This window comes from Schumannella soli (assembly GCF_006517435.1).
Lineage (GTDB): Bacteria > Actinomycetota > Actinomycetes > Actinomycetales > Microbacteriaceae > Schumannella > Schumannella soli.
Genome location: NZ_VHQG01000001.1, coordinates 964796 through 1022466, shown reverse-complemented (window position 1 = coordinate 1022466; position 57671 = coordinate 964796). Strand labels below are relative to the sequence as shown.

Annotated in this window: 38 protein-coding genes (1 of these 38 cut by a window edge); 24 read left to right on the top strand and 14 right to left on the bottom strand. The window is 73.7% G+C overall.

What is annotated here, in order from left to right; all coding sequences use genetic code 11:
• The 4 genes from FJ657_RS04565 to FJ657_RS04550 all read left to right on the top strand — a co-directional run.
• On the top strand, positions 1-119 hold the 3' end of the coding sequence (locus FJ657_RS04565) for a YeiH family protein (RefSeq protein WP_255447134.1). The gene continues 1138 nt to the left of window position 1, outside the view; the window shows 119 of its 1257 coding nt (coding positions 1139-1257); its start codon lies beyond the left edge, outside the window; it ends in the stop codon at positions 117-119.
• 38 nt (positions 120-157) lie between these two features.
• Complete coding sequence (locus FJ657_RS04560) at positions 158-538, top strand: DUF2255 family protein (RefSeq protein ID WP_141162443.1); 381 nt, start codon at positions 158-160, stop codon at positions 536-538.
• Between the two features lie 113 nt (positions 539-651).
• On the top strand, positions 652-1149 hold the full coding sequence (locus FJ657_RS17045) for a hypothetical protein (RefSeq protein ID WP_181408867.1): 498 nt from the start codon (positions 652-654) through the stop codon (positions 1147-1149).
• A 184-nt stretch (positions 1150-1333) separates the two neighbouring features.
• Positions 1334-2266 carry a siderophore-interacting protein gene (locus FJ657_RS04550; protein WP_141162442.1) on the top strand — a complete coding sequence of 311 codons (933 nt, stop codon included), beginning with the start codon at positions 1334-1336 and terminating at the stop codon, positions 2264-2266.
• A 94-nt stretch (positions 2267-2360) separates the two neighbouring features.
• Here FJ657_RS04550 and FJ657_RS04545 read toward each other — a convergent pair whose 3' ends face one another.
• The 4 genes from FJ657_RS04545 to eccCa form a co-directional block, all read right to left on the bottom strand.
• The gene (locus FJ657_RS04545) at positions 2361-2867 is read right to left on the bottom strand and encodes an SRPBCC domain-containing protein (protein WP_141162441.1); all 507 of its coding nucleotides are present in this window, start codon (positions 2865-2867) and stop codon (positions 2361-2363) included.
• Positions 2857-3291, bottom strand: coding sequence for an ArsR/SmtB family transcription factor (locus FJ657_RS04540; protein WP_141162440.1), 435 nt, complete (start codon positions 3289-3291; stop codon positions 2857-2859). The genes FJ657_RS04545 and FJ657_RS04540 overlap by 11 nt, the downstream gene beginning before the upstream one ends.
• A 677-nt stretch (positions 3292-3968) precedes the next feature.
• Complete coding sequence (locus FJ657_RS04535; protein WP_141162439.1) at positions 3969-5405, bottom strand: S8 family serine peptidase; 1437 nt, start codon at positions 5403-5405, stop codon at positions 3969-3971.
• Complete coding sequence (gene eccCa / locus FJ657_RS04530) at positions 5402-9400, bottom strand: type VII secretion protein EccCa (RefSeq protein ID WP_141162438.1); 3999 nt, start codon at positions 9398-9400, stop codon at positions 5402-5404. The genes FJ657_RS04535 and eccCa overlap by 4 nt, the downstream gene beginning before the upstream one ends.
• 132 nt (positions 9401-9532) lie before the next feature.
• Between eccCa and eccD the strand changes: the two genes are divergently transcribed.
• The 12 genes from eccD to FJ657_RS04470 all read left to right on the top strand — a co-directional run bounded on the left by eccD (position 9533) and on the right by FJ657_RS04470 (position 34880).
• On the top strand, positions 9533-11056 hold the full coding sequence (gene eccD, locus FJ657_RS04525; RefSeq protein ID WP_141162437.1) for a type VII secretion integral membrane protein EccD: 1524 nt from the start codon (positions 9533-9535) through the stop codon (positions 11054-11056).
• A gap of 55 nt (positions 11057-11111) precedes the next feature.
• The gene (eccB, locus tag FJ657_RS04520) at positions 11112-12458 is read left to right on the top strand and encodes a type VII secretion protein EccB (protein ID WP_141162436.1); all 1347 of its coding nucleotides are present in this window, start codon (positions 11112-11114) and stop codon (positions 12456-12458) included.
• A gap of 95 nt (positions 12459-12553) precedes the next feature.
• The gene (locus FJ657_RS04515) at positions 12554-12847 is read left to right on the top strand and encodes a hypothetical protein (protein ID WP_141162435.1); all 294 of its coding nucleotides are present in this window, start codon (positions 12554-12556) and stop codon (positions 12845-12847) included.
• Between the two features lie 26 nt (positions 12848-12873).
• Positions 12874-13158, top strand: coding sequence for a hypothetical protein (locus FJ657_RS04510; RefSeq protein WP_141162434.1), 285 nt, complete (start codon positions 12874-12876; stop codon positions 13156-13158).
• Positions 13159-13230: 72 nt separating this feature from the next.
• Positions 13231-13575, top strand: coding sequence for a hypothetical protein (locus tag FJ657_RS04505; protein WP_141162433.1), 345 nt, complete (start codon positions 13231-13233; stop codon positions 13573-13575).
• Positions 13576-13621: 46 nt separating this feature from the next.
• The gene (locus FJ657_RS17485; RefSeq protein WP_141162432.1) at positions 13622-16627 is read left to right on the top strand and encodes a hypothetical protein; all 3006 of its coding nucleotides are present in this window, start codon (positions 13622-13624) and stop codon (positions 16625-16627) included.
• Positions 16627-17019: a YbaB/EbfC family nucleoid-associated protein gene (locus tag FJ657_RS04495; RefSeq protein ID WP_141162431.1), complete on the top strand. Its 393-nt coding sequence runs from the start codon at positions 16627-16629 to the stop codon at positions 17017-17019. The genes FJ657_RS17485 and FJ657_RS04495 overlap by 1 nt, the downstream gene beginning before the upstream one ends.
• Positions 17016-17333, top strand: a complete 318-nt coding sequence (locus FJ657_RS04490) for a hypothetical protein (protein ID WP_141162430.1) — start codon at positions 17016-17018, stop codon at positions 17331-17333. Before FJ657_RS04495 ends, FJ657_RS04490 begins: the two co-directional genes overlap by 4 nt.
• A gap of 108 nt (positions 17334-17441) precedes the next feature.
• Positions 17442-27722: a WXG100-like domain-containing protein gene (locus tag FJ657_RS04485; protein ID WP_141162429.1), complete on the top strand. Its 10281-nt coding sequence runs from the start codon at positions 17442-17444 to the stop codon at positions 27720-27722.
• Positions 27723-27874: 152 nt separating this feature from the next.
• Positions 27875-31051 (top strand): hypothetical protein, encoded by a 3177-nt coding sequence (locus FJ657_RS04480; protein ID WP_141162428.1) that lies wholly within the window; start codon positions 27875-27877, stop codon positions 31049-31051.
• An 11-nt stretch (positions 31052-31062) separates the two neighbouring features.
• Positions 31063-31878: a hypothetical protein gene (locus FJ657_RS04475; protein WP_141162427.1), complete on the top strand. Its 816-nt coding sequence runs from the start codon at positions 31063-31065 to the stop codon at positions 31876-31878.
• Positions 31863-34880 carry an AAA family ATPase gene (locus tag FJ657_RS04470; protein ID WP_141162426.1) on the top strand — a complete coding sequence of 1006 codons (3018 nt, stop codon included), beginning with the start codon at positions 31863-31865 and terminating at the stop codon, positions 34878-34880. The genes FJ657_RS04475 and FJ657_RS04470 overlap by 16 nt, the downstream gene beginning before the upstream one ends.
• Before the next feature lie 157 nt (positions 34881-35037).
• Here the strand turns inward: FJ657_RS04470 and FJ657_RS04465 are convergent, their stop codons facing one another.
• Positions 35038-35583, bottom strand: a complete 546-nt coding sequence (locus FJ657_RS04465) for a sigma-70 family RNA polymerase sigma factor (protein ID WP_141162425.1) — start codon at positions 35581-35583, stop codon at positions 35038-35040.
• A gap of 130 nt (positions 35584-35713) precedes the next feature.
• Entirely contained in the window at positions 35714-37696 is a 1983-nt protein-coding gene (locus tag FJ657_RS04460; protein ID WP_181408866.1) for an Hsp70 family protein, read from the bottom strand.
• 138 nt (positions 37697-37834) lie between these two features.
• Between FJ657_RS04460 and FJ657_RS04455 the strand changes: the two genes are divergently transcribed.
• Complete coding sequence (locus tag FJ657_RS04455; RefSeq protein ID WP_219995859.1) at positions 37835-38500, top strand: response regulator transcription factor; 666 nt, start codon at positions 37835-37837, stop codon at positions 38498-38500.
• Positions 38497-40275 (top strand): hypothetical protein, encoded by a 1779-nt coding sequence (locus FJ657_RS04450; protein ID WP_141162422.1) that lies wholly within the window; start codon positions 38497-38499, stop codon positions 40273-40275. Before FJ657_RS04455 ends, FJ657_RS04450 begins: the two co-directional genes overlap by 4 nt.
• Here FJ657_RS04450 and FJ657_RS04445 read toward each other — a convergent pair.
• From FJ657_RS04445 to FJ657_RS04425, 5 genes are all read right to left on the bottom strand, one after another.
• Positions 40269-41216: a sensor histidine kinase gene (locus FJ657_RS04445; RefSeq protein ID WP_141162421.1), complete on the bottom strand. Its 948-nt coding sequence runs from the start codon at positions 41214-41216 to the stop codon at positions 40269-40271. The two genes, FJ657_RS04450 and FJ657_RS04445, sit on opposite strands and share 7 nt — an antisense overlap.
• A 66-nt stretch (positions 41217-41282) precedes the next feature.
• Positions 41283-41606, bottom strand: coding sequence for a hypothetical protein (locus FJ657_RS04440; RefSeq protein WP_141162420.1), 324 nt, complete (start codon positions 41604-41606; stop codon positions 41283-41285).
• A gap of 433 nt (positions 41607-42039) precedes the next feature.
• The gene (locus tag FJ657_RS04435; protein ID WP_141162419.1) at positions 42040-42432 is read right to left on the bottom strand and encodes a fluoride efflux transporter FluC; all 393 of its coding nucleotides are present in this window, start codon (positions 42430-42432) and stop codon (positions 42040-42042) included.
• The gene (locus tag FJ657_RS04430) at positions 42429-43016 is read right to left on the bottom strand and encodes a fluoride efflux transporter FluC (RefSeq protein WP_369407397.1); all 588 of its coding nucleotides are present in this window, start codon (positions 43014-43016) and stop codon (positions 42429-42431) included. Before FJ657_RS04430 ends, FJ657_RS04435 begins: the two co-directional genes overlap by 4 nt.
• 359 nt (positions 43017-43375) lie before the next feature.
• Positions 43376-43906, bottom strand: a complete 531-nt coding sequence (locus FJ657_RS04425) for a DoxX family protein (RefSeq protein ID WP_369407396.1) — start codon at positions 43904-43906, stop codon at positions 43376-43378.
• Positions 43907-43978: 72 nt separating this feature from the next.
• Between FJ657_RS04425 and FJ657_RS04420 the strand changes: the two genes are divergently transcribed.
• Complete coding sequence (locus FJ657_RS04420) at positions 43979-44938, top strand: aminoglycoside phosphotransferase/kinase family protein (protein ID WP_255447133.1); 960 nt, start codon at positions 43979-43981, stop codon at positions 44936-44938.
• A gap of 32 nt (positions 44939-44970) precedes the next feature.
• Here the strand turns inward: FJ657_RS04420 and FJ657_RS04415 are convergent, their stop codons facing one another.
• Complete coding sequence (locus FJ657_RS04415; RefSeq protein ID WP_141162418.1) at positions 44971-46740, bottom strand: alkaline phosphatase family protein; 1770 nt, start codon at positions 46738-46740, stop codon at positions 44971-44973.
• A 314-nt stretch (positions 46741-47054) separates the two neighbouring features.
• Between FJ657_RS04415 and FJ657_RS04410 the strand changes: the two genes are divergently transcribed.
• From FJ657_RS04410 to FJ657_RS04395, 4 genes are read left to right on the top strand one after another with little or no spacing between them, the layout of a single operon-like run.
• A complete protein-coding gene (locus FJ657_RS04410; protein WP_141162417.1) occupies positions 47055-47696 on the top strand; it encodes an ABC transporter permease in 642 nt (213 codons plus the stop codon).
• Positions 47689-49026: a betaine/proline/choline family ABC transporter ATP-binding protein gene (locus FJ657_RS04405; RefSeq protein WP_141162416.1), complete on the top strand. Its 1338-nt coding sequence runs from the start codon at positions 47689-47691 to the stop codon at positions 49024-49026. Before FJ657_RS04410 ends, FJ657_RS04405 begins: the two co-directional genes overlap by 8 nt.
• On the top strand, positions 49023-49781 hold the full coding sequence (locus FJ657_RS04400) for an ABC transporter permease (RefSeq protein WP_141162415.1): 759 nt from the start codon (positions 49023-49025) through the stop codon (positions 49779-49781). The genes FJ657_RS04405 and FJ657_RS04400 overlap by 4 nt, the downstream gene beginning before the upstream one ends.
• The gene (locus FJ657_RS04395; protein ID WP_141162414.1) at positions 49781-50854 is read left to right on the top strand and encodes a glycine betaine ABC transporter substrate-binding protein; all 1074 of its coding nucleotides are present in this window, start codon (positions 49781-49783) and stop codon (positions 50852-50854) included. The genes FJ657_RS04400 and FJ657_RS04395 overlap by 1 nt, the downstream gene beginning before the upstream one ends.
• Positions 50855-50944: 90 nt before the next feature.
• Here the strand turns inward: FJ657_RS04395 and FJ657_RS04390 are convergent, their stop codons facing one another.
• Both FJ657_RS04390 and FJ657_RS04385 read right to left on the bottom strand, forming a co-directional pair.
• Positions 50945-51691, bottom strand: coding sequence for a metal-dependent transcriptional regulator (locus tag FJ657_RS04390; RefSeq protein ID WP_141162413.1), 747 nt, complete (start codon positions 51689-51691; stop codon positions 50945-50947).
• The gene (locus FJ657_RS04385) at positions 51688-53031 is read right to left on the bottom strand and encodes a calcium:cation antiporter family protein (RefSeq protein ID WP_141162412.1); all 1344 of its coding nucleotides are present in this window, start codon (positions 53029-53031) and stop codon (positions 51688-51690) included. Before FJ657_RS04385 ends, FJ657_RS04390 begins: the two co-directional genes overlap by 4 nt.
• Before the next feature lie 323 nt (positions 53032-53354).
• On the opposite strand from FJ657_RS04385, the gene FJ657_RS04380 reads away from it, so the two are divergent.
• A partial coding sequence (locus tag FJ657_RS04380) for a beta strand repeat-containing protein (RefSeq protein WP_141162411.1) occupies positions 53355-57671 on the top strand: 4317 nt, incomplete at its 3' end.

Genomic DNA, 57671 nt, shown 5'->3' with positions numbered 1-57671 from the left:
CGACCGACATCGCCGCGATCCGCCGCTCGGGATGGCGTCCGCTGGTGCTCGGCGGCGCGCTCTGGGCGCTCGTGACCCTCACGAGCCTCGGCATCATGTGGCTCACCGGGGCGCACTGACCCGGCGGGATGTCGGCGCGCGGGGGCAGGATCGCACCATGACCGACTGGACCCCGCAGCAGCTCGCCACGCTCGACGCCGAGGACGAGCTCGAGATCTCCTCCCACCGCGGCGACGGCTCGCTGCGTCCCTTCATCACCATCTGGGCCGTGCGCTCGGGCGACGCGATCTTCGTGCGGTCGGCCTACGGCCGCGACAACGGCTGGTTCCGCCGGGCGCTCGCGGCGGGCACCGGCCGCGTGCGCTTCGGCGGCGTCGAGCAGGAGGTGTCGTTCGCCGGCATCGACGCGACGGATGCCGTGAACACGGCGCTCGACGACGTCTACCGGGCCAAGTACGCCCGCTATGCGAAGAACATCGTCGACACGGTCGTCGGCCCGCACGCCCACGAGGTCACGCTGCGGCTCGACCCGCGCTGAGGAGGGGCGGATCGCGATAGACCGGGCCCGACGCCCCCCCCCCGATCACGGACTACCGAAGGGGGCGGCCCGTCGCGAGGCTAGCTGAGTCATCCTCACAACCCAGGAGGATCGTGGCCCGCAGCAGCACGCCGCCCCGGAGCGGTCGACGCCTCCTCCGCAACGGGATCCTGCTCATCGTGATCGGCGCTCTGGCGGGCATCGCGACGCTGAGCGCGACCGCCTGGCTCCCCGATGCCTACGGGTACGGACCGCCCGCACTCGGAGCCATCCCGAGCTGGGTCGCACAGCTGATCCAGGTGCTGCTGCTCGCGGCGACCTACATCCCCTTCTTCGCCTTCGCGCTGGGATCCGCGCTGATCGGCGCCGGGCTCGTGATCCGCGCACTCGAGAACGGGACTCTCGCGGTCGCCGGGGCGACAGCGCCGCACCCGACGTCGGGCGAGGGTGCAGCGTCGGGATCGGAGTCGGAGTCGGAGTCGGAGTCGGAGTCGGAGTCGGAGTCGGCCTCCACGGCGGAGTCGGACGCCGACGAGAAAGCGGACCGCGGCGATCGCTCCACCCGGCGGCGGTGGCGCTGGGTCGAGGAGTCCGGGGACGACCCGAGCTGACTCGGACGGAGTCGCGAGTCACGCGGATCGCACTCGACCCAGCGCCCACCCGGACCGACCCGGCAAGATGTTAGGGCATCCTTACCGCGCGCACCGCTCGGAGGAGGCGCGATCCGCTCCAGCGGGCCCCGCGCATCCCCTCGACCCGTGCTCGCGCGAGGCCGACACGACCGGAAGACCCGCGATGAGCTCCACGACTCCCCCGCCCAGCACGCCCGCCGTCGACAGCGCCGCCGCGCAGTCGGGCGCCGCATCCAGCGCGCCGGCCCGCCCGCGCGGCTCGCAGCACGCCCTGACCGTGACGAGCAGCGAGCGACTGAGCCCGCACCTGGTGCGCCTGCGCTTCGGCGGCGAGGGCGTCGCGGCGTGGATCGCCGCGGCCGACCCGGCCCGGCTCGGCGCCACCGACACCTACGCGAAACTGCTCTTCGCCAAGCCCGAGCTCGCGCTCGAGCCGCCCTACGACCTCGAGGTGCTGCGCGAGAGCCTCCCGCTCGAGGATCTGCCGGTGCGCCGCACGTACACGATCCGCGAGGTGGATGCGGCGACCTCGACGCTCGCGATCGACTTCGTCGTGCACGGTGACGAGGGTGTCGCAGGTCCCTGGGCGCTCGGCGCCCAGCCCGGCGATCTGCTGTCGGCGTCGACGCCCGGCGGAGCGTTCACCCCCTCCGCCGATGCCGCCCTGCCGCGGCTCTACCTCGGTGACGACTCCGCGATCCCGGCGATCGCCGCCGCCCTCGAGGCGCTGCCGGCCGACGCCCGCGGCACGGCCATCATCGAGGTCGAGTCGGCCGCCGAGCAGCTGCCGCTCGCGCACCCGGACGGCGTCGAGCTGATCTGGCTGCACCGCGCGAGCGAGACGGATGCGGCGGTCGCGACCGCCGGCGAGCCGCTCGTCGCCGCCGCCCGCGCCCTGCCGGCGCCGACCGGTCCCGTCGAGGTCTTCGCCCACGGCGAGCGCGGCGCGATGAAGGAGCTGCGGCGGCTCATCAACGGCGAGTGGGGCGTCGACCGCGCGCTGCTGTCGCTGTCGGCGTACTGGGCGCTCGGCCGTGCCGAAGACGCGTTCCAGGCCGAGAAGCGCGAGCCGATCGGTCAGATCTTCGACGCCTGAGCCGAGTTTCCCGGCGTCGAGCGCGGGGTCTCGTTCCGAGCGCGGGGCGACGACACCGCGCGCTCGGCGCGACGCCCCGCGCTCGGCGCCGACGTCAGCCCTCGACGAGGGCAGCGAGCTGTGCGGTGACGGTGCCCCAGCCTTCGGCGAAGCCGAGCTCCGCATGCCGAGCGCGGTCGGCGGGCGCTCGGTGCCGCACGATCGCGCGGTAGTCGGTTCCCTCGGGATGCGCGGCGAGCACGATCTCGGCCGCCATCGGCACCGGCTGCGCGTCCTGCGGTCGCAGGCCCGACGAGACGGCGTTCGTGAAGACGATGCGCTCATCCGCGTCGACCCGCAGGAACAGCGCGTCGAGGTGCGGCATCCACGTCTCGCCGTCCTCGCTCACGCTCGTCACCAGCGCACCGCCCGCGACGGGCTCGAAGCGCTCGACGCGCAGCCGCATCGGCGCGGGCAGGAACCACTGCGCGAAGCGGTCGGGATCTGTCCACGCCCGGAACACCGCCTCCCGCGGCGCGCGGATCACGCGCTCGAGTGTGAGGTCGAGCTCGGGGTCGACCGGCGGGCGGGCGCCGTCCGTGGTCGTCGTGTCATCGCTCATCGTGCGTCTCCTTCTGATCCTTCGCCGGGCCCGGGCGGGTCGAGACGTTCGCGGGGCGGTTCGCGGCGTCGGCGGATGTGGATGCCGTGGCCTCGTCGGCGAGGAACGCCTCCAGCCGGTCGGTGCGCCGCTCCCAGATGGCGCGCTGCTCGGCCAGCCACCCGTCGACGACCGCGAGGCGGGCGCGATCGAGTCGGCAGGTGCGCACGCGTCCGCGCTTGACGGTCGTGACGAGTCCGGCGCGCTCGAGCGCGCGGACGTGCTTGAGGAACGACGGCAGCGCCATGTCGAATCCCGTCGCGAGCGCGCTCACCCCGGCGTCGCCACGGCCGAGCCGCGCGATCACGGCCCGCCGTGTCGGGTCGGCGAGCGCCGCGAACACGACATCCGCTTCGCTCGCGTCGATCGCGCCATACTGAGCCATACGGCTAAGTATGAGCGTCGGCCCCGTCTCGCACAAGACGCGGGGCACGCTCCCGACGGCTGCGGATACTGGCGAGCGCACCGTCCATTCCGGTGCGCTCGCCGCCGATACTGCCCCGGCGCAGCGCCGATACTGTCCCGGCGCAGCGCCGGCGCCGGCGATACTGGCGAGCGCGCCGCCCATACTGGTGCGCTCGCCGCCGATACTGCTCCAACGCAGAACCGGGCCCGCGGGCGGCGCCACCCATCCGGCTCGCCAGTATCCGCGGCAGGACACCGTCGCGGGAGTCGGCCGACGGCGAATCGTCGCTCCACGAAAGCCGGCGCCGGCTCAGCGCGCCGCTGATGCTGCTCGGCTCGCGCCGGTACTGGCGAGCGCGCCGCCCATACTGGTGCGCGCGCCGCCGATACTGCTCCAACGCAGAACCGGGCCCGCGGGCGGCGTTACCGATCCGGCTCGCCAGTATCCGCGGCAGGACACCGTCGCGGGATCACGGGCCGACCGGCCGACCGGCCGTCGGGGCGACGAGGCGGCCGGCCGACGAGCGCTCCGGTCGAGGAAGGAGCCGACGAGCCGGCCGGTGTCTGCGGGAGTCAGCGCAGTCCGGCGGGCGGCGGGGCGGCAGGCGGCGGCCGGCGGGCGGCGGGGCGCCGGGCGGCAGGCGGCCGGCCGGCAGCTCAGTCCTCCATGGGGGCCGCGCGCCGACGGCGCACCGCGACGATGCCGAGCAGCGGCCCGAGGGTCGCGAGCACGAGGGCGACGAGCGCGAGGCCGATCATGAGCGCCATGTCGGACGGGCGCTCGTCGAGCTTCGGCGGCATCACGAGTTGCGGCGTCGAGCCCGATGCGGTCACGACGCTCTCGGGGTCGAGACGGGAGACCGCGGCGACGGGATCGACGACGCCGTGGCCGAGGGACGGGTCGGCTTCCGCGCCATCCGCTCGGGGCGCCGTCGAGCCGTCGGCGGTCGCCATCAGCCGCTCGCCGACCTGCTGAGCGGTGAGCGCCGGGAACTCGGAGCGCACGAGCGCCGCGGCGCCCGCCGCGTAGGCGACCGCGAGATCCGCTTCGTCGCCGGTGACGTGGCCGGCGCCGTCGGGCACGGCTCCCACGAGACCGCCTGAGGGGGCCGCGAGATCGGGCTCGGCTCCGAGCGCCGACGGGGCGGCGCCGCCCTTCGAGGTGAGCGGGGCGACCGACAGCACCCCGTCGATCGCGGCCGGGTAGGCGGGCGCGTCGGTCGTCGGCGCGCTCGCGGCCGCGACCACGACGACGTCGGCGGCCGCCGCCGCCTGCACGGCCGCCGCGAGCTCGGGCGAGCTCGACGCCGCGGTCAGCGGGACCGCGATCACGCGCGCGCCGCCGGCGACAGCCGCCTGGATGCCCTGCGCGAGAAGTGAAGGAAGGCGGGCGCCGAGCGCGTAGTCGCCGGGATCGTTGGTGACGCGCACCGGCAGGATCGTCGCCCCGGGTGCGATGCCGACGAACTCGGTCCCCTCCATCGCGCGCCCGGCGATGAGCGAGCCGACGAAGGTGCCGCGTCCGTAGCAGTCCACATCGCCGGCGCCGCCCGCGAGGTCGGTGCCCGGCAGCACCGCGCCCTGCAGCGACGCCGCACTCGCGCTGACCCCGGTGTCGATCACCGCGACGACGACACCGCCGGTCGTGCGCGGCCAGGCGCGCTCGGCGCCCATGCGCTGCTGACCCCACGACTCCGCTTCGATCACGGGCGAGCCGGCCGACTTCGCGCAGGATGCCGCGTGCGCCGGCGTGGCCGTCGCGGTCGCTGCCGCGGTGGAGAGGAGCAGGCCGGCGGCGATGCCGAGCAGAGCCGACACCGCCGACATCCGACGGCGCGCGCGCTGCGGGCGCTGCGCGCCGTGCACGTCCGGGGCGCGACGCCGGCCGCGGGGCGGCCGCGCCCGCAGCGTGTGCCGCACCGGACGCTCACCGGGGCCGCCCCCCTCGACCCCGGCGAGACGCTGGTGATGCTCGGGGAGCGCCGCAGCCGGAACCGCGGCCGGTGCCGGTGTCGGCACCGGCACCGGCACCGGCACCGGCACCGGCGCCAGTTCCACCCGATCCTCGACGCCGCTCGCGCGCTCGCCGCTCATTCGGGCGGCTCCGTCCATCCGATCTGCAGGCCGACGCCGCCGCGGCGGGTGAGCAGCGCCGCGCGACCGGGAGGCAGCGGCTTGCCGCGCCCGGGCGTGAAGGTGAGCGGCTCCGACGCGGGCAGCGACAGGGTGAGCTCGGGCGTGTTCGACTCGTGGAGTCGGCGGATGACCGCATCCATCGCCGTGCGGCTCGACCCCGCGCCCGCGCGCGCCAGGATCAGGTGCAGGCCGATGTCGCCGGCCTGCGGGATGAGCTCGACGAGCGGCGCGAGGGGCCCGCCCATCGTGCCGAGCAGCAGGTCGTAGTCGTCGACGAACACGAAGTGCTCCGGCCCGGTCCACCAGTCGCGGCGACGCAGCTGGGCCGGCGTGATATCGGCGCTCGGCACCCGCTCGCGCAGCTCGGCGACCAGTTTCTGGACGACCTGCTCGGTCGCCGACGTCGAGAACGCGGTCGCGAACTGGTACTGCTCGGGCACCGACTCGACGACGCCGCGGCGCGGGTCGATGACCGTGATCCGCGCCTCCTCGGGGGTGTGCGCGGCGACGACGCCGCTCGCGAGCAGTCGCAGCGCCCCCGTCTTGCCGCTGGCGGAGTCGCCGACGATGCTGAGGTGCGGCTTCGCGGCGAAGTCGTGCCAGACGGGCTCGAGATCCTGCTCGCCGTGGCCGAGCGCAACGCGCGGTCCGGGCGCGGTCGGCGCCGGCAGCAGCGCGGCGTCGAGCACGGCCGGCAGCATCCGCACCTCCGGCGCGACGGGGCCGGTCCACGCCTCGAGCACGGCGTCGCCGAGGTCGCGGGATGCGGCGGCGAGACCGTCGACCGAGGTGAGGCCGTCGATGCGGGGCACGCCGGCGAGGAAGTGCATGCCCTCGGCGGTGATGCCGCGACCGGGCAGCTGCGGCACCGTCGCGGCCTTGCGCATGCCGTGCACCGAGTCGATCGGGTCGCCGAGCTTGAGCTCGACGCGCGTGCCGAGCTGATCGCGCAGCGAGCTGTGCACGTCGGTCCAGCGGCTCGTCGAGATCATCACGTGCACGCCGTAGGCGAGCCCCTGGCGGGCGATCTCGCGGATCGCGATGTCGTGCTCCTCGAACTCGGCGCGCAGGGCGGCCCATCCGTCGACCACCAGGAACACGTCGCCGAACTGCTGCTCGGCGAGCTCGCCCGCCGCGCGGCGATCCCGGTACTCGGCCATGCCCTCGAGCGACTCGTCGGTGAAGAGCTGCTCCCGGTCGCGCAGCAGCGTGCGCACCTCGGCGATCGTGCGCGACACCTGCTCGGCGTTGCGCCGGGTCGCGACGCCGCCGACGTGGGGAAGCCCCTCGAGCGTCGAGAGCCCGCCGCCGCCGAAGTCGATGCAGTAGAACTGCGCCTCGGCGGGGGTGTGCGTGAGCGCGAGGGCGCTCACCATCGTGCGCAGCAGCGCCGTCTTGCCCGACTGCGGGCCGCCGGCGATGCCGACGTTGCCGCCCGCGCTCGACAGGTCGATCTCGTAGAGCTCGCGCGTCTGCTCGTAGGGCTTGTCGACGACGCCGATCGGCACCGTGAGGTGGCCGGTGCCGGTCCAGCCGATGGCGTGCAGTCCGCGGTCGGGGTCGGGCAGCAGCGGCGGCAGCAGCTGGTCGAGCGTCGGCGGGGCGCCGAGCGGCGGCAGCCAGACCTGGTGCGCGGGCGGGCCGAAGCCGACGAGCTTGTCGACGATCATCGTCATGACGGTCTCGTCGGGCGTCGCGGCGGGGATGGGCGCGGGCGCGACGACGTCGGCGTCGACCGTCGACCGGGTCTCGTCGACCACGGGAGCGGCATCGGATGCTGCGGGCGGCGCGACCGCCGACGCGCTGAAGACGACGACCTGCTGGCGCACCTCCTCCTGCCGCTGCTCGCGCGTGCGGCGGCGGTAGGCGCCCGACACGTAGGCCGCCTTGAAGCGGGTGAGCGTCGCGACGTCGCTGCGCAGGTAGCCGTTTCCGGGCGCGTTCGGCAGCGAGTGCGCATCCGGCACGCCGATCACGCTGCGGCTCTCCATGGCCGAGAAGGTGCGGAGTCCGATGCGGTACGAGAGGTGGCTCTCGAGCTTCGTCATGCGGCCGTCTTCGAGACGCTGGGATGCGAGCAGCAGGTGCACGCCCAGCGAGCGTCCGAGGCGGCCGATCATGACGAACAGCTCGGCGAAGTCGGGGTTGGAGGCGAGCAGCTCGCTGAACTCGTCGACGATCACGAACAGCGTCGGCATGGCCTCGAGCGGCGCGCCCGCGAGCCTCGCCTTCTCGTGCTCGAGCAGCGAGGAGTAGTTGCCGGCGGCGCGCAGGTACTCCTGGCGGCGGTTGAGCTCGCCGGCGAGCGCATCCTGCATGCGGGTGACGAGCGTCGCCTCGTCGGCGAGGTTCGTGATGAGCGCCGACACGTGCGGCAGCTCGTCGAGGCCGAGGAACGTCGCGCCGCCCTTGAAGTCGACGAGCACGAAGTTCAGCGTCTCGGAGGAGTGCGTCATCGCCATGCCGAGCACGAGCGTGCGCAGCAGCTCGCTCTTGCCGGAGCCGGTGGCGCCGATGAGCAGGCCGTGCGGACCCATGCCGCCCTGCGCGGCCTCCTTGATGTCGAGGGCGACCGGGTTGCCCCGCTCGTCGACGCCGAGCGGGATGCGCAGCCGCGACCGGTCGAGCTCCTCCCGCAGGAAGCCCTCCGGCGACCACTGGTCGACGTCGTCGATGCCGAGCAGCGTGGGCAGCTCGAAGTCGGAGACCATCGGCTCGCTGGCATCCGCCGTCCTGCCGCCGACGCGGTACGGCGCGATGACGCGCACGAGCGCCGTCGCCGCGGCGACGCTGAGGCCGTCGGGCACGCACATGGCCGTGCGCTGCACGCCCTCGGTGCGGTCGGTGCGCAGCATGTGCACGGCATCGGGCTGCACGTCGAGCAGCAGGCCCGAGGTGTCGGCTTCGTCGACGGCGATGCCGAGCGTCAGCGTGGTCGTGCAGCGGTACCCCGCCGACGCGATCCGCGACCCGGTCGGCGGCGCGACGCCGTCGAACACGACCAGGTGGTACGGCTCGTCGGCGGTCGGCGCGGCGCCCGGCTCGAAGCGCGAGCGGCTGCTCAGGTCGCCGTCGAGCAGGTCGACGAACGCCGGCACGTCGACGCCGAACAGACGGGTCGACCCGGCGCCATCCTGGTGGTCGGGATGCTGCGCGTGCGGCATCCACTTCACCCAGTCCCAGTCGGCGGCGCGCTCGGCGGTCGTGCACACCGCGATGCGCAGCTCGTCGGGGGCGTGGGCGGTGACCGCCTGCGCGACCATCGCGCGCACCATGGCGCGCGCGGCATCCTCGTCGCCGGTCAGGCGGATCTCGGGCAGCCGCCGCAGGAACAGCGACACCGGCAGGTCGGGCACCGAGCCGTGAACGGCGATGAAGCGGCGCAGCGCCCGCGCCGAGAGCGGCTCGAGGTCGGCGATCGGCTTCGTCGACAGCGGGGTGATGCGCTGGCTGAGCCTGTGCGATCCGGTTCCGATGCGCACCTCGCCGAAGTCGCCGTGGCTGCCGCGGCGCTCCCAGAGCCGGCCGGTCATGGCGACGTTCGCGAGCGATGCCGGGTCGGGATGACGCCAGGTCAGCGAGGCGCGCTGCTGGGCGGCGGCGCCGCGCACCCGGCCGCGCACCTGCCCGAGGTAGCGGAGGAAGTCGCGACGGTCGCCGCGCACCGTGTTGCGGCGCTCGGCCGCGGCGCGCGACAGCTGCACGAGCACCATGAGGATCGCGAGCACGAGCATGCCGAGGAACAGGCCGACGGCGAGCGCCGGGTTCCGCTGGCCGAGGAAGACGAGCATCATGACGCCGCTGATGAGCATCATCGGCACCATCATCAGCATCATGAGCGGGTCCTTCGGCTGCAGCTCGGGCAGCGACGGCGGCTCCTGCAGCTCGATGTCGCCGGCCGGCATCTCCGGCGGCTTCTCGCGCTGCTGGCGGCGGAAGGCGATCGTGCTCATCTCGGGTCTCCTCGATGCGGGTGCGTCACCAGGGTCACGGCCCGCACCCCCTCGCACGGTTCACCGGATGACGGGATCGGATGCGCGACGCCGGCGGTGAACCCTCCGGGGGCGATCGCGCGTGTGCTCGGCATGACGACGCTCGAACAGCGCACGGAGCCCGGCCGCCCCGCCGGTCAGAACGGTCAGAACGGCCAGGGCCAGACCGGTCCTGGTTCGGCGGTCGCGCCGAGCCCGGCCGGAGCGAGCCCGGGGCGGGCGATGGAGCCCGCGGTCGCGGCGCCGGCCGGCGCCGGGGACATGTGTCGGCTGAGCGTGGTCGGCCCGACCTCGCGCGTCGAGCTCGCCGTGCCCTCGCACATCCCGATCGTCGAGCTGCTGCCCACGATCGTCGGCCACCTCGACCCGATGCTCGCCACCCGCGGTCTCGACCACGGCGGCTGGGTGCTGCAGCGGCTCGGACATCCCCCGCTCGACGAGGACCGCGGCACGGCGGCCGCGGGCCTGCTCGACGGCGACGTGCTGTACCTGCGCCCGCGCACCGCCGTGCTCGCCCCGGCGCAGTACGACGACCTCGTCGACGGCGTGCAGACCGTGCTCGATGCGCGCGACGACTCGTGGAGCGCCCGCTGGACGCGCCGCGCGGCGCTCTCCGCGGCCGCACTCGCCTGCCTCGTCGCGGTCGCCGTCGCGGGCACGACCGGTTCGGCCGCGCCGATCGTCGCCGGTTCGCTCGCGCTGCTGCTGCTCGCCGCGGGCGCGATCATCGGCCGGCTGTGGGACGACACGATCGGCACCCTGCTCATCGGCAGCGGCGTCGTCGGCGCCGCACTGGCCGGCGCGACCGCCCCCGCGGCCCTGTTCCCCGGCGCCGGCGCGACGCCGCTCGCCGCCGCGGCCGTGGGAGCCGCGACGACCGGCATCGCCGCGGGCGCCGCCGCCTACGCCCGCGGCGGCATCCGCCCGATCCTGCTCGCGACCGCCGGTGCCGCGATCATCGTCGTGCTCGGGCTCGCCGCGCCGCTCGCGCTGCGGCTCGGCCTGCCCGCGGGCGCCGCGATCGTCGTGCTCATCGCCCTCGCGGTCGGCCGCGCCATCCCCGTGATCGCCGCATGGGTCGGCGGCCTCGGCGTCGACCCCGTGCCGCTGTCGTCGAAGGAGTTCCAGACCGGCCTTGACGCCGTGCCCGCCGATGAGGTCGAGCGCAAGGCGACCATCGCGCACCGGATGGCGACCGCGCTCTGGGGCGCCTGGTCGGCCGTGCTGTGCGCGGCCATCGCCGTGCTCGCGCTGGATCCGGGATGGGCGTCGACGGCCCTCGTCGTCGCCGCCTCCGTCGCCGTGATGCTGCAGGCGCGCGAGCTGCGCGCCACCCTGCAGCGCGGCGCCGCTCTCGTGGCGGCGGCGCTGCCGCTCGTCGTGCTCGCGATCGCCCACGCGAGCCGCCTCGACACGCTGTGGCAGATCCTCATCGCCGCCGCGCTCGTCGTCGTCGCCGCGAACGCGAGCGTCGCCGCCCTGCTGCTGCCGCGCGGACGCCTCGCGCCGACCTGGGGTCGCGCCGGCGACGTCCTGCACTGGGCCTGCGCCATCGCCATCCCGGCGCTCGTGCTCGCCGTCGTCGGGGTCTTCACCTGGATCGCCGATCTGGTGTGAACCATCCACGACGGTCCCGTCGTGGTCGAGATGAAGACAGGGGAGGAGAGACGACATGTACGGACGACGTGATCTCGTGGATGCGCACCTCTTCCTGCGCGGCCGCCTCTCGTCGGCGGTGCTGCGCTCCGACCCCGACGCGCCCGACCGCCCGCTGCGCCGCACGGCCACCGGCATGGGCATCGGCATCGCCGTCGCCGCGGGGGCGATCGTCGTCGTGGTCGTGCTCAACATCTTCCTGTTCACCTCGAACGACGCCTGGCGCAGCCAGACGGGTGCGCTGCTCGTCGACAAGTCGACCGGCAGCCGGTACATGCTCATCGACGAGAAGCTGCACCCGGTCAGGAACCTGACGTCGGCGGCGCTGCTCGTCGGCGGACGGCCGAGCGTCATCCAGGTCTCGAGCGAGGATCTCGCCTCGGTGCCCCGCGGGGAGGCCGTCGGCGCCGAGGGGCTTCCCGACGAGCTCCCCGCCCCGCAGTCCGCGGCCCCGATCTGGACGGCGTGCGTCGCCGACGGCGGAACGGCCCTGACGATCGGCGGCGTGCCCGACGCGACACCGGTCGGCCGCGGAGAGGCCGTGCTCGTGCGCGCCGACGACGAGCTCTCGCTGATCTGGCAGGGCACCCGCTCGCAGATCGCCGGAGCGTGGGCGGCCCGCGCTCTCGGCTTCGAGCCGAGCGAGGCCGTTCCGGTCGACGCCGCCTGGCTCGACACCGTGCCCAGCGGGCGCGACCTCGACCTGCACGAGCTCACCCTCGGCGGCCAGGGCCCCGTCATCGCCGGGAAGCCGACGACGCTCGGCCAGGTCGTCGAGGCCGACGGCGAAGGCACCCGCTACGTGGTCACCGCGCAGGGGCTGATGCCCGTCACCGACACGGTCGCCGCGTTGCTCGCCGGCGAGCAGGAGCACAAGCTGCCCGAGCCGCGCACGATCACGACCCGCGACCTCGTCGCGACGCCGGTGACGAAGGCCGCCGCCTGGCAGTCGGAGCTGCCGTCGTCGGCGCCGAAGCCCGTCGACGCGGATCGCACCCCGTGCTCGGTCTGGTCCGACGACACGACGACGATCGCGACGGTGCCCGCAGCGGATGCGGCGGCGACCACCGGCGGCGGCACCAGCACCAAAACCAGCACCCAGGCCAGCGCGACCGGCGAGAACGCGAAGGCCGGCAAGGCCGGCAGCGTCGCCGTCGCCCCCGGCGCCGGCCTCCTCGCCAGCACCGCCGCCGCCCCCGGCGTGCGCGGCGCCGGGCTCTACCTCGTGACCGACGACGGCACCAAGTACCCCGTCGCCGACGCCTCCACCGCATCCGCCCTCGGGCTCGATGCCTCCAGCTCCCCCGCCGTGCCGGCCGCGCTGCTCGCGCTGCTGCCGACGGGGCCGATGATCGCGAAGTGAGAGGAGCCCCCTGACCCCGGCCGCATCCCCCACCCAGAACCAGACCACCTCACCTCACTCTCGACCCTGAGAACGCCACACCGAAGGAGAAACTCATGGCACAGCTCACCGGTTTCGAAGCCGAGACGCTTCAGAAGATCATCACCAGCACGATGGAGCAGGTCTCCGCGATGGAGGCCGCCCGCGGCCGCGTCGAGGACGCCACGCAGACCATCGCGTCGGCCGCCCAGGCCCAGGCGGGCACCGTGCTCCGCCAGCGCCTCACCGAGTGGCAGAGCGAGTACAGCGACATCAAGAACAAGCTCGACGTGCTCAACGGCCAGGTCCACACCCTGCTCTCGCAGCGCACCAACACCGACGACTCGACCGCGTCGAGCGCCGCGGCCTGATCCCCCACTCCACGAAAGGAACAGTCATGTCGTTCAACGTCGACCTCGCCCAGTTCGAGGTGGCCAACCAGTCGCTCACCAGCTCCTGCCAGGAGGTCGAGCAGATCCTGCAGAACATCTACGACACCATCCGCCCGATGGGCGAGGCCCAGTGGGGTCGTTCGCTCCCGGTGTGGGGCGAGCTGCAGCAGCGCTGGAACAGCGAGTACCAGGAAGTGCAGCAGGCGGGCGTCAACATCAAGAACGCCGCCCACCGCGTCCGCGAGGAGTTCTTCGACGGCGACGTGCGAGGCGCGGCCGTCTTCAGCTGAGCCCGACGGGATGCCCGCCTCGCCCTCCGCGCGACGGGCATCCCGCGGTCTCGCTCGAGAGAGGAGATCACCATGGCAGACGACGGAAAGCGGGTCGCGTTCGACCGCGATCAGTACAAGAAGGTCCAGAAGCTCGTCACCGACGTCGAGACCTCGAGCGCCGACGCGCTCTACGGCACCGACGGCTACGGCATCGACTCGGACCTGCGCGCCCAGCCCACCGAGGCCCGATGGGAGGTCGCCGTGAAGGTCGGCAACGACGTCGCGGCCCTCGCCGGCCAGGTGCGCACATTCACCGACACCTTCACCGACAAGACGCTCCCCGACTTCAACGACCAGATGGAGACGGCGGAGAAGCTCTTCGACGAGACCGACGACCTCAGCAAGGCCGACGCCCAGGGCACCGGCAAGCCCTGACGGCACCGCTCACCCCCGACGAACCCCCTGCGAGAAGGAAGACACCATGGCCGATACGACTGGCGCAGGGGGTTCGTCGAGCAGCACGACCGCGACGAGCGACATGAATCTGGAGACGCTGCTCGCGCTCGTGACGGGCGTCGCCGACAGCGGCGTCGCGGGTGTGCTCTCCGACAACGAGGCGAACGACAAGGGCTGGGTCACGGGAACGCCCGGCGGCGCCGGTCGCGACGCGTGGTCGCAGAACCTGTACTACGGGTACTACCAGTACGAAAAAGACATCCGGATGTACGAGCTGATCAACAATCCGGAGCCGGTGCAGACCTTCAACGAGGCGTTCGCAGCGCTCAAGGCCAACGTCGCCAAGGTGATCGCCGACGAGATGCCGGGGCTCAGCGCCAAGCGCTCGGACACCGCGGCCGCCCTCTTCGCGAACTTCACGAAGGTCACCGGCCAGAACGCGACCGACATGAAGCAGCTCGCGACGGCGCTCGGCGCCGACGACTCCTCGATCCGCGGCTCGACCGCAGCTGCCCTGCTCGCGCAGCTCGAATCGCAGTACAAATCACTCGAGCGGATGAACGAGGCGCTCACCGACGACGGCGGGGTCGCGACGAAGCTGACGGAGGTCGCGAACGCGGTCCGCACCTTCATGAAGGCGGTCGAGACGGCCTGGAACGCGCACAGCAGCGACATCGCGAACTCCGCGGGCAACGCCAAAGCGGCGGTGCTGTCGGACATCTACCACTACATCGAAGACGCCGACAAGGCCTACCGCGCCGAGAAGTCGGGCAACAACGGCATGCCCGAAGACCGCACGAAGCAGGTGCTCGCCGCCTACACCTGGGGCAACCGGGGCAACAATGCGCCGGCGGGATTCTCGCCGCCCGGCGGCGACCTGCGCAGCACCTCGACGTACGGCGGCATCAACCGGGCGATCTCCGAGACCGTGCGCGACGCCATGCAGAAGGCCTCAGCCGAGATCTTCACGGCGCAGCAGACGCTCGAGACGACGATGCGCCAAGCGCTGCGCACGTTCAAGAACATGCAGGACCCGACGGTCGCCCCGAAGGACACGACCCCCGACTACGACGGCGGCGACGGCGTCGGCGGGGATGACGGCGGCGGTGGCGACGGCCCGAACTGGGATGACATCTTCGGCGACGACGGCCCCGGCGGGGACGGCGTCGGCGGGGACGGCTCCGGGGGAGGCGGCGACGGGGCCGGCGGCGGTGCTGACGGCAACGGCGACGACATCTTCGGCGACGGCCCCGGCGGAGACGGCGTGGGCGGCGGCGGAGCCGGTGGCGGCGATGGCACCGGCGGCGACTTCGGCGGGGACGGCGTCGGCGGCGGCGGCGCCGACGGCGTGTTCGGCGACGGCCCCGGTGGGGACGGCGTCGGCGGAGGAGGAGCCGGCGGCGGCGCTGACGGCGGCGGAGCCGGCGTCAGCGGGAACGGCGACAGCGTCTTCGGCGACGGCCCCGGAGGCAGCGGCGGCGACTTCGGCGGAGGCGGAGCGGGAGCCGGCAGCGGCGATCTCGGCGGCGACGGCACCGGCTCGTGGTCGACCGACGGCGGCGGAGCCGGGGCCGGCGGCTTCGGCGGAGCGGGCGTGGTCGGCAGCACCGGCGGTGCCGGCGGATTCGGCGCCCCCCGCGGCTCGAACGGAAGCTCGGATAACGAGACCCGCGATCCGAACGCGGTGAAGAACGACGACGGCGGGGCCGGAACCGGCGGCGGCGACGTCGCGATGCCCGACCTCGAAGACCCCAACTCGTCGTTCTCCGACCTGACCTCCCCCTCCACCGACCTCGGCGGAACGGGTGTCGGCGGCGGCGCCGGCGGCGAGTTCGGCGGCACCGGCGTGGGCGGCGACGGCACGCTCGGGGCCGACGGCCAGGGGGCCGGCGGCAGCAACGACGGCACCGGCGTCGGCGGGAATGGATTCGGCGGCGGCGAAGGCGCCGGCGCCGGGGACTTCGGCGGTGTCGGGGGCAACGGCGCGGACAACGACATCGGCGGCAGCGGCTTCGGCGGCGGCGCGGGAAGCGGCGCCGGGGACTTCGGCGGCGTCGGGGGCAACGGCGCGGGCAACGATTTCGGCGGCAGCGGATTCGGCGGCGGATCCGGCTCCGGTGCGGGCGGGGACTTCGGCGGTATCGGTGGCAACGGCACCGGAGACTTCGGCGGTGTCGGAGGCAACGGCGCGGGCAACGATTTCGGCGGCAGCGGATTCGGCGGCGGCGCGGGCTCCGGCGGCGACTTCGGCGCTGGAGGCGTCGGCGGCAACGGCAGCGGTGACTTCGGCGGCAGCGGCTTCGGCGGCGGATCCGGCACGGGCGGCGACTTCGGCGGCTTCGGCGGGAGCGGTGCCGGAGGCGACTTCGGCGCCGGCGGTGTCGGCGGGAACGGCGTCGGCGGCGACTTCGGCGGCGCCGGCGGATTCGGCGGCGCGGGTGCCGGGGGCGACGACTTCGCGGCCGGAGGCGGATCCGGCAGCGGTGGCGGGAGCGGCTTCGGCGGCGGCGACTTCGGCGGTGCCGGCAGCAGCGCCGGCGGTGGCGGATTCACCCCCGGCGGCAGCGCCGGTGACGCCTCCTTCGGCGGCGCCGGCGGCGGCGCGGGCGGCTACGACGGAGCCGGAGGCTCGGGTGTCGGCGGCAGCCGCGACGACGCGGGCTTCGCGGCCGGCGGTGGCGCCGGCGCCGGCGGGGCCGCGGGTGCCGGTGGCGGCGGCAGCGCCGGGGCCGGCGGCGCGAACGGCGGCGGGATGGGCGGCGGCGGCATGCCGATGATGCCCATGCAGAACCAGGCCTCGAAAGACCGCGACCGCGAGCGCAACACGTGGCTCGCGGAGGACGAGGAGATCTGGGGCACGACCAGCGTCGACGGCAACGGCGTCATCGGCCTCGCCGAAGAGCGCGAGCCCGTGCAGCCCACGCACGTGCCGGCCGGTGTCGCGGCGGGCCGGGCGCCCGAGGCGGCACGACGGCAGACGGAGTCCGACGCGGCCAAGCAGGCTGCGGCAGCACAGGAAGGAGCGGCGTGATGCAGCTCACAGGAGACGAGATCGAGCAGATGCTGGCCGAGGCGCGCGAGACGCACGCCCAGCTCGCCGAGCGCGCGGCGGAAGCCGAGGCGCTCACCGCGACCGCGACATCGAAGGATCGCGTGCTCAGCGCGACCGTCGACGCGCGCGGCATCCTCACCGACCTCAAGATCACCGGGCAGTCGTGGCGCGAGCTCGCGCCGAAGGAGCTCTGCTCCAAGATCGTCGACATCGTCGCGCAGGCGCAGCACGACGTGCAGGAGCGCGGAAAGCAGCTCTTCGACGGCGTCGGCCCCGATGGGCTCGACCCGACGGCCGGCATGCCGTCGGCCGACGAGATGACGTCGATGCTGCAGGGCCTCATCACGCAGTTCGGGGAGGAGACGAAATGAGCGACGACCGCTTCGCAGCCGACCCCGACCGCATGAAGGAGAGCGGGCGACGCCTGCTCAACCTGCAGAGCCGTGTGCGGCAGCTCGCATCCACCGTCGAGCAGCTGCAGACCCGCTACCCGGACGCCGGCGGCGACGGCGACTTCCGGAAGTCGTACGACACGAACTACGTGCCGGCGGCCGACGCCGCGAAGGAGTTCATGACGCAGCTGTCGACGACCGTCGAAGACGTCGCCGACGGCACCACGACCGTGGCGCGCTCCTTCGCCGAGACCGAGGACTCGGCGACGCTCGAGAGCCGGCACCAGCAGTAACGGGGAGTCGGCGCCACCTCGCCGCAGCGCATCCCGGCCGCGGCGAGGTGGCGAGCACGGTGAACCGGCGGGCCTCCGCCACGCGTGTCCACGGGAGAGGAGGACGCGATGGCTCTCATGGTCAGCAACGAGGCCGCGAACCTCTTCCTCGTGCTCGCGGGCGAGCGGTTCCCGATGGCGAACGAAGACCAGCTGCGCGCCCTCTCACAGGGCTGGCAGATGGCGGCCCGCGAACTCGCCGACCTCGACTCCGACCTGCGCCGCGACCTCGCCCGGGCGCAGCGCGGCTTCTCGGGCATGAGCCGCGACGCGTACGACGAGCTCGTCGCCTCCATCACCGACGGCGACGCGCTGCACGAGGTCGCCGAGTCGATGGTCTCGAGTGCGCAGTTCCTCCAGAAGCTCGCCCTCGATGTCGAGTACACGAAGTACACGCTCATCGGCGCGCTCATCGCGCTCATCGCCGAGATCGCGTGGGCGATCGCGATGGCCGTGCCGTCGTTCGGCTCGTCGATGGCGTGGCTCGCCGCCCGCAAGGCGATGTACTCCATCCTCTTCCGCACGCTGCTGCGCAAGCTGCTGAAGGAGATCCTCAAGGGCGCCGCGTTCAACGTGCTGAGTGAGGTCGCGATCGACGCGGCGGCTCAGCTGGCGCAGATGGCGCAGGGCAACCGCGACAGCTGGGACGGCTCCAAGACCAGCGGCGCGGCGGCGGGCGGAGCGCTGGCCGGCATGTTCGGCGGCGCGGTCATCCTCGGCGGAGCCGCGATCGGCAAGGGCCTGGGCAAGGGCGTCGGCGACGGCGTCGGGTCGGGCATCGGCAAGGGCGTCGGCGACGGCGTCGGCGACGGGGTCGGATCCGGTGCGGGCAAGGGCATCGGCGACGGGATCGGGTCGGGCGCGGGCAAGGGCATCGGGGACGGCGTCGGCGACGGCGTCGGGTCGGGGGCCGGCGAGGGCGCGGGCAAGGGAGCCGGTGACGATGTGCCGACCGGCGGCGGCTCCGGCACCGGCAAGGGCGCCGGGGATGACGTCGGCAATGGCGTCGACGCTCCCGGCGGGTCGGGCAAGGGCGGCGACGGCGACCTGCCGCCGACGACCGGATCGGGCGACGCGCCGAAGCCCCACGGCTGGAAGCACACGGCGCAGGAGATCGCGACCGACTTCGCGGGCGAGGCCTTCGTCGAGGTCATGACCGAGGGCACGTACAGCGCCATCCAGGGCGAGGGCTTCCAGGTCGGCGTCGGCGGCATCCTGTCGGCGGCCTCGTCGAGCCTCGGAACCGGACTCGGCACCGCGGCCGGCGGCGCGATCGGCAACCGGATCACCGGGCCCGGCGCCGGCGGGCACGGCGGCGGCGAGCGCTCGGGCGGGGATGGCGGCAGCCGCTCGGCGCAGGACTCGACACTCTCGAGCAGCGACACCGGCGGCACGAGCACCGGCACGGGGACGGGCGTCGGCACAGGGACGGGCGTCGGCACCGGCGGGATCGGCAACGGCACCGGCGGGACCGGCAACGGCGCGGGCGTCGGCACGGGGACCGGCGGCGGCGCGGGCGGGGGCGGAGGAAACCGCGGCATCGACAGCGGGTCGAACACCGGCGGCGGACCGCTGGATGGAAGCTCGACCGCCCCCGATCCGCTCGGCCAGCGCCCCGCGGGCAGCACGCCGCAGGGTCAGGAGAGCGCGAGCGCGGCGGGCGGGTCCACGAGCACGAACGGGGTGACGAATTCGGGCGGCTCCACGAGCACCGGCGGGTCGACGAACGCGGGCGGCTCCACGGACACCGGCGGGTCGACGAACACGGGCGACTCCACGAACACCAGCGGCTCCACGAACACCGGCGGGTCGACGAACACGAACGGATCGAACACCGGCGGCTCCACGAACACCGGCGGCTCCACGAACGCGGAAGGCTCGACGGGCGCCGACGGCGCCACGAACGGATCGAACACCGGCGACTCGACGAGCACCGACACGACGACCAATCCGGTCAGCACCCCGAACCCGGGCTCCTCGACCGACACCGGCTCCTCGACGGGCCCCGACACCTCGACCAGCGCCGACGCCTCGACCACCACGGACACCTCGACCGACGTCGACACGAGCACCTCGACGGACACCGACGCCAGCTCGGACCCGGATTCGACGTCGACCGCCGACACGACTCAGGACCCGGTGACGACGCCGAACCCCGATCCGTCGGTCAGCTCCGACCCCGGCGCGACCCCGGTCGACGCGACGACCGCGGGCGACACCTCGAACACCGACACGACGAACACCGATACGACGAACACCGACGCGACGAACACCGCCACGACGACCGATCCGGCGACCTCGTCGGATCCCGACACGTCGTCGAACGCCGACACCGCTCCGAACGCGGACACGTCGTCCGACCCCGGCACGACAACCGACACCGACTCGAGCGCGAACACCGACACGACCACGAGCGCCGTTCCTGATCGCTCGCCGTCCGACGCGCAGCCGACGTCGCCGACTCCCCCGGCATCCGATCAGTCCGCATCGAACGCCTCCCCGACGCCCAGCCCGACGCCGACGCCGACGCCGAACCCCAATCCCGCCCCGGCCGGAGACACCTCCGCCCAGCCCGGCCCCGACCACGCCGACGGACGCGACCCGGCGCAGCGCGACGCGACGCCGACCGCTCCGGCCGACACGCACGCGGACACCACGCACGACACCGACACCCCCGCGACGCCCGACACCGACAGCGACACGGATGACGTCGCCAGCATCGCGGACGACGACGTCTTCAGCGATGCCGGCAGCGACGCGACGAGCATCACGACGATCGACGCGGATGACACGGTGTCGTCCGACACGACCGACACGTCCGACGACGCGAGCGGCCACGCGAGCACGGACACCGCGGGCACCACCACGAGCGGCCCCACGGACAAGTCGGGGAGCCGGACGACGACCACGGCGTCGCCCGACTCGACCCCGGCCCCGGCCTCGACCCCGGCCCCGACCCCGATCGCGACGTCGACGAGCGCGACCTCGCCCGCTCCTCGCAGCGACACCTCGGCATCCACCGCGACGTCGCAGCCCACGACGCCGGGCGCGCCCAAGGATGTCGCGGCGAAGAGCGGCACGCCCACCCCGCGCCCGAACGCGACGACGACCTCGCCGAACGTCGCGACCGAGTCAACGACGAAGGCGCCCGCGCCCGGGCGGGCGAAGCCCCCGGCAGCCGCGACGGCGACCGCCGACACCGGGAGCAAGAGCGACACCGGGAACAAGGCCGACACCTCGAGCAAGCCCGACCCCGGGAGCAAGAGCGCCACCCCGAACAAGCCCGACCCCGCGAATAAGCCCGACACCGCGCCGCCGGCTCCCCCGCTGCCCAAGTCCACGCAGCCCGCGCAGTCCACGCCCGAGACGACTCCGACACCCACTCCGGCATCCACGGCGCCGACGCCCCCGCCGCGTCCGGCGCCGCGGCGGCCGGCACGAGTGCGCGACGCCGAGGGCGCCCCGCCCCGCCGCCGCCGGCCGAACCCGCCGACGGGCCGTCCCGATCCCGCGATCCGGCCCGATCGCGAACGACGCTGGCGTCACGCGTCCGACCCCACCTCGACCTGGTCCGATCCGACGACGAATCCGGTCAGGGAGTCGGAGTGGCGGCCGCGTCTCGCCTCGGCGACCCCGCACCGCGTCGACCTGCGGGTCGCCGACGTGCGCGCCGACGGCCGCAACGGACGCGTCGGGCGCTTCGAGGGCATCATCGGCTACGACCGCGCCCGCGTCGTCATGCCCGACGGCCGGGCCGTGCAGGTTTACACGGTGCGCGTGAACCTCCGGCCCGGCGACGGCGTCACCCCCGCCGACGTCGCCGCGGCGCAGCAGCGCGCCCGCTCGAGCGTCGACGCCCTCGTCAACCGCGGCTACCGCCTGCCGCGGGGCGACCAGCTGCACGTCGACGTGCAGTTCACCGACACGAACCCGCACATCACGGTGGATGCCGTCGCGCCCGTCAACGAGGTCGGCGACACGGGCGTCGGGCCCGGCGGCCGGCCCGTCACCTCCACCGACCAGCGACACTGGCGCACCGACGAGAGCGGCCGGGTGCTGACGCACGAGCTGCTGCACTCGCTGGGCCTCGCCGACGAGTCGATCGACCGGCGACGCGTGCTGCAGCGCGACCCCGGCAACACGGCCGTGCACCACGACGACGGCATCATGAGCGACGGCGTGCACCGCGAGAGCGCCGCGCTCTACCCTCGCAACATCTGGGCGATCGAGCGTCTCGCCGACGGCCAGCACCAGCTGCCCGACGGCCACTACTCGGCGACCGCGCTGCTGCAGGGCCAGCCGCTTCCGCTCTCGGCCGTCGACCGCCCCGCCGAGCTGCACATGCAGGTCGCCGACCATCTCGGCGTCACACCCCAGGCGGTGCGGGATGCGCTGGGACTCAGCGATCGGTCGACGGCCGCGGAGACGGCGGCGGCCTGGCGCGGGGTGCTCGACGCGGGCTCGATCACGGTCGGCGAGCGCACCGCCGCCGTGAGCACCGGCGGCGTGCGGGTGACGGTGCCGACGCCGGAGACAGCCGCCGACCCCGCCGCGGCCGACGCCGACGCCACGACCGAGACCAAGGCCGCGGATGACTTCAGCCGCACGCAGGACGTCGAGACGTCGACGAAGACCTCGATCAGCAACACCACGAAGGTCGACGGCCAGTTGACGGTCAGCGTCGGGCCGACGCCCGGCTTCCCGGCGGTGACGTTCGGCATGGGCGTCTCGACGGGCGCGGATCTCGGCGTGAAGACGACGCTGCGCGACACGTCGGCACCGAAGGCGGCGTCGACGGCCTCGCACGCGAACGTGACCCTGAATCTCACGACCGACGGCCGCACGACCCGCGTCGACGTCGACACGCAGCTGTCGCTGCCCGACGTCGAGCACGCCGGCGCGGCCGGCCCTCTCCAGCGCGGTCGACCCTCGACAGGGCGTCCGACCTTCGCCAGCGTCGATCTGAAGGGCATCCGCCCCAACCGCGTCACGACCCTGAGCGATGGCGGGGTGAAGCCGCGTTCGCAGCGGGACGTCGACGCGCTCACGAGCGTGCTCACCGCATCCGGCGACACGAAGGCGAAGGGCGACACGTCCACGTTCTCGGTCGACGACGCGCATCGCCCGCAGACCTCGTTCGTCGGCATCGCCAAGGGATCCGGCAAGACCTCACGCGGAACGGCCTTCTCGTCGGGCTGGTCGAAGGGAAGCGAGCTCAGCGTCACGGCCGGGGCCCGTGGCCGGCTGTTCAGCTTCCTGCGCGTCGGCGGAGGGCTGACGGCGACGACCGGCGGCGGCATCGGCGGCTCGAGCGAGCTGAAGCACTCCTCGGCGCGCAGCGACGACGACAAGGTCGCGATCTACTCGCTCACCCGCACCGTGCAGGTGAAGACCGGCCTGTTCTCGTCGCGCCCGGTGGAGGTGCGCACGACCTTCTCGGTGCCGATCGCCGACGCCGCCGCGCGCGGACTCTGGCTTCCCGACGCCGTGCGCCCCGGGCCGATGGACATGACGCCGCGGCTGCCGGGAGGCGACTCCGCCTTCGACCCGTCGCGGGACTCGTTCGTCTCGGTTCCGACCGACCTGTCGAATCAGATCGTCGACGGGCTCGGGCTGTCGGATGCCGGCAAGGCGGCCGTCGCGAACAAGTTCGACGGCGAGACGGGCAAGGCCTCGCTGCACGATGCCGCGACCGGCGGCACGACCGCCGTCTGGCACGAGGACGGCCGCACGCACCGCGTGACCGTGACGGCGGAGGTCGACCTCGGCGAGTCGTTCGACACGAGCGACGACCGCACGTCGAAGCACGAGGAGTCGCTCGCGAGCAAGCGCGACGCCAGCATGGATTCGAAGGCCGGGCAGGGCGGCACGGTCGGCACGCTGGCGATCGCGTCGATCGCGCCGACCGACGGGGGCTCGACGACCGCCTCGTCGCCGACCAACATCGGCGCCGGAATCGCCCAGCTCTCGGCGGGACACCAGCGCTCGGCGAAGAACTCCGCGTCGCACAGTGCGAAAGACACGCGCTCGGCCTCCGGCACGGGGCGCGCGGGCTACCACCCGACGAGCACGCGCCTGACGGTCACCCACGAGTCGACGATGGATGCGAACTTCCTCCAGCGCGGACTCGCCGGCGGACGACTGCTCGGCAGCGGCGACGCGGCCGGCCGGCACCGCGACCACACCCCCGCCGGCCGCAACCCGGTCGACATCCGCGGGGTGGCGGTGCGACGCCCGCAGCTCGACGGCGCCGCCGCGGACGGATCCGGTGCGCACACCCGCGTCGGGACGACGCGGAACAACGCCTTCGTGCCGATCGACACGGCCGATCTGGGGACCTTCGCGAAGGTCGAGCGCGTCGACGGCCACCAGGCTCATGCCGCCCTGCTCGAGTCGGCGCTGTCGAAGCGCGCCGACCTCACCCTCGGCGGCGGGCGCGCGCACCGCTCGCCGATCGGCAGCGGCAACTTCTCGAGCTGGGGCTCACGGCCCTTCGACGGCAGGGCGGGCAGCCCCATCCTCACCCGCTCGCCGTTCACGAAGCCCGGCGAGGTCACCGCGTCGACCGTGACCGCGCTCGGCTCGGATGCGGGACTGCGCACGATCGCCAACGCGGGCCTCGGCGACCGCTCGGTCGGCACCGGCGACATGAAGCTGCTCGGCAAGCTGGGCAACCTGCACGGCTCGGTGGATGTGCGCCAGAAGCTCGGCAACCCCTCGTTCGTCACGACCCGACAGGACAGGACGCTGCTGCGCGGCTCGTCGGACGAGCGCGCCGTCGGCACGTCGAAGGAATGGAGCGTCAACGTCGGCGCCGACGGCCTGCTGCGCGGCACCGCTCCCGGCGGAAAGGACAACCTGCTGCTGCAGATCGGCGCGAAGCTCGGCTACACCTACGGCCGCTCGCGCGACGCCGAGCAGTCGACGGGCACGACGACCGAGCGCAGCAAGACCGGCGAGACGGCGGTGCTGCGCTTCGACGCCGAGCGCACCTACACGCCGTCGCTCGAGCTGCGCCGGTTCTGGCAGAAGAAGGGCTTCGACAACCCGCCGTTCACGCGCTTCGAGCCCGGCTCGGTCGACGTCGAGCTGCCCGTGCGCGAGGCGGCGGCGCTGCTGCAGCGGCACGGCATCCCGCTGCCGCAGGAGCTCGCCGCGCACGCGCCGACGCCCGACCCGGCCGCGGCGACGAACGACCCGGCCGTCGTGCCGGATCCCGCCGCGGTGGCCGATCCTCCGGGACTGGAGGGCGGCATCGAGCTCGACGAGCGCGCCCCGCGGCCGAACCCGGCGGCCGATCCGCTCGCCGCCTTCCGCGACGACTCCGACGCGGTCGTCGGCGAGAGCACCGTCTCGAAGACGCAGCTCGATCGGATGGACCGCACCTGGCGCCCCGCCGGTCTGGATGCGGACACGCGCAAGCAGATCCTCGCCGAGGTGCGGCGGGTGCTCACCGAGACCTCGGGCTCCGGATTCGTGCGCGACGCGATCGTGAAGCCCAACCGCATCACCGTCCCGCTGCCGGCCGGCCCGTTCACGCAGCGCACGGCCACGATCGAGGTCACCGTCGACCACCGCGTCGACCCCGCCGATCCCGCGACGACGAAGGATGTCAGCGGCGAGAAGCTCTCGACCGAGCGCTCGGGCGGGGCGTCGGGCAAGCGCAACCGCTTCCACCAGTTCAGCATGGGCATGGACGGCCGCGCCGGGTACTTCGCCCGTGCCGACGAGGTGAACAACAAACCGGGCGCCGAGGCCGCGGCCGCGCACGATTGGACGCTCGTCAACCGCCGCCGCGACAAGTCCGACTCGGCTCCGGTGTCGCCGAAGATCGCCGTCACCGCCGAGCACGAGTCGCTCGTGCAGCACCACGTGCCGGTCGGCTTCACGGTCGACGTGCAGCTGCACGAGCACGTCGGCGGTGCGCTCGACTCGCTGGTGCCGCGGCGCTTCACGCCCGGCACCCACACGACGCTCCCGCAGATCTCCCTCAACGGCTCGCTCGACATGCTCGAGCCCCAGCACGCGCCCGACCGTCTCGAACGGCCGGCCGCCCCGCCGCGCGACGCACACCAGCACCAGCTCCCGGCGGTCGGCGCCTGGCGCCCGATGCGGTGGGATCACACGAGCGTCGCCCAGGTGCAGACGATGGTGAACCGCCAGCTGGGCGCCGACGGCGCCGCCCGCCCCGGTGACGTCTACGACGAGGCGCTGAGCACGTCGATCTCGAACGGGATGCTGTTCAACGCGATCCCGCGCATCGCCGCCGGCGAGACCTTCGGCATCGACGAGCTGATCGCCCGCCGCGGCGCCTTCCGCGATCTGCGTTCCGATCTGGCGATCTCGGGCGGCATCGTGCAGCCCTCCATCCGCCCCGGCTCGACCGCCCCGTCGACGACGCTGTCGCACAGCATCGACCTCGGAACCGGCGCCGGCGACGGGCGCAAGCGCGCCGACGACTCGGCCATGGGGCTGCCGTTCGGCCTCTCGGGCATGACCGACGCGGGCCTCGTCTTCGGCGGGTTCACGCCGTCGTACAAGATGTCGTCGAGCCAGACCGACGAGAACGGCGTCGACGTCAAGACCTCGGAGAAGATCACCCACACGGGGCGCTCGTTCATCGTCGACGCGCACCTGCGGCTGCGGATCAGCGCCGGCACGTCGACGATCGTCAGCAGCGGCGGCCCCCGGCAGCCGGGCGAGGTGGATGTGCCGGTCGTGCTGCAGGTGTGGGAGCAGCAGCTGAGCGCCCTCGGGCTCGAGGTTCCGGCCGATCCGGCGGCGGACACCGCGCGCGACGCGGCGAGGGATGCCGACGACGCGCGCGAGCGCCGCGAGCGGGCCGAGGCCGCAGCGCGCGAGACCGAAGCGCGCAACGCCCGCGAGGCCGCGGCGCAGCGGGCGCGGACTGCCGAACGTCAGGCGGAGCGGGATCGCCTCGCGCGGGAGCAGGCGGAACGCGACGCGCGAGATCAGGAGGAGCGCAACCGCCGGATCCGCGAGCGGGAGGAGCGTCAGCGGGCCGAACGCGAGCAGGCCGAGCGCGAGCGCCGGGCACGCGAGGCGCGCGAACGTGAGGAACGCGAAGCCCGCGAGCGCCGCGAACGCAACGAGGCCGCCGAGCGCCGGGCGAAGGAGAAGGCGGATCGCCGGGCCGCGGAGGAGCGCGAGCGGGAGCGAGCCGAGCAGGAGCGCGTCGCGCGCGAACGCGAGGCGCAGCGGGAGCGCGAGCGGATCGCGCGCAACGAGGCCGCCGAGCGCAAGGCGAGAGAGGATGCGGATCGTCTGGCCGCCGAGGAGCGCGCTGACGAAGCCGAGCGTCAGACGGAGCGCGAACGGGAGCAGACCGCCCGCGACGAGGCCGCCGCCCAGGCCGAGCGCGACCGGCAGCTGAGGGAACGCGAGGAGGCCGCCGCTCAGGCGGAACGCGACCGGCGGCAGGCGGAGCGCGAGCGGGCCGCTGAGCTGGCGGCCCGCGACGAGGCCGAGCAGCGGGCTCGGCAGGCGGAGCGCGAGCGCGCGGCCGAGCAGCGGCGTGCCGCACGCGAGGCCGATCCGACGCCGATCGACGACGGCTACGAGCCCGACGACGAATCCGGCGGCAGCGATCTCGACGACGACCTCGGCAGCGAGTCGGGTGATGACCGCGAGCTCGAGGGCGACCGCGGGCTCGGCCGCGGCACGCGCGACGACGCCTCCTCCGGCGACGAGCAGCCGACTTCGACGCCGACGCCGACGCCGACGCCGACGCCGACGCCGATCGTGCCGGTCACGCCGGTCGATGGCGCCGCATCCGACGCGGACGACCTGACCTCTGACGAGTACGTGACCGCTTCGGACGAGTACGTGACCGCCGATGAGTACGTGACCGCCTCGGAGGGCGAGGAGTACGTGACGGCCGACGACGACGAATCGGAACCGGAGTCGCGCCCCGCCCCGCCGCGACCGCGGGCCGACGTGCCGGCGCCGCAGCCGATCGCGGCGCCGCCCGCGCCGCGCCCGGAGGTCGCGACGCCGAGCACGACGACCACGCCGACGACCACAGCGACGACGCCGAGCACGATGCCGCACCCCGCCGCGTCGTCGCCGGTCGTCATCGCCGACGTTCCGTCTGCCGGGAACGCCTCGGGCGGCACGGCATCCACCGAGTCGCCCCGCGGTCCGGTCCCGTCGATGCCGCGACCGGACACCACCTGGATCCCGCGCGCGCCGATGTCGGGCTACGTGCCCGAGGAGGAGGACGAGCACGAGGACGACGGCGTGCTGCTGCCCGACGGCTCGTACACCGGCGACGGCACGACCTTCGACGCGCAGTCGTTCTTCGACGACGCGCTCAGCCACCAGAGCTGAGCGACCAGGGCTGAGCCGCCCGCGCTCGGCCGCAGGACGCCGGCATCCCGACCGCGGGATCCCGCGTGATCGCCACCGCCCGAGCGCGTCGCGCACTCCGGTGAACCGCCCGCGCCCCGCCGCGCGTGATCTCGGCAAGGGAAGGAGGTGCCGTGACCTCGATCACCGTGCAGCAGACGGGATTCGGCCTCGTCGTCGCCGAGGACGGCGACACCGATGCGGCCGCGCTCCTCGACGGACTTCCGCCGCTGCGCGCCGCGCGCTACCTGACCGCGACGCCGGCGCTGCGCCAGGCCCTCCGCGGCGCGGAGCCCGCGCTGGTCGACGCCGTGCGCCCCCACCTCCAGGGCACGGTCGTGGTTCCCGAAGACGGCTTGGCCGGCGCCGCTCAGGGCGACGCCGCAGGCAGCGCCCGGCTCGCGCAGGCCCTCGGCGTCTCGGTGATCGCGCCCGCCGGACGCTTCATCCGCGGCGACGGCACCCTGTTCTCGGTCGGCGGCGGCGACGGCTGGGTCACCCAGAGCCCTCGCGGCGGCCGCGTGCCGGCCGGTCGGCGCTACCCCGCGCCGGCCTGGCAGTCGCAGCTGCCGCACGACCTGACGGGGGCCGCGCACATCCCCGCCGGCCTCTGGATCACCTCGGGCACCGACCCCCGCCACGCCGTGCGGCTCGCCGGCATCGCCGTGCGCGAGCGCCAGCTGCTCGTCGTGGTCGGCAGCCCCGCCGAGACCCCGCCGACGCTCGACCGGCTGCTCGCGGTGCTGCGTCCGCTGCCCGACGGAGCGCGCTCGGCGATCGTGCTCGCCGGCTTCGGCAGCGCGAGCCTCCCGGTCGCGACCGTTCGCGAGCTCGCCGTGCGGCTCGGACAGCCGGTGCGCGTCGCGCACGGCGTCGAGCTCGACGGCGCCCCGGTGCGCATCGACGGCGACGCGGAGACGCTGCCGACGACGCTCGCGCTCGAGAGCGTCTGCGCCCCCGACGGCACCGTGACGCTCGAGCGCTGGGCACCTCCGCCGGGACTCGTGGCGGATGCGGCAGCCGTCTACCGGCTCGGCGAGACCCGCAAGGCCTGGGGTCGCCCGGGCGACGCCTGGGTCGTGGAGGTCGTGGCGGCCGGGCTCGTGGTGCGTCCCGCGACCGAGCCGCTCGCCGACGTCTCCGAGCTCGAGCCCCCGATCGGCTCGATCGGCATCTTCGTGCAGGGCGATGGAGCCTACCGACCCGAGGCGCTGCCGGCGCTGCTCGCGCCGTTCCGTGCCCGTCTCGAGCAGCGCGGCGCCGTGACGATCCACCCGCTCGACGCCGCCGGACGACGCCTCGTGCGCGACGCCTACCCCGGCCAGTGGGCGCCGACCGAGTCGCTCGCGATCACGGCCGACGGCCGGCTCGTGGCGGCGACGGCCGACGCGACCGGCGACACGGATCGCCCCCTCGAGGAGCTGCCGGATATCGCCGACGCGGAGGGCGCATCCGCCGCCGCGGAGGGCGCCGAGACGGCGGTCGAAGCGGATGAGGCGGTCGCCGAGGCCGACTCGCCTGCTGAGGTCGAGGTCGAGGTCGAGGTCGAGTTCGACGCCGAGGTCGGGGATGCCGCGCCCGCCGAGGCGGAGTCGTTCGCTCTCGCGACGGCGACGACGACCGCCGCCGAGACGACAGCCGTGGAACCGGACGCCCCCGTCTCGACCGCCGTCGACGAGTCCGCGGCGTACGCCGATCAGCAGGACGCGCCGACGGCGCCGCGAGCCCGACGCCGCGCCGATGTTCCGCGCGCTGCGGCGCCCACGACGGCCGTCGCGCCGAAGCCGTCGACGACCGTCGACGCGGTCGTCGGGGCCGAGCCGACCACGGCGACGACGGGCGACGTTCCGACCCTGCCGACCCTCTCGACCTCGGGCCGTCGCGCCCGCCGGATCGGCTTCGACGGCGTGCCGACCGGGCTCGGTCCGGATGCGGACGCCTCGGCCGCGACGGCAGCGCCGACCCCGTTCGCACCGACGTCGGCGACCGACGCCGATGAGGATCCGTGGTCGACGTCGGCGGCCGAGGGCGCTGTGACGACGGACCCGAGAACCCCGGCCGCGACGACGGCGCCGAGCATCGCATCCACGACGCCCGCCACGACCGCGACGCCGGCGAACCCGGCTCCGGCGACCGCGGCTCCGGCCCCCACATCCTCCGCTCCCGCTCCGTCGAGCGCGCTGCCGGCGACTCCCTCGACCCGTCGGGAAGCCGCGCCGCCCGCCTCGACGGCGCAGGAGTCCGCCGCCACGGGCACGGGCACAGGCACAGGCACGGCGGCGGCCGCTGCCGAGGCGACGTCGACCCCGCGCCGCACCGCCGACGACGCGCTCACGCGGGCGCTGCAGGGGTCCGCGGCGACGCGACTCCTCGGCGCCACCGCCCGTGACGACAGCACGGCGGATCGCTCCGCGAGCACCGCGACCGCACCGACCTCCGTCGCTCCGACCGGCGCGTCGCCGACCGCGCCGGCGACCCCGGCCGCGCCGCCAGTGCCGCTGAGCGATGCCTCAGTCACCGCGACCGCGGCGATCGCCGCAGCAGCAGCTCCGGCCTCGTCGCAGCCGACTCCCGCCGCCGCGGCCTCCGAGCAGCCGGCCGCCGACGCGGCGCCCGCGCCCGCGACGACATCCACGCCCGACCGACCGCGCGCGGCGGCGCCCATCGACGTGCCGGCCGGCGCGAGCTCGACGTCCGACCAGCGGCACCGGGTGCGCACGGCGCTCGGCTCGCGCTACGACGTCGCGAGCCGCACGGTCGCGCAGCTGCTCGCGCAGCAGCCGGGCATGCGCGTCGCGGCGGGCGACCGCTCCGCGATGCTCACCGGGCTGTCGCTCGTGCGGGTCTTCGCGAGCGAGCCGCACGGCGACTACGACCTCGACTTCCACACCTGCCTCGCCGAGGGGCTCGCGATGCTGCCGACGGCGCGATCCGTCGTGGTGCGCGGCATCCCCTCCGGCGTCGACGCGGCTCCCGGCTCGACGCTCCGACTGCGGTCGCCGCTCGTCGCCGCCGCCGCCGACGGCCCCGCGACGGGACCCGCCGAGGCCCTGATCTGGACGACCAGCGGACGCCGCCTCGACCGGGTGCTGCACGGCTCGCCGGGCGCCGCCGACGTCGTGCTGCCGGCCGGCGCGCGGCTGCGGGTGCTCGGCAGCGCCGAGGGATCCGCCCCGCGACTGCTGCTCGCCGAGGAGGGCGCGGATGCCGAGCTCGCGCTCACCCGACTGCAGGCGGCGGCCGAGACGCGCGGCGGCCTGCGCCCTCACCTCGATGACCGCTGGTTCGGCGAACTCCCCCCGGCAGCATGAGGAGCCACGCCATGACCCCCGAGCGCCCCGCCGACAGGACCACCCGGTCGCGGTTCGCCCCGCCCGAGCCGGCGTCCGCCGACGACGCGGCGGCGCCCGCGTCCGCGCCGACGCCGACCGGTCCGCCGGCGCTGCCCCCGACCGGGCGCCCCGGGGTGGTGCCGCTCGCGCAGCACCTGTCGCAGGCCGCGGTATCCGGCACCGCCCGCGCCGGCGACCAGCACTCCGAGGCACAGCACCCCGCCGCGCAGCTTCCCGACGCGCAGAGCCCCGACGCGCATCCCGACGCCCCGTCGACCGGCGCCGACGAGCGCGACCCGGCCACGTCATCCGCCTCCACTCCCCGCGCGGCCGTCGAGCAGGCCGGCCACCGTGTGCGGGCGCTGCTGCACGACGTCGCCCGGCGCCTGCCGCTGCGCCGCACGCCGCCCCCGCCGAAGGTCGCGCGCGTGTTCGACGGGCACCGCGACGGCGTGCCCTGCTTCGCCCCGGAACGGCCGGTCATCGTCGATCGTGAGGAACGCGAGACGCTGCTGACCCTGCTGCGCTCGGGATCGGTGCTCGTGCACGCGGCCCGTCCGCTGCGCGACGACCTCGGCGACGTCGACGTCGCCGTGCCCGCCGACCTGCGCTCCGACGGCACCTGGATCTGGAGCGACGCCGTCGCCTACTACCTCGAGCACCACTGGATCGCACCGGATGCCGAGCTCGTCTCCCACCTGCGGGCGGCCGGCCCGGCGTCGCCGCTCGACGCGGAGACGTGGCGTCGCCTCTCGGCCGCCATCCGCCCCGACGCCTGGGAGGGCACGACATGGCCACTCGACTGATCGCCCCGGAGCGCTCGGTGCTCACCGTCGCCGCCGACAATCCCGACTGCCACCAGAGCATCGCCTCGGCGCTGGCCACCGCGAACGACGGCGACGTGATCTCCATCCGCCCCGGCGTCTACCGCGAGTCGGTCACGATCGACCGCGCCGTGTCGCTGTCGGGTGTCGGCGACGCCGGCGAGGTGCGCATCGAGGGCGTCACGGGCCCGGCGCTGCGCAGCGCGGCGGTCGACGTGCGGGTGTCGGGCGTCACGATCGTCCGCGCCGACGGCGACGTGGCCGTCGATGTGGAGTCGGGGGCGCTGGCGCTCGACGACTGCACGATCGAGGCGTCGACCGAGGTGGCGCTGATCGTGCGCTCCGAGGCGCTGCTGACGACCCACGACACGACCGTCGCGAACGCCGCCGGCGCGGGCGTGCTCGTCTACGAGGGCGGCAAGGCCGAGATCTCGGGCGGACGACTGCACGACATCGCGACGACGGCGCTCGTCGTGCGCGGGCCGAGCTCGGCGCACCTCGCCGACCTCGCCATCGACACGGCGCAGGGCGGCCTGCTCGCCGCGGACGGCGCGCAGCTGACCCTCGCCCGCGGCACGATCGGAACGATCGCGAACGCCGCGATCACGGTCGAGGGCGGCGCGAGCCTCGACGCCGCGGGCACGACGCTCGCCGACGGCGAGGGCATCGGACTTCTCGTCACGACCGGAGGCTCGGTGACGCTCTCCGATGTGTCGATGCGGGGCCTCGGCGGCCAGGGCGTCGTCGGCATGGCGGATGCGAGCGTCGAGCTCGCGCGCGTCACGATCGAGAACGGCGCGACCCATGCGCTCCACCTCGTCGAGGGCGCCCGACTCACCGGGGAGGCGTGCGAGCTGCGGTCCGCGGGCCACGACGCGATCGTCGTGGCGGGCACGGCGTCGCTGACGCTCGCCGACTCGACGATCGAGCGGCCCAGCGGCACGGGTATCACGGCGTCGGACGAGGCGACGGTGACGCTCACCAGCGTGCGCATCGTCGATGCCGACGGCGAGGCCGCGGTCGCGCGCGACGCATCCCGGCTCGTCGTCGAGGGCGGTTCGGTGCGCGGCGGCCGGCTCGGTCTCGCCTGGGAGGGCGGGGCGTCGGGAGCGCTGCGGCGCACGCGCATCGTCGACGTCGACGGCGAGGCCGTGCGGGTCGACCCGGATGCCGACGTCGAGATCGACCGGCTGGCCGATGACGAGGGCGACGAGCCGGATGGCGCTCCCGCGAGGACCGGTTCGACGAACGCGACCGGCTCGACCGGCGAGACGGCGCGCGCCGACGAGACCGAAGGGGCGACCGGCGCGGGCGAGCTCGACCGGATGCTCGCCGAGCTCGACCAGCTGGTCGGCCTCGACAGCGTCAAGCGCCAGGTGGAGACGCTGGTGCGCATGCACCAGATGGCCGAACGGCGCTCCGAGGCCGGTCTGCCCTCGCCGCCCGTGTCGCGGCACCTCGTGTTCGCCGGGTCGCCCGGAACCGGCAAGACGACCGTCGCGCGGCTCTACGGCCGCATCCTCGCCGCCCTCGGCGTCGTGCGCACCGGCCAGCTGGTCGAGGTCGCCCGCCCCGACCTGGTGGCCGCCGTGATCGGCGGCACCGCGATCAAGACCGCCGAGATGTTCACCAAGGCGCTCGGCGGCGTGCTCTTCATCGACGAGGCCTACGCGCTCTCGAAGGACTCCGGCTCGAGCAACGACTTCGGGGGCGAGGCCATCGACACCCTCGTGAAGCTGATGGAGGACCACCGCGACGACGTCGTCGTGATCGTCGCCGGCTACACGAACGACATGCGCACCTTCATGGCGGCGAACCCGGGCCTGTCGTCGCGCTTCTCGCGCACGATCGAGTTCACCGACTACTCCTCGGCCGAGATGGTCACGATCGTCGAGGGCCTGTGCCGGGCGAACCACTACAGCCTTGAGTTCGAGACGCGCGCGGCGCTGCACGACTACTTCACGAAGCTGCCGCGCGACGAGACCTTCGGCAACGGCCGCACGGCCCGCAAGGTGTTCGAGGAGATGCTCGGCCGGCAGGCGTACCGGCTCGGCAACGCCGACTCGGTTGACGCCCTCACGCTGACGCGACTCGTGCCCGACGACCTCGGGCCGCTGCCGGGGTCGTCGATCGGCGCCGGCGTCGGCCGCGTCGACGAGGAGCGCGTCGACCAGCTGCTCGGCACCCTGCGCGAGCTCGTCGGCCTCGACGGCGTGAAGGAGGAGGTCGAGGGGATGGTCGATCTGCTCACCTCGGCACGACGTCGCCAGGCCGCCGGGCTGCCCGCGCCATCCCTCAGCCGGCACCTCATCTTCGCGGGCCCTCCCGGCACCGGAAAGACGACCGTCGCGCGGCTCTACGGGTCGCTGCTGACCGCGCTCGGCGTGCTCGCGCAGGGCCAGGTGACCGAGGTGTCGCGCGCCGATCTCGTGGGCGAGTACGTCGGGCACACGGCCCGCCGCACGACGGAGGCCTTCGACCGGGCGCGCGGCGGCGTGCTGTTCATCGACGAGGCGTACACGCTCGCCTCGGGCGGCGGAAACGGCGCCGACTTCGGCAAGGAGTCGGTCGATACGCTCGTGAAGCTCATGGAGGATCACCGCGACGAGGTCGTCGTGATCGCCGCCGGCTACGAGCGCGAGATGGACCAGTTCCTCGCCACGAACCCGGGCCTCGACTCCCGCTTCTCGCACCGCGTGCGCTTCGCGAACTACACGCCCGACGAGCTCGTCACGATCGTGAACCAGCACGCGACCGCATCCGGATACGAATGCACCGGCCCGACCGTCGCCGCGCTGCGCGGCCACTTCACGGCCGTCGACCGCACGGCGTCGTTCGGCAATGGCCGCTACGCGCGCCAGGTGATGGATGCGGCGATCGCCAACCACGCGCGCCGCACCCGCGGCATCGAGGATCCGTCCATGGACGACCTGGTGCTGCTGCTGCCCGAGGACGTGCCGACGCCCGAGTCGATCGGCGCGTGACGGCGATGAGCGCGGCCACGCGTCGACGGCGGCACCGGCGCCTGCTGCTCGCACCGCGGCAGCCGGTCGCGGCAGATCGCCGCAGGTCGCGGCAGGTCACCGCAGACACGAAGATGCCCGCCGGACGAGCCGACGGGCATCCCCAGCGCTGCGTGCGTCAGGCGGCGAGATCCACCGACTGAGCGCGGATGGTGCGCAGGGCGTGGAAGACGCGGCTCTTCACGGTTCCGACCGGCACGCCGAGGCGCTCGGCCGCGGCCGCCGTGGTCTGGTCGGAGAGGTACACCTCGGTGAGCGTGCTGCGGTGCACCGGTGAAACGTGCGCGAGCAGATCGGTGACGAGCACGCGGTCCTCGACCTCGCGGGCGGTGTCGTCGAGGGAGGCGGCGCTCTCCTCGTCGAACTCCGACCAGGCGATCTCGGTCGGACGGGCGCGGCGGGCCCGGTGCTGATCCATGGCGACGTTGTGGGCGACGCGAGTCAGCCAGCCGCGCACCGAACCGCGGTCTTCGGTGAGGCGGTCGAGGTGGCGCCAGGCGCGCAGCAGGGTCTCCTGCACGACGTCCTCCGCGGCGGCGACGTCGCCGCTCATGAGCCGTGTGGCATAGCGCACGAGGCCCGGACGGTGCTCGGCGACGAGGGCGTCGAACGCCCGCGTGCCGTGGGCGGTCGAGGGCGCGGTGGGTGCAGCGGTGATCGTCATGATCGAGTCCTTCCCGTCGGTCGACGTCTGCTTCGATCGTCTGACCGCGCGAAGGCGCTGTCTCTGGGATCATCCCCCCGTTCGGGGGGTAGGCCCGCTCCCCCCGAATGGGGGTATCCCTACCCGAGCATCAGGTTCCGCATCGCACGGCCTTCGGGTCCGCGCCCGCCTGGTTCTCCCAGCGGATGTCGTTGAGGGTCAGGTCGAGGTCGCCGGTGCCGAGCGCGAGGAACGGCGTGTCCACCGAGCCGGGATCGAGGCCGGCGGAGGTGAAGCACTCGGCGGGGATGATGACGTGCTGCGCGGTGCCGGGCGGGAACCCGTTGACGACGTCGGTCACGTCGACGCTGCCGCCGCACGGGTACTCGCAGTGCACGGCGATCTCGAATTTGTCGGCCGATCCGGCGTTGCGGGTCACGTCGAACACGAGGGCGCCGTGGTCGGCGGCGATGTCGGCGAGGTCGATCCTCGTGCCGTCGGTCTGCGCGTACAGCTGAGCGGGTCCGCCCGTGACCCACTGCGCGCGGAAGCCGGCATCCGACTGCGTGAGGGTCAGGTTCGGACGCTTCGCGACGCCGTCGGCGAGCGGGGTGATGCCCCAGACGCCCGCCTCGTCGTTCGACTGCACGAACCACTTCAGCCCGGCGGTCGAGCTGCCGCCCGTGAACACGGGCGAGGCGACGGTCGCCTTCACGCTGCTCTTCTCCGCCGCCCCGGACGGCGCCGGCGACGCCGTCACCTTGTGCGCGCTCGCCGAGCTGCTGGGGGTGCGCGCCGCATCCGGATCGGAGGTGGCGGCTTCGACGCCGCCGGCGCGGCCGAGCGCGGCGGCCACGGCGATCGCGGCGACGATGATCGCGGCGAGCGCGGCGCCGACGACGATCGCCGACCCGCGACGCACGGTGAGGCGCCAGAGCGAGGGGTCGGGCGCGACCGCCGGCGACCAGGCGGTCGCCGACGAGGGCGAGCCCGTCACCGCCGCTGAGCTCAGGCCCGTCCCCGCGCCCGCGCCTGCTCCGACGAGAGCGCCGACGGCGGCAGGCTCCGCGGCGGCCGCGGCGAGCGCCCGCGCCCGCTCCGCCGCGCCGAGCGCGACGGTGAACTTCGGGTGGTGCGTGGCGGCGACGGGGCGGCCGACCGCGGCGACCTCCTCGGCCACGAAGGGGATGCGCGACGATCCGCCCGCGAGGATCACCGTCGAGACGGCCTCCGCGTCGATCCCGACCGAGTCGATCGTGCGCAGCAGCGCCGCGACCGCGAGGCCGACGGCCGGACGGATCGCGCGCTCCAGGTCGGCGCGGGTGAGGGTGATCGCCTGCACGGCGTCGTCGAACGGCAGGTGCACCACCGTCTCCTCACGCACCGACAGCGCCTCCTTCGCGCTCGTGCACTCCTGGTCGATCGCCGCGAGCGTCGCCGCGTCGGCCGGCTGCGCGGGATCGAGTGCCGAGATGCGGCCGCCGGCGCGCTGGTCGAGCAGACCGCGCACGGCGTCGTCGAAGTCGTCGCCGCCGAGGTGCTCGACCCCCTCGGGGCTGCCGAGCACCTCGAGACCGTCGGCGCCCATGCGCAGCACGGTCGCGTCGAAGGTGCGGCCGCCGAGGTCGAAGACGGCGACGATCGTGCCCTCCTCGAGCCGCTGCTCGCGGGAGACGTAGGTGGCGGTCGCGACGGGCTCGGTGACGATCGCGTCGACGGCGACGCCCGAGAGCGCGGCGATGTGCGAGAACTGCTCGCGCCGGTACGGACCCCACGCCGCCGGGCAGGTGAGCACGACCCGCTCCGGCGACTCGCCCTGCTGCTCGGTGAGCTGAGCGACGACATCCCGCAGCTGCGCCGCCATCAGCGCCTCGGGGGCGAAGCCGACCCCGCCGACGATGATCGGCGTCGGGTCGCCGACGCGGCGCTTGAACCCGCGCACGAGCCGGGCCGGATCCCCCTCGGCGGCGAGCAGCGCGGCCCTGCCCGTGAGGATCGTGCCGTCGGCGGCGCAGAACGCGACCGACGGCTCGACGAGCAGCGGCGAGAGCTGGGCGGCTCTGGTGCCGAGTTCGTCGCCGATCGCGACCGCGATCGAGGTCGTGCCGAGGTCAACGCCGATGGAATATCCCACGAAGCAGACGATAGACGACGGGTGTGTCGCCGATGTTGCCGGGATCCGCTCCCCGTCGCACCCTCGCCGTAGGATGAGCGCGGCGCGCCGCGGACGCGGGAGCGCACGGCGGCTGAGGGATGCGGGGCATCGATGCGGGTGGCGATCGCCGACGACGGCACGCTGTTCCGCGAGGGCCTCGTGATGCTGCTCGGCGCGGCCGGCCACGAGGTCGTCGCCGCGCACGACGACGGCGACCAGCTGCTGGCCACGCTCGCAGCGCAGCAGGTCGACATCGCCGTGCTCGACATTCGGATGCCTCCCGGCGAGGAGGGCGGGCTCGCGACGGCGACCCGCATCCGCGCCCTGCACCCGCAGGTGGGACTGCTGCTGCTGTCGCACTACGCCGAGTCGCACTACCTGCGCACGATGCTCGCGATCGGCACCGAGGGGATCGGCTACCGCCTCAAGGAGCGCATCGCCGGCGTTCAGATGCTCAACGACACGCTCGAGCGCATCCTCGCGAGGGAGATCGTCATCGAGCCGGTGCTGGCCTCGCGCCTCGTCGAGATCGGCGAGCACCGCGACGTCGCGATCGCCGGCCTCGGCGAGCGCGAGCTCGACGTGCTGCGGCTCATGGCCGAGGGGCGCGCGAACCGCTCGATCGCCGAAGAGCTGTTCGTGTCGGTGAAGGCCGTTGAGAAGCACGTGGCCTCGCTGTTCGTGAAGCTCGGCATCCCGGCCGACGCGACGATGCACCACCGTCGGGTGCTGGCGGTGCTGACCTACCTGCAGGCGCAGAAGGTCGACGGCAGCGGGCGATGACGGCGCCGCGCGAGGTGGCGGAGGTGCTCGCGTCGACGCCGCGCGACGCGCTGCTGCCGGCCCTGCTCGAGAACCTCTCCCGCAGCGTCGCCGCGGCGGACGGCTCGCTGCCGCAGGTGCGACTGCTGCGCCGATTCGACGACGGCCACCATCAGCAGATCGCCGCGTGGCCCGATGACGGCGCCGCCCACGCGCACGCCCACGACACCGTCGAGCGGCATGCGGTTCACGGCGTCGGCGTGCTCGAGATCCGGCCGGGTGCCGACCTCGTCACCGCCCGCCGCCGGCGCCTGCTCGACGAGACCTGCGAATGGATCGCCGCCACCGTGCGCGCGGCCCGGGCGATGCGCACGCTCGATCGGGCACGACGCGACGCCGACCAGCGCGAGAAGGAGGCCGAGCGCGCCGAGGTGCGGGCCGCGCGCGTGCGGGAGGGCGAGCGGATCCGGCTGGTCGAGACGATCACGACGGCGACGGTGCACGACCTCGCAGCACTGCGCGAGCTGCTCGCGACCGCGCCGGACGACGTCGACTGGCCCGCGATCCACGCCTCGGCCGAGCGGCTCATCGCCGACCTGCGCGACGCCGTGCGCGGGGTGTTCCCCGCGATGCTGCCCGACCGCGGCGCGGAGGAGACCCTGCGCGAGCTCGCCGCGGCGCTGCCGGTTCCGGTCGACGTGACCGGCGGCCTCGGCCGCCGCGCCGGGTGGGACATCGAGTCGGGCTTCTACCACGCGGTCGCGGGCGCGCTCACGACGGTCGCCCGGATCGGCGGGCGGACGAGCCTGCGGCTGCATCGCGCCGACGCCCTCGTCGCCCGGATCGGGAGCACGCAGCCGGTCGACGCCGCCCACCTGACCTTCGCCCTCGCCGTGGACGCCGAGCGCATCGCCTCTCTCGGCGGTGCCCTCGTGGCACGCGAGCTCGGCGACGCCGTCGAAGTGGAGGTGACGATGCCCGACCGCAGCGAGGTGACGTCGCTGCCGATCGGCAATCGGCAGATCGAGTCGCGCCCCGTGCACGGCCGCGTCGCGACGCTCGTCGAGGTCGCCGGGCTCCCCGCCGACGAGCTCGCCTCCTGCCGCGACGCGCTCGTCGCGCCGGTGACGCTGCTCGTCGTGCAGGGTCCGCTGCCCGCCCCGATGTCGGGCGTGCAGACCGTGCTGTGCGACGCGGCGCCCGACGGCGCCCTCGCGGCGGAGATCGGCGACCGCGACGGCCGGTGGGGCGCGGTCGACGCCGTCGTGTGCGCGCTCGCGCCCCGCCGGGGCTTCGCGGCGGGGCTCCGCCCGGGGCAGCTGCTGTTCCGCGACGGCGTCGCACCCGCCGAGGCGGTGTCGGCGCTCGCGGCGCGGGCCCCCGTGCTCGCCGCGCGGCGCGTGCTCGAGCGTCTCGCGGCGCGCGCGGCCGAGGAGGGTTCGGCGGCGCTGCGCTGGCAGATCGACGAGCTGCGCGCCGGGGCGCACGAGCTGGCCGAGGATGCGCTGCTCGACGACGTCGCGCGCGGCCAGGCGCCCGACATCGTCGATGCCGCCGCCGCGCGGCTCGCGGGCGCCGAGGGCGGCGAGGTGCACGTGCGCCTCGGGCTGCCGGCGGATGCGGATGCGGAGCAGGTGCGAACCGAGGCGCTCGCGGCACTCGCCCGCTGGCAGCACGCGGCGGCGACGCCGGGCAGCGCCCCACGGCGCCGGGCCGCCGAGGTGCTGGAGCGCAGCGCGGCGGGACTGCTCGCGCGCGCGACGCGCCCCTCCGATCCGGCGCCGCGAGCTCAGTAGGGCACGGAGGCGATCACGCGGGTGCCCGCGCCCGGCGCCGAGCGCACCTCGAGGGTGCCGTCGATGGCCCGGATGCGGTCGGCGAGGTAAGCGAGACCGCCGACGTCGTCGCCGACCACGAAGCCCGGGCCGTCATCCCGCACCTCCACCCGCGCCCGACCGTGGGCGAGCCGGGCCTCGACGAGGATGCGCGCACCCGGCGCATGCTTGTGCGCGTTGCTGACGGCCTCGAGCGCCAGGTAGTACAGCGCCGACTCGACGGCCGGCATGAGCCGCGGGATGTCCGCATCCACCTCGACGTCGGCGCCGGCGAGCGCGCGCAGCGCCCCCTGCAGACCCGAGGTGGCCAGCACCTTCGGCAGCACGCCCCGGGCGGTCGCGATCAGCAGGTCCTCGGCGGCGTCGAGCTGGGCGCCGAGCGCCGCGAGCCGCGCCTCCGCACCCGGCTCGTGCTGCAGGTGGTCGCCGAGCGCGATCGCCATGCGCAGGGCGACCAGGTGGTGCTGCGCTCCATCGTGCAGGTCGCGTTCGAGGCGACGGCGCTCGTGCTCCATGTCGGCCGACGCACGCCAGCGCACATCGTCGATGCGCCGTGCCGCCTCCTGCTGACGACGCCGGGCGTGCCACGTCGAATCCTCCGCCGCGTACGGCGTGAGCAGCACGAGCAGCGGCTGCCACGCCTCCGGCGAGGGCATCGCGTGCGCCGGAGCGACGGTCGCGACGATGTCGGGATCGGTGCCGAGCACGAGCGTCGCGACCTCGCCGTGCCGCTGGGGATCGTGCACACCCCAGCTGAGCGCCTTCGTGCCCAGGCTCAGCTCGCAGCGCGCCGCGCCGATCGCCTCCGCCGCGATCGCGACCAGCGTCGACGGGGGCGGCGGGGTGTCGGAGACGGCGAGCGCGGCCGTCAGGGCGGCGCCGATCCGGTCTTCGCCACGCATGCGGCGACGCTAGCAGTGACGTCGGCGGTGCGGTCGATCGGGGTGTGCGTACGCGAGCCGGGTCGGTCAGATGCCGAGCTCGTCGAGCGCCTCTTCGAGGGTCTCCAGTTCACCGGAGGGCTCCTCGCCGTCTTCGGGCACGATGAGCACGCCGAAGCCGTCATCCACCGGCACGACGAGCCCGACGACCTCGCCGTCGACGACCACCTCGAGCACGACGTCGTCGCGGCCGCCGTCGAGCGTGAACGGCGTCGCCTCGTCGTCGCCCGCCGGCGCCGCGAACGTCTCCTCGCGCTCGGGAGCCCGCAGCAGCACATCGGTGCCGCGGTGGTCGATCTCGAACGCGGACTGGGCGGCCGCCTCCACGAAAGCGTCATCCAGGTCGGTCATGCCCCCACCCTCTCGTGCGGCGGCTCGCCGCCGCCACTCCGCCGCCGCGCCCCGCGTGGCGCACCCGCCGCGCACGCCGCCCGCCAGTTCGCCCGAAGCCGTGCACCCGCCAGGAATGCCGATACTGGCCAGCCGTGCCTCCGGAGCAGCCCGCGCCGCCGCCCACCCCTCCGAGCAGTACCGGCGGCCGGGCGCGGCCAGTGCGCGGCAGCGGTAGGCGGATTCGGATGCACGCGACCGTCGTCCCGCTGCGAAGCTCGAGCCTGTCGCGCATCCGCGACCCGCCACCGAAACCCTGTCGCCGATACTGGCCACGCGTACCACTGGGCTCGCGGGCGGCATCGCCCCGACGCCTGAGCAGTATCCGCGTCACGACACTCGGCCGGCCGACGCCCGGTCGTCTCGCCGACCCCGCACACCGGACGCCCGAGGCTCAGGCGAGGCGGCCGACCACGATCCCGAGCACACCCGCCGCGACGGCGATCACGAGCATCCCGAGTCCGTTGAGCGCGGCCGCGACCCAGCGGCGGCCCTGCAGCAGACGCACGGTCTCGAAGCTCGCCGTGCTGAACGTCGTGTATCCGCCCATCAGCCCCGTGCCGAGCGCGCTCACGAGCAGGGCCGGTGCGGCGTTCGCCTGGGCGAGGCCGGCGAGCAGTCCGAGGATGAACGAGCCCGTCACGTTGATCACGAGCGTTCCGACAGGGAAGGTCGACAGGCGGGCGCTGCGCGCGCTGCGGCCGCGGATGAGTCCGTCGAGCGCGAGGCGGATGGCGGCGCCGAGTCCGCCGCAGAGCGCGACGACGAGCACGGTAACGACGGTCATGCGCCGGCCCCCGCCCGCACGATCCGCCGAGCGAGCAGGATGCCGGCCAGCGAGGCGAGCGCGCCGAGAAGCAGCGTCGCGAGCGGGTAGAGCACCCCGAGCAGCGCGTCGCCGCCGAGCAGCAGCTTGGCGCTGTCGGCGGCGAGCGCCGAGTAAGTCGTGTACCCGCCGAGCACGCCGGTTCCGACGAGCAGCCGGACGCTGCGGCGCCGACCTTCATCGGGTCCGCGCCGCACCAGCCCCTCGAGCAGCGCCCCCAGGATCAGCGCTCCGCTGAGGTTGATGAGCAGGATGCTGACCGGAAGCCCGCCCGGGCGCGGCAGCGCCAGATCGATCAGCTCCCGCACGAGCGTGCCGACGGTTCCGCCGGCGATGACCAGCAGCAGCGACGTCGGGCGCAGATGCACCGGAAGCGAGCGTCCGCTGGCGAGATCCACCGCATCCGTGTCGGGGTCGAGCGGCAGCTCGGGGGCGGAGTCGCGACGCACCAGGCGCGCGTTCTCGGGAGGGTGCAGGCGCCGTGCGTCGTCGCGCGGATCGCGCTCGTCACGCGGATCGCGGTCGTCGGGGCGGTTCTCGTTCACGGGTCTCCCATCTGCAAGCACGCCGAAGTGCCGAGACAGGGACTGTTGTCGCACCAGGTGCGAGGTTCGGTTCCGGTGAGCCCCACCGCCGCAGCGCCGACCGGGGAGGCCGAGCACCGCGTGCAGTCTGCCACAGGGCGGCCGGTGGATGCGCGGCGCACGCGATCGGTCCGGTCACCGCTCGGCCCGGTCGACTCGCACGCCGACCCGCGTTCGCCGTATGTGTTCGCGGTTTCGGATGCGGAGCGGTGGTGGCGCCCCGGCGTCGCTCGCCAGGCTCCTGATTCCGAAACCGGAGACGCACCGCCGCGGCCAGCGCCCGCGGCGGCCAGCACCTGCCGCGGCGGGACTCCGCGCGCTCAGCGGCGCGTCGACCAGAGCGCCCAGGCGATGAGCAGCGGCTGCCCGAGCAGGCGCAGCGCGCGCTTGTCGTCGGTGTCGAGCCCGAAGCCGTCGCGCCGGTTCACCCACTGGGCGACGTTGCCGGGGAACACCGCCGCGAAGAACAGCGCCGCCACCACGCCGAGCCGGCGCCGATCGCGACGTCCGCGTCCGAGCACGGCGAGCGCCCCGCCGAGGCCGATCTCGGCGATGCCCGACATGAGCACGACCTGGTCTTCGCTGAATCCGGTGACCTCGGTCACGCCCTTCGGCACCTGCGCGCGGAAGTCGCGGCGGGCGAACGTCAGGTGCCCGATCCCGGCGCCGACCAAGGCGACCCCGAGCGCGACGCGCGCCAGCCGTCGGATGCCGCTCGGGGGCTCGACGGGCTCGTCGCGATCGGCGAGTGCTTCGGGTTCAGGGAGTCCGTCGGCGGATATCCCATCGGTGTGCCCCGCGAGCTGATACTTCGTGCCGTCGTCTCGCCGGTCGTCCTTCGCGCGCGCCATGCCGCCCACCTTCCGTCATCGAGTGGATGCGCGGCTCGCCTTCCCAGCCCCCGCCCCGGTTACGCTCGCCGGATGATCGACGGGGATCGCGAACGCGCCGCCCACGGCGAGGATGCCGACACCGGCGCCGCCTCGCCCGCGCTCCCGGGCCTGCCCGCGCAGCCCGGCCGGCCCGCCCGTCCGGAGCCGCTCACCGAGCAGCCGCTCGCCGGCGGCAACGCCAGCGCCGGCGTCGTGCGCGTCGGCGACACCGTGCGCAAGCCCTGGCTCGCCGGCACCCCGGCGGTGCACGCGTACCTCGCCCTCCTCGCCGAGCGCGACCCCGAGCTGCCCCTGCCCCGCGCCCTCGGCCGCGACGCCGCCGGACGCCAGGTGCTCGACTTCGTGCCCGGCGCCCTCGCCCTCGACCTGCCGCCCTTCGACTCCGCACGGCTGCACGCGATCGGCGCGCTGATCCGACGCATCCACGACGCCAGTCCGAGCCCGGGCGAGTGGATGAGCGCCGCGCGCCCGCCCTTCGCCGAGCCCCTGCTGCCGGCCCCGTCCGCGGCGAGCGCGACCGGCGAGCCCGACGTCATCGGGCACCACGACCTCGCGCCTTGGAACCTCGTGATCGAAGGCGACGCCGAGACCGATGCGGTGCCGCCCACCGCGATGCCTCGCCTGACCTTCATCGACTGGGATGGCGCGGGCCCGACGACCCGCGCCTGGGAGCTCGCCTACGCCCTGCCCGCTTTCGCCTTCGCGCACGCCGACGCCGATCCGCGCGAGATCGCCGAGCGGATGCGCGCCCTCTGGCGCGGCTACGTCGCTGACCCGCTCACGCCTGCCGACCTCGCCGACCTCCGCGGCCGCACGCTCGCGCTGCTCGCGCCCCGCGCCGCCGCCATGCACGACCACCTCCGCGACACCCACGTAGCGGGCGTCGAGCCCTGGGCCACGATGTTCACCGCCGGTCACGGCGCCCACTGGCGCGGCGTCGCCGACTTCCTCGCCGCTCACCACGGGGAGTGGATGCGCGCCCTCGCCTGAGGCGGATGCGGCGACTCCTGGTCGAGTCCGAACTAGTCCCGCACCCCGAACAGCTGCTCGCCGTGCTTGTGGAGCACGTCGTAGGCGTCGGCGAAGGTGTCCGGCACCGCCGCCGTGGGCTCGTACTTCGCGAGCAGCAGGCCGATGAGGCTCTTCGCCGGCGCGGTCAGGGCGTGGGACGCGTGCGCGCCGGTCGGACGGGCGCGCGGCTTCCGCTCGGGATTCGCCGGCACGTACACGGGCGCGACGTCGGGCCAGAGCGCCGGCTGGCGCGGCGTCGTCAGGTTGACGACGTTGCGCATGCTCGTCGCCTCGGCGTCGCGGTGGGTGAGCGGCTCGAGCCCGTGCTGCTCGCAGATCGTCTTCACGAGCGAGCCGTGGTGCATCTCGTCGTTGATGATGCTGCCGGCGCGGGTGTAGGCCGAGATCGCGATGGCCGGAACGCGGCCGCCGAGCCGGTCGAAGGTGAAGTCCCACTCCCCCGCGACCGGCTCGCCCGACGGCGGCGTGGCGGCGGGCGGCGGCACGTGGTCGTAGATGCCGCCGTGCTCGTCGAAGGTCGCGAGCAGCAGCGTGTTGAGCGCGTTCGATCCGGTGGTCGATGACCCCGCCCGCACCGCCCCGTAGACCTCGGCGAGCAGCGCCTCGCCCGCGCGCATGTCCGACATGGCGACGTCGTACGACGCCTCGCCGGGCACGTGCGGGAAGCGCACGCGGTTCTGCGGCGGATGCATGTCGTTGTGGTCGAAGACCATGCGCGGCTCGATGAAGGCGTAGTCGGGCAGCCTGCCGGTGCGGGCGTCGTCGTGGAACTGCTCCATGCTGCGGAAGTTGCTCTTCCAGTACTTCTCGAGCACCGGCGCATGCAGCATCCCCGTCAGCGACACCACCTGGTCGGCGTCGTAGTAGACGCGCCAGCTCTTCCCCGCTTCTTCGAGGCGGTTGAAGATCGTCTCGCCGTGGCTGGCATCCAGCCACTTCTGCTGCCCGCCGTTCTCGGCGTTCGTGACGAAGCCGTGGGATGTGCTGGCGTGGAAGAAGGCGCGGTTGCAGAAGGTCTGCGACGGCACGGCGCAGTGCCAGTGGTCGTAGACGGCGAAGCTGCGGGCGAGGGTCGAGAGCACGGGCAGCATCTCGGGGGCGAAGCCGCCCATGACCGGCCGGTACTGCTCGGGCATCGGATCGGCGCCGCGCTCGATTCGGTAGTTGACGACGTAGTCGTGCACGAAGCCCGACATGTCGGGCCGTCGCGTCGACGCATCCGCCGGGGCGTTGTAGGGCGCCGTGTAGCCGTTCTCCTGCGGGCGCTCGTTCGACGGCGGATCGACGACGCCGAACCACTGTGTGTTGACGTGCGCGTAGAACTCGCCCGGGTCGGGGTCGGGCTGCGACATGACCCAGTCGGTGGAGCCCTCGTAGACGTGCGCCTCGACGCGGGTGCCGTCGGGGTGGAGGTTCGCGTGCTCGCCCTGCAGCCCCTCGAAGCGCTGACCACGCGGAGCCCCGTCGGGATAGAGGCGGCCGAGGATGTGGTCGAAGCTGCGGTTCTCGAACATCAGCACGACGACGTGGTCGAAGCCCGGCTCGGGGCGGGCCTTCAGCGGCGTAAAGCCGTAGACGTCGTCGGGGTTGTCGCCGGCCCCGAATCGGCCCTGCGCCGCGGCGATCGCCCCGGCTGCGCCCGCGGCGCCGATCGCGGCGCCGGCGACGCCGATGCCGGCCCGGCGGAGGAAGCGCCGACGCGAGGTCGCGCCGTCATCCGCCGCCGATTCCCGGTCTCCCCGGTCGTCCTGGTCCGCCACGGCCCCACTCTAGGCACGACGCCCGTCGTTCCCAGGACTTGTGGATGTTCGTCGACGCATCCACTCGTGACCGGGGGTTTCCGAAACGAGAGAACGAACGGTCTACCTGTCATCGCGTACCCCGGACGAAGTCGAGAGCCGCTCCGGTCGCTACGGTCGAATAGCCCGCGGCTCACCCCCGCGGAGATTTCGACGGCACCGCCGAGAGGCGCCACCACCACGGCCGATACCCCGGTCACACCTGTGCCGTCGGGAGCTTTCACGAGCAGACGGCATACGGAACCCGACACGGAACGGACGGCGCGATCGCCACGATGTGGGACTACATCTCGACACGACTCGACGCCATCGGTTTCTCGGCCTGGCAGCATCTCTCCCTCGTCGTGCAGTGCCTCGTGCTCGCCGTCGTCATCGCGGTCGTGATCGCCGCGCTCGTCTACCGCAGCCCCGCGCTGACCTCGGTCGCGAACAGCGTGTCGGCGATCGGCCTCACGATCCCCGCTTTCGCCCTCGTCGGCCTGATGATCGCGCCCTTCGGCTTCGGCGTGACCCCGGCCGTCGTGGTCGTGACCTTCTTCGCCGTGCTGCCCGTGCTGCGCAACGCGATCGTCGGGCTCGGCGGCGTCGATCCCGCCCTCGTCGAGTCGGCGCGCGGCATCGGTATGGGCCGGCTGCGCACCTTCCTGCGCGTCGAGCTGCCGATGGCCTGGCCGGTCATCCTCGGCGGCATCCGCGTCTCGGCCCAGATGATCATGGGCATCGCCGCCGTGGCCGCCTACGTGCTCGGCCCCGGCATGGGCGGCTTCATCTTCTCCGGCCTGTCGCGACTCGGCGGCGCCGGAGCGACCGAGTCGATCGTCGTCGGCGTCGTCGGCGTGGTGCTGCTGGCGCTCGTGCTCGACCTGCTTCTCGTCGGCCTGGGCCGACTGACCACCCCGAGAGGAATCCGTGTCTGATACGACCACGACGATCGAGCAGCCCTCCGCCGAGGTGAGCGGGCGCCCCATCCGGCTCGATGACGTCACGAAGCGCTACCCGGGGCAGACCAAGCCCGCCGTCGACGGCATCACGCTCGAGATCCCGGCCGGCAAGGTCGTCATGTTCGTCGGCCCCTCGGGCTGCGGCAAGACGACGACGCTGAAGATGATCAACCGGCTCATCGAGCCGACGAACGGCCGCATCGTGCTCGGCGACGAGGACGTGACGCAGATCGACGGCGACGAGCTGCGTCGCCGCATCGGCTACGTCATCCAGGCGGGCGGGCTGTTCCCGCACATGACCGTCGCGACGAACATCGGTCTCGTGCCGAAGATGCTCGGCTGGTCGAAGGAGCGCATCGCGGCGCGGGTGGATGAGCTGCTCGAGCTCGTGTCGCTCGACCCCGACACCTATCGCGACCGCTACCCGCGCGAGCTCTCCGGAGGTCAGCAGCAGCGCGTCGGCGTGGCCCGCGCGCTCGCCGCCGACCCGCCCGTGCTGCTCATGGACGAGCCCTTCGGCGCCGTCGACCCGATCACGCGCCAGCGCCTGCAGGACGAGCTGATCCGCATCCAGGAGGAAGTGCAGAAGACGATGGTCATCGTCACGCACGACTTCGACGAGGCCGTGAAGCTGGGCGACTGGATCGTCGTGTTCGAAGAGGGCGCGCGCATCGTGCAGTACGACACCCCCGAGCGCATCCTCGCCGAGCCGGCGAACGAGTTCGTCGAGAACTTCATCGGCTCGGGCGCCGGCCTGAAGCAGCTCACCCTGCGCCGCGTTCGCGACGTGGATGTGGCCGACGCGGTCGTCGTGAAGCCCGGCACCACCGGCAAGGACGCGCTGCAGCAGGCCGAGAACGCCGGCCACGGCCACGTCGTGGTCGTCGACGACCGCGAGCGTCCGCTGCAGTGGCTCTCGCGCCGCCAGCTCTCGCGCATCGACGTGATCGACGCGCGCCTCGACCCGGCGCTGCCGGTCGTCTCGGGCGCCGCGACCCTCAACGACGCGCTCGACACGATGCTCGTCACGAGCGTCGGCGCCGCGCTCGTCACGGGACGCCGCGAGCGCTTCGAGGGCGTCATCGACGTCGAGACGGTCATGGAGGCGATCCGGGATGCGCGTGCGAACGCCGCGAACTCCGAGGGCGCGCCCGTCGGCATGAACTCGGGCTCGATCGGCCTGACCCCGTCGCTCATCGCGGCCGGCGAGGCGGCGCAGGCCGCGCACGCCGGCGACGAGGCCGCCACCGCGACCGCGACCGACGACGCCCGCGCCGACCACACCGAGCGAGGCGCCGCCGGATGACCGACACCGCCACCCGCGTCGAGTCCAGCCGGAAGAGCGGCTGGCGCTCGCTGATCATCCAGATCGTCGCGATCCTCGCCGTGCTCGCCGCGGTCTGCATCTGGATCGCCGTCGCCCCGCTCAGCGCGACCGAGCGCGGAACCCTCGCGCCCGCCGCACTGTGGAACTCGACCGTGCAGCACCTCTCGCTGACCTTCGTGTCGGGCGTGATCGTGCTCGTGATCGCGATCCCGCTCGGTGTGCTGCTCACCCGCAAGCCGCTGCGCAAGGCCGCCGGCCCGATCCTCGCGATCGCGAACTTCGGCCAGGCCGCGCCCGCGATCGGCCTCGTCGTGCTGCTGTCGGTGTTCATCAGCTCGGGCTACTGGGCGTCGATCACCGCGCTCGTGCTCTACGCGGCGCTGCCGGTGCTGCGCAACACGATGCTCGGCATCCGCGCCGTGGACCAGCGCCTCATCGAGGCCGGACGCGGCATGGGCATGAGCGCCGTCGCGGTGCTGTTCCGCGTCGAGCTGCCGCTGGCCGTGCCGGTCATGCTCTCGGGCGTGCGGACCGCGCTCGTGCTGCTCGTCGGCACCGCCACCCTGGCCGCCTTCGTCAACGGCGGCGGGCTGGGCCTGCTGATCACGACGGGCGTCAGCCTGTACCTCTACACCGTGCTGCTCGCCGGCGCCGTCATCGTCGCACTGCTCGCCCTCGTCGTCGACTGGGCCGGCCGCGTCGTCGAGCACGTCGCCCGACCGAAGGGACTGTGATGCGCAGCACCAGCACCCGCGCCGCCACCGCGCGCACCACCACCAGCCGCGTCGGCCGCCCCGCCGCATCCACCTCGGCCCGTCTGCGCCGCCGCGGCATCGCCGCCGGCGCGCTGGCCGCCGCCGCGCTCGTCGCCCTGACCGGATGCGGCCTGCAGTCGGCCGCCGCCTACGCGCCCGACGCGGCGCCCGGCTCGATCGAGAAGATCGACGGCCTGCCCGCCGACGCGACCATCACGGTCACGTCGAAGAACTTCACCGAGCAGCTCGTGCTCGGCAAGATCGCCGTCATCTCGGCGAAGGCCGCCGGATTCCAGGTCGTCGACAAGACGAACGTGCCCGGCAGCGTTCCGGTGCGGCAGCTGATGCTCGCGCACGACGCCGACATGACGTGGGAGTACACGGGCACCGCCTGGCTGACCTTCCTCGGTCACGAGCAGGGCATCCCCGACAAGCAGGAGCAGTACGACGCCGTGCGCAAGGCGGATGCCAAGTCGGGCCTGACCTGGCTGCCTCCGGCGCCGCTCAACAACACCTACGCCCTCGCGGTGCGGTCGGAGGCGGTGAAGGAGCTCGGTGTGACCAAGCTCAGCGACATCGCGAAGCTGCCGGTCGACCAGCGCACCATCTGCGTCGAGTCGGAGTTCAACTCGCGCAGCGACGGCCTCACGCCGATGCTCAAGAAGTACGGCCTCGAGCGCGGCGCCGCCGACGGGGTGCCCGACTCGAACATCAAGATCTACGACACCGGCGCCGTCTACACGGCCACCGACAAGGGCTCGGCCTGCAACTTCGGCGAGGTCTACACGACCGACGGCCGCATCAAGAGCCTCGACCTGACGGTGCTCGAGGATGACGCGAAGTTCTTCCCCGCCTACAACGTGGCCCCGGTGCTGCAGACGGCCACGCTGAAGAAGTACCCGCAGCTGAAGACGATCTTCGACCAGATCAGCCCGAAGCTGACCGACGAGACGCTGCAGGAGCTCAACCTGCGGGTGGATGAGGGCGGCGAGGACCCGGGCGACGTCGCCTTCGACTTCCTGCGCAAGAACGGTTTCGTCACGCAACCCTGATGAAGCTGCAGGCGAGCGCGGGGTTCCATTCCGAGCGCGGGGTGTCGACGCCCCGCCGTCGGAACGGGACCCCGCTCTCGACTTCAGGGGTCAGAGCGGCAGGGCGCGGATCGACTCCGCCGCGACGGCGCTGAGCTCCAGCTCGGCGGCCGGCGGGAGCGGGAGCGGGCGCTCGACTCCGGCCGCGAGAGCCGCGTCGCCGACCGGGGCGTGCCGCACGCGCATCGCACCGACCGCATCCATCGCCGTGACGACCACCAGCTCGGTGCCGACCGCGACGGCCTTGTCGGCGAGGTAGCGCAGCACTTCGGGGTGCCGGTCGGCGACGCGCAGCACACGCACCCGGCGCCCGGCCGCGACGGCGGCGAGCGTCGGTGCGTCGGCGAAGGGGATGCTGCCGTCGACACCCGGGATCGGGTCGCCGTGCGGGTCGGCGGACGGATGCCCGAGCTCGGCGTCCATCCGTGCGAGCACGAGATCGCTCACCGCGTGCTCGAGGCGGTCGGCCTCGTCGTGCACCTCATCCCAGCCGAAGCCGAGGCGCTCGACCAGGTAGGTCTCGATGATGCGGTGCCGGCGGACGACCTTCGTCGCGATCGCGCGGCCCGTCTCCGTCAGCTGGATCGAGCCGTAGGGCTCGTACTCGATGAGGGCATCGCGAGCGAGCTTCTTGAGGTTCGCCGACACCGTCGAGGGGGTCACGCCGAGCCGGGCGGCGAGGTCGGTCGTCGTGGGCCGGTCGCCCGGCCACTCGTAGGCCTTCCAGACGATGGTGAGGTAGTCCTCCTCCATGCGGCTGGGCTCGCGGTCGCGGGCGGCCGCCGGGTCGATCGTCATCGCTGAGAGGCTACTGCGGCCTGCTCCCCCGTCGCGGGCCCGCCCGCGTCCCCGCCGTCATGACCGACCGGCCGCGCCCGCCGGAACGGCGCCGCGAGCGTCGGCACGATGTCGCGCCGGTGCACGATGAGCGCCCCGACCGCGATGACGAGGTGGATGACGCTGAGCACATAGCGCCCGTTCTCGTCGGGCACGAAGAACTGCACCGCGAAGAGTCCGGCGAGCGCCGCCGCCGACCACCAGTGGAAGCACAGGGCGAGGATGATCGCGACGCCCATCACGGTCTGGCTGGCCGTGAGCACGAACTCCTCGACCTGGCGCGCATCGAGCTCGAGCGCCCATCCGCCGCCGCCGAGTCCGTGCGCGACCGGCAGCGATCCGACGAGCAGGCTCCACTGGTTGACCTTCGAGGCGATGAGCGTGCCGATCGCGGCGCCGCCCATGCCGCGCAGCGCGAACATGGTCGCGACGATGAACTCGGGCGCCTCGGAGGCGAGCGGCGCGAGCCACTGCACGAGGAAGTAGCTGTCGATGCCGAGCGACGATCCCGACGAGACGAGCGCCTCGGCGAAGGGCTCCGCCGAGCTGAGGATGATGGCCGCGGCCACGACGAACAGGGCGATCACGGTCGCGCGACGCGCCCGCGTCGGCATCTCGGCGATGAGCGCAGCCCCACCGACGAACTCCTCAGTGCCATCGCGCCCCTCGCCGTCGTCGTCGGAGTGGTTCTTGCTGGCGCGCCAGAGGTAGAGGCCGAAGGTGACGATCAGCAGCACGCCGAGCCAGATCGGGATCGTGCCGAGCAGCGGGATCGCGAAGGCGGCGATCGAGAGCAGGGCCAGGAACCCGATGTCGAGGCGGTTCTCCTTGGGCAGCTCGAGAGCGTGCGCCGCGCGCGGCAGCTTCGCGGAGCCGGAGCCGGAGCCGGAGCCGGAGCCGGACCGCGCCGCCGCCGTCGTCCGCCGCGCCACGATTAGGGCGGTGATGGCCACGAGCGGCCAGCCGAAGCCGAGCAGCAGCCGGTTGGATCCGGTCATGTTGGCGGCGGCGAACTGCGCGTACGCGGGCTCGGAGCCGGAGCGGAACGCGTAGAAGAGGTCGACGGCGTACTCCGGCAGCACGGCGATGAAGGCGAGGATCGCGATCGCGAGGGCGCCGGAGATGTCCTTCTGCGCGGCCTCGGCGGCCCAGGCGAGCAGGAACGCGGCGGCCACGACGGCGGCGCCGAAGACGAGCAGGTCGACGACCGGATCGGGTCGGAAGCCGGTGATGCGGAACGTGATCGCGGGGGCGGCGATCGCGAGGCAGATGACGATCCGGCGGATGAGCGCGGCGGGCATGGTGGTGGTGTCCCTTCCCGGATGCGCGCCCTCCCGGCGTTCATCCTCAGCGACCCTGTCGCGCGCGCTCGCGGTGTGTCGACGGGCATCTCGTTGTTGGACGCGTCCAACATCCGCGTCGCCGAAACGGACATCCGCTGTCCCTCGACCCGGTGGGAACCGTTCGGGGGCCGCTCGCACTGGGGGGCGAGCGCGGGGTGAGAAGCCTTGACGGATGTCGCATAACCGGGGCACCCTCGATTCGAAGACTGCTCACGGCCGCAAGGTTCCAGCCCGCGGATCCGACCAGGGGAGCGGTCCCGGGGGAAACGGAATCACCGACCGTGCACGACTCAACGCTGCCCGCGCGCGCCCGAAAGCTGCTCGCTGCGTCCACTGCTCTTCTCGTCGGAGCGGGTCTCGCCCTGCTGCCGATCGCCACGGCATCCGCCGCACCGCCGGCGCAGTCGACCTTCGAGACCGAGAGCTTCACCGGCTCCGATCTCGCCGTTCGCGGCAACTGGCAGAAGCTGACGCCGTCGAAGTCGGGGGCGACGAATGCGGCCTGCTTGACGGGCAAGGCCACGGCCTCGGCCAACCAGACGCCTGTGCCGGGATGCGCGACGACTGCGGAATCGCCCGGGGTGCTGCGCCTCACCCCCGCGCTCGGCGATCAGGTCGGCGCGCTCGGTTCGACGCAGTCGATCCCGACCACCAAGGGTCTCGACATCTCGTTCAACTCGTATCAGTGGGGCGGCAGCGGCGCCGACGGAATCGCGTTCTACCTCGCCGCGACCGACCCGCTGAACCCGCAGGTGCCGAGCACGACCGGTGCCCTCGGCGGATCGCTCGGGTACGTCTACGGCAGCGATGGCAACGGTCTGAGCAACGGATACCTCGGCATCGGACTCGACGCCTACGGCAACTTCATCCAGGTCGGCGGCACCACGCCCTCCACCTGCCGGGTCACGGGCGAATACACCGCCGTCGCGGTGCGCGGCCCCGGAAACACCACCAACGGATACTGTCTCCTGAACCGCCAGACCTACACCAAGGTCGTGTCCGGGCAGACCGTCAAGGACCAGTCGAAGCTGGCAGGCACCACCCGCGCGAACTCGCTCGTCCCCGTCCGTGTGCTCTACAACCCGACCGGCGCCGACATCACCGCGGCCGCCACCGCCTCGTTCGGCACGTTCACCGTTCCCGCCAGCAGCTACGCGGTGCTCTGGAAGCCGATCGGAGGCGCCGTCACCTCGATGACCGGCGCGCTGCCGAAGTACACCAGCTCGGAGTACTCGGCGTTCGCCCCGAACGCGAACTGGTACAACCCGACGACCGGCTACCCGTACAAGCTCAGCTACGGCTGGACCTCGTCGACCGGCGGAGCCAACGACAACCACGAGATCAGCACCGTCTCGGCGACGACGCTGGCCGGCCCGGTGCCCGTCATCACCCTCGCCGGCAGCACCTCGACCGCCCCGAAGGGCGGAACGGGCACCTACACGGTGACGCCCACGGTCAGCCCCGACGGCGGCTCGGAGGACCAGCCAGTCGTCGTGACGACGACGTTCCCGACCGGGACCACGCCGACCGCCCCGACGGCCGGATCGCTCCCGGCCAACTGGACCTGCGCGGCGCCCTCGGGTCAGGCGATCACCTGCACCTACACGCCGACCGGCACGATCGCCGCGGGCACCGCTCTGCCCGCCCTGAACCTGCCGTACTCGGTTCCGTCGAGCACGAGCGTCACGGGCACGGCGCTGAGCGTCACCTCGACCAGCAGCTCCAACGACAGCCTGCCCGCCTCGGGCACCGGCACGATCACCGTCACCAAGGGCGCCACCACCACGACCGAGACCGTCAACAACGCGGCGACGGCGACCGTCACCTACGGCACCGCGGCGACCCTGCGCGCGACCGTCACGCCGACGGCGGCCACCGGCACCGTCACCTTCACGAGCGTGGATGCGTCGAACAACCCGATCACTCTCTGCTCGGCCACGCTGAGCGCCGGCGCCGCGAGCTGCACGACCGCGACGACCCTCGTCGCGGGCAGCTACCCGGTCACCGCCACCTACTCTGGCGACACGCAGTACGCGTCTTCCACCGTCGCCACGGCGACCCTCACCGTGAACAAGGTCGGCGCGCCGACGCTGGTCACCACCGCGGTGGGCGCGCAGAGCGGCGGATCCGTCACCTACGGCAACGGCGTGCCCCTCAACTTGACCGGAATCCCGGCGGGAGCGGATGGGACCTCGGCGGTCACCTTCGTCGTCAAGGACTCCACCGGGACGACCGTCGACACCGTCACCACCACGGTCGCGAACCTCGCGACCGCGACGAGCAAGGTGCTGCCGGCCGGCAACGGCTACACGGTCATCGGAACCTGGGCGGGCGACGCGAGCCACACCGGAGCGATCGGCTCGCAGGCGAGCTTCGCCGTGACCAAGGCGAACGCCCCCGCGCTGACGACCACGTCGACGGCGACCGTCACCTACGGCAGCAAGCTCTCGCTCGGCCTCACCGGCATCCCGGCGGATGCGCCCGGTTCGAGCGCGGTCAGCTTCACGGTCAAGGACTCGTCGGGCACCACCGTCGACACCGTCGTGACGACCGTCGCGAACCTCGCCACCGCGCAGAGCAAGGTGCTGCCCGTCGGCACCTACACGGTGCAGGGCACCTGGGCCGGCGACGCGAACCGCAACGCCGCCACCGGCACGACCTCGAACTCCTCGGTGGTGAAGGCGACCCCGCCGGCGCTGACCACGACCGCGACGGCGACGACCACCTACGGCAACCAGCTCGCGCTCGGCCTGACCGGCATCCCCGCCGACGCCAGCGGGTCGAGCCTCGTCACCTTCTCGGTGAAGGATGCGGGCGGCGCCACCGTCGACACCGTCACCTCGACCGTCGCGAACCTCGCCACCGCGAAGAGCAAGGTGCTGCCGGTCGGCAGCTACACCACAACCGGATCGTGGGCGGGGGATGTGAACTACAGCCCCGCCAGCGGAGGCGCCGCGAGCTCGACGATCACGAAGGCGGCCTCGCCGACGCTGACCACCACCGCGACCGCCACCACCACCTACGGCAACCAGCTCAGCCTCGGCCTGAGCGGCATCCCCGCCGACGCCGCCGGCACGAGCGCCGTCACCCTGACCGTGCGCGACTCGGGTGGCGCCGTCGTCGACACCGTCACCACGACCGTCGCGAACCTCGCCACCGCCAAATCGAAGGTGCTGCCCGTCGGCAGCTACACCACCACCGGCGTCTGGCCCGGTGACGGCAACTACACCGGCGCGACCGGCGGAACGGCGAACTCGACCGTGACGCAGGCGACGCCGCCGGCGCTGACCACCACCGCGACGGCGACGACGAGCTACGGCAACCAGCTCGCGCTGGGCCTGACCGGCATCCCCGCCGACGCGAACGGCACGAGCGTCGTCACGCTGACCGTGCGCGACTCGGGCGGCGCCGTCGTCGACACGGTCACCACGACCGTCGCGAACCTCGCCACCGCCAAGAGCAAGGTGCTGCCGGCCGGCACCTACTCGACCACGGGCGTGTGGGCCGGCGATGCCAACTACACGCAGCGCACGGGCACCGCGGCCGCCTCCACGGTGACCAAGGCATCCAGCTCGCTGACCACCACCGCGCAGGGCCCGCAGACCTACGGCACGCCCGTTCCTCTGGGCCTCAGCGGCATCCCCGTCGACGCCACCCCGAGCTCGGTCGTCACCCTGACCGTGCGCGACTCGGGCGGCGCCGTCGTCGACACCGTCACCACCACCGTCGCGAACCTCGCCACGGCCAAGAGCAAGGTGCTGCCGGCCGGCAGCTACTCGGTCGTCGGCGACTGGGCGGGCGACGCGAACCACACGGCGTCGACCGGCACCTCGGCGACCTTCACGGTCACCCCGGCCGGTGCGGCCACTCTCACCACCACGGCGCAGGGGCCGCAGGCCTACGGCACCCGCGTTCCGCTCGGTCTGACCGGCATCCCCGCCGACGCCGTCGGCACGAGCGCCGTCACCTTCGACGTCAAGAACAGCAGCGGCGTGACCGTCGACACCGTCACGACCACGGTCGCGAACCTCGCCTCCGCCCAGACCAAGGTGCTGCCGGCCGGCGACTACACGGCCGTCGGCACCTGGGCGGGCGACGCGAACCACGCGACCGCCACCGGAACCTCCGCGCCGTTCACCGTGACGAAGGCCGCATCGACGACCGTCACGACCGCGACGGGCAAGCCCTACGGCACCCCGGTGCCGCTCGGCGTGACGGGGCTGCCGGCCGATGCCGACACCACCTCGTCGATCTCGATCGCGATCACCACGCGAGCCGGCACCCCGGTCACGACCGTGACGACCACCGTCGGTCAGCTCGCCTCGGCGCAGGTCTCCGGGCTCCTGGCCGGCGACTTCACCGCCCGGGCCACCTGGGCCGGTGACGCGAACCACACCTCGAGCACGGCCAGCCCCGCCGACTTCACCGTCAGCAAGGCGGCCTCGCCGGCGCTGACCTCGACGGCGAGCAATGTGGACTACGGCACCGGCATCCCGCTCGGCCTGAGCGGCATCCCGGCCGACGCGACCGGCGGCTCGACCGTCACACTCGTCGTGAAGGATGCCGGCGGCGCCACCGTCGACACCGTCACCACGACC

Excerpts from the sequence above, each read along its gene's own strand:
- FJ657_RS04540 (WP_141162440.1), bottom strand. The coding sequence starts at position 3,291 with ATGGCTCAGTATGGCGCGATCGACGCGAGCGAAGCGGATGTCGTGTTC.
- FJ657_RS04475 (WP_141162427.1), top strand. The coding sequence starts at position 31,063 with ATGACCCCCGAGCGCCCCGCCGACAGGACCACCCGGTCGCGGTTCGCC.
- FJ657_RS04560 (WP_141162443.1), top strand. The coding sequence starts at position 158 with ATGACCGACTGGACCCCGCAGCAGCTCGCCACGCTCGACGCCGAGGAC.
- FJ657_RS04395 (WP_141162414.1), top strand. The coding sequence starts at position 49,781 with ATGCGCAGCACCAGCACCCGCGCCGCCACCGCGCGCACCACCACCAGC.
- FJ657_RS04385 (WP_141162412.1), bottom strand. The coding sequence starts at position 53,031 with ATGCCCGCCGCGCTCATCCGCCGGATCGTCATCTGCCTCGCGATCGCC.
- FJ657_RS04450 (WP_141162422.1), top strand. The coding sequence starts at position 38,497 with ATGACGGCGCCGCGCGAGGTGGCGGAGGTGCTCGCGTCGACGCCGCGC.
- FJ657_RS04485 (WP_141162429.1), top strand. The coding sequence starts at position 17,442 with ATGGCTCTCATGGTCAGCAACGAGGCCGCGAACCTCTTCCTCGTGCTC.
- FJ657_RS04420 (WP_255447133.1), top strand. The coding sequence starts at position 43,979 with ATGATCGACGGGGATCGCGAACGCGCCGCCCACGGCGAGGATGCCGAC.
- eccB (WP_141162436.1), top strand. The coding sequence starts at position 11,112 with ATGTACGGACGACGTGATCTCGTGGATGCGCACCTCTTCCTGCGCGGC.
- FJ657_RS04515 (WP_141162435.1), top strand. The coding sequence starts at position 12,554 with ATGGCACAGCTCACCGGTTTCGAAGCCGAGACGCTTCAGAAGATCATC.
- FJ657_RS04510 (WP_141162434.1), top strand. The coding sequence starts at position 12,874 with ATGTCGTTCAACGTCGACCTCGCCCAGTTCGAGGTGGCCAACCAGTCG.
- FJ657_RS04425 (WP_369407396.1), bottom strand. The coding sequence starts at position 43,906 with ATGGCGCGCGCGAAGGACGACCGGCGAGACGACGGCACGAAGTATCAG.
- FJ657_RS04465 (WP_141162425.1), bottom strand. The coding sequence starts at position 35,583 with ATGACGATCACCGCTGCACCCACCGCGCCCTCGACCGCCCACGGCACG.
- FJ657_RS04550 (WP_141162442.1), top strand. The coding sequence starts at position 1,334 with ATGAGCTCCACGACTCCCCCGCCCAGCACGCCCGCCGTCGACAGCGCC.
- FJ657_RS04410 (WP_141162417.1), top strand. The coding sequence starts at position 47,055 with ATGTGGGACTACATCTCGACACGACTCGACGCCATCGGTTTCTCGGCC.
- eccD (WP_141162437.1), top strand. The coding sequence starts at position 9,533 with ATGACGACGCTCGAACAGCGCACGGAGCCCGGCCGCCCCGCCGGTCAG.
- FJ657_RS17485 (WP_141162432.1), top strand. The coding sequence starts at position 13,622 with ATGGCCGATACGACTGGCGCAGGGGGTTCGTCGAGCAGCACGACCGCG.
- FJ657_RS04470 (WP_141162426.1), top strand. The coding sequence starts at position 31,863 with ATGGCCACTCGACTGATCGCCCCGGAGCGCTCGGTGCTCACCGTCGCC.
- FJ657_RS04390 (WP_141162413.1), bottom strand. The coding sequence starts at position 51,691 with ATGACGATCGACCCGGCGGCCGCCCGCGACCGCGAGCCCAGCCGCATG.
- FJ657_RS04435 (WP_141162419.1), bottom strand. The coding sequence starts at position 42,432 with ATGACCGTCGTTACCGTGCTCGTCGTCGCGCTCTGCGGCGGACTCGGC.
- FJ657_RS04400 (WP_141162415.1), top strand. The coding sequence starts at position 49,023 with ATGACCGACACCGCCACCCGCGTCGAGTCCAGCCGGAAGAGCGGCTGG.
- FJ657_RS04445 (WP_141162421.1), bottom strand. The coding sequence starts at position 41,216 with ATGCGTGGCGAAGACCGGATCGGCGCCGCCCTGACGGCCGCGCTCGCC.
- eccCa (WP_141162438.1), bottom strand. The coding sequence starts at position 9,400 with ATGAGCACGATCGCCTTCCGCCGCCAGCAGCGCGAGAAGCCGCCGGAG.
- FJ657_RS04440 (WP_141162420.1), bottom strand. The coding sequence starts at position 41,606 with ATGACCGACCTGGATGACGCTTTCGTGGAGGCGGCCGCCCAGTCCGCG.
- FJ657_RS04490 (WP_141162430.1), top strand. The coding sequence starts at position 17,016 with ATGAGCGACGACCGCTTCGCAGCCGACCCCGACCGCATGAAGGAGAGC.
- FJ657_RS04535 (WP_141162439.1), bottom strand. The coding sequence starts at position 5,405 with ATGAGCGGCGAGCGCGCGAGCGGCGTCGAGGATCGGGTGGAACTGGCG.
- FJ657_RS04495 (WP_141162431.1), top strand. The coding sequence starts at position 16,627 with ATGCAGCTCACAGGAGACGAGATCGAGCAGATGCTGGCCGAGGCGCGC.
- FJ657_RS04505 (WP_141162433.1), top strand. The coding sequence starts at position 13,231 with ATGGCAGACGACGGAAAGCGGGTCGCGTTCGACCGCGATCAGTACAAG.
- FJ657_RS04545 (WP_141162441.1), bottom strand. The coding sequence starts at position 2,867 with ATGAGCGATGACACGACGACCACGGACGGCGCCCGCCCGCCGGTCGAC.